Origin of the sequence: Streptomyces sp. NPDC006544 (assembly GCF_040611715.1) — a bacterium.
GTDB lineage: Bacteria > Actinomycetota > Actinomycetes > Streptomycetales > Streptomycetaceae > Streptomyces.
Genome location: NZ_JBEXOV010000056.1, coordinates 1 through 49,604, shown reverse-complemented (window position 1 = coordinate 49,604; position 49,604 = coordinate 1). Strand labels below are relative to the sequence as shown.

The window sequence follows — 49,604 nt, the reverse complement described above, 5'->3', positions numbered from 1 at the left end:
CGCGGCACCGACCCGCGCCGCTGCCGCCGAGGCTCCGCCCGCCTCCAGCGGCGGTACGGCCGACGGCCCGTCGACCGGGCCGGCCGACGGAGGCGCGAGCACGAAGGGCCGCCACCACGGCGCGGAGGGGGCGTCGGCCGCGCCCGGCTCGAAGGGCTGCCCGGGGACGGGGAGCGCGACGGCCGACCCGGTCTTCTCGGCGGCGGCCACGGTGCCCTCGCCCGGCTCGTCCCACGGGTGGGGAGCCAGGTTGAACGTGCCCCAGTGGATCGGCAGCATCGTGCCGTGCGGAATCCCGCCCTGGAGGTCGAGGTGGGCGCGCATGCCCTCCTCCGGGGTCATGTGGATGTCCGGCCAGTACTCGGAGTAGGCGCCGATCTGGATCATCGTGGCGTCGAACGGCCCGTGCTCGGCGCCGATCTCCTCGAACCCCGGGAAGTAGCCCGTGTCACCGCTGTGGAAGACCCGGTGCCCGTCGCCCGCGACGACCCAGGACGCCCACAGGGTGAACTGCTGGTTGCGCAGGCCGCGCCCGCAGAAGTGGCGGGCCGGGGTGGCCGTGAGGGAGAGACCGGCGATCTTGGTCGTCTCGTTCCAGTCGAGCTCGCGCAGCCGGTCCGCCGGGACGCCCCAGCGCTCCAGGTGCGCGCCGACGCCGAGCGGGACGGCGAAGACCGTGTCCGTGCCGGCGAGCGCCTTGATGGTCGGCAGGTCGAGGTGGTCGTAGTGGTCGTGGGAGATCACCACGACGTCCACGTCACCGAGCGAGGCCAGCGGTACCGGCACCGGGTGCAGCCGCTTGGGCCCGGCGAAGGGAAAGGGGGAGCACCGCTCGCCCCAGACCGGGTCGAACAGCACCCTGCGCCCGTCGATCTCCGCGAGCACGGAGGAGTGCCCCATCCAGGTCAGCCGAAGCCCGGTGGCCGGCGGCTTCGCCAGCTCGGCGAGCGTCGTCGGGTACACCGGGATGGGGGCGCCGGGGTTGCGCCGGAGCCGCTGCTCCTTGTGGAAGTAGATCTTGGCGAACTCCGCCATCGAGCCGGACGGCCTGGTACGGGCCCCGACCGGGTTCTGGAACACGCCGTCGGCGAAGTTCGGCGAGCGCCGGATCCGGTCCAGCCGGGCACCGGACGGGTCCGCGCCGAAGGCTTCGGGCCTCAGGGCGCGCAGCCGGGGACGCAGGGGACGGGAGCCGGTCAAAGCGCCTCCTGGGAGGATTCGGGCAGGACGTTCTGGTGGTTCACATCTTGGCAACGCACGGCACCCCCCAAGGATTCCATTGCCCGCGCCGGAACGCGCGCCCCGGCCCGCGGGGCGCCCGGCCGCCGCGCGCCCCGCGCGGGCCCCCTACAGCGGCAGCAGGTCCGGCCGCTTGGCCGCCACGTGGTCCCCGGAGGACTCCCCGCGCAGCCGCCGTCCGATCCACGGCACCAGGTGGTCGCGCGCCCACTGGATGTTGTCCCGGGTCGTGTCCACCGAGCCGCGCGGGCGCATCGGCGGCCACGGCTGCTCGGGGTCGGCCGGCGTGGCCATGCCGAGCACCTGGGCGGCGCGCAGGGCGACCCGCGTGTGGCCCTCGGGCGAGAGGTGCAGCCGGTCGGCGTCCCAGGCCCGCCGGTCCTGGACGGACTTCAGCGACCAGAGGTCGAGCACGGGGCAGTCGTAGCGGTCGGCGATGGAGTGGACGTGCGCGCTGAACGTCGCGATCTTGCCCCGGATGTGTTTGAGGACCGGCACGTCCCGCGTGTCGAAGCCGGTGGTGATCACGACCCGGCCGACCGATCCGGCGAGGTCGCGCACGGCCGCCTCGTACCGTTCGGCCACGTCGTCCGGGTCGCTGCCGGGCCGGATGATGTCGTTGCCGCCCGCGCAGAAGGTCACCAGGTCCGGCGCGAGCGCCTTGGCGCGGGGCACCTGCTCGGCCACGATCTGGTCGAGGAGGCGGCCGCGTACGGCCAGGTTCGCGTACCGGAAGTCGTGCTCGTCGCGCTGGTCGGCGAGGAGCACGGCCAGCCGGTCCGCCCAGCCGAGAAACGTTTCCCCGGGTCCCGGGTCCCCCACGCCCTCGGTGAAGCTGTCCCCGATCGCCGCGTACGAGCCGATGGTCTTGAGTGTCGAAGTCGTCGCTGCCACGGGACCACATCCTTCACCCCGGGGCGCGACCTACGCGACCGTAGCCACGGGTTGACAGACTGTGATCTTCACCACCGTCGCGCGAGGAATAGGGGCACGCGGGGCCGGGCCCCCCTCGGGCCCGGCCCCGCGCCCTGCCCGGCCCCGCGGCGGCCGCACCACCGCGGGGCCTCCGGTTCACCGGATTCAGATGCTGACGCCCTTCGAGCGAAGGTAGGCCAGCGGGTCGATGTCCGAGCCGTAGGAGGGACCCGTACGGATCTCGAAGTGGAGGTGCGGGCCGGTCACGTTGCCGGTCGCGCCGGAGAGGCCGATGGTCTGCCCGCCGGTGACGCTCTGGCCGGTCGAGACCGACAGCTGGGAGAGGTGGCCGTACTGGCTGTACTTGCCGTCGGCGTGCCGGATGACCACCTCGTTGCCGTACGCGCCGCCCCATCCGGCGGACACGACGGTGCCCGCGCCGACGGCCCTGACGGTGGTGCCGGAGCTCGCGATGAAGTCGACGCCCGTGTGGTAACCGCTGGACCACATGGCGCCGGGGGTCCGGTACGAGGTGGACACGCCGCCGCCGACCGGAGCGACGAAGCCGGTGGATGCGGGGGCGGCCTGCTGCGGGGCGGGGGCCTTGGGCGCGGGGGCGGCCGGAGCCTCGGCGGCGGCCTCCGGCGAGGAGCCGTCGGACGCGCCCTCGCCGGAGAGCGAGCCCTCGTCGGAGGAGCCCTCGTCGGAGAAGGCCTCGTCGGAGTCGTCCGAGGACTCGCCGGGAGCCGAGGCCTGGGAGGCGTCAGAGTCATCAGAGGCGGAGGAAGCGGACTTTTCGGCCGGCTTCGGCGTCTCGGCCGGCGCGGCCTCGGCGGCCGGGGCCGCACCCTTCGCGCCCAGCGTCAGCTTGAGGCCCGGGTGGATCAGCGAGGGATCGGAGCCCACCGCCTGGCGGTTGCCCTCGTAGAGCCGCTCCCAGCCGCCGCTGAGGTGCTGCCGCTGGGCGATCTTGGAGAGACAGTCCCCCGGCACGACCGTGTAGACGGCCGGAGCGGCCCGCACGGCCGACTGCGCCGCGGCCGGAGCGGCTTGGAAAGCGGCCGGGACGTGTGCGGCCTGCGGCGTACGGACCTGCGCGGCGGCGGGCGCCGCGCTCTGGGCGCCGGCCGCGTGGGCGCCGGTGGCCCCGAGCAGCGGGAGCGCGAGGGCCGCGCCACCGGTGCCGGCGACGGCGAGACCGCGGGATATCGAGCGGGACTTGGGACGGCGGTGCTTACCCGTTGCAGGCATGGCGCATTCCTCTCCGACGCCTGCGAGGTGAGCTGTCGGGTTCGGACGGGAGATGTCCGGCCATGCCGGGTGCCGATCAAGGACACCTGTACGACTTAACCCCGAGCTGTCCCTTTAAGAAGATCCCGAAGAGGATCCGGAACAGCGGCTTACCTGGTTCCCCCGCTCCTGCCCCGCGCGTGATGAGTCGAGTGCGGTTTCCGGTCGGCGGCAGGATTAGGCGGTCCGTCCGGATCGATCGCGAACGTAATCGAGTGCGGCCGGACAGAACAAGTCATGAATTCCCCAACAAAATCTTGAAGGTGACGGCCCGCCGGAATTCCGGTCACCCTCCGTCCATTCCCCTCCTTCAACAACCGTCCCGGATGGGCAATTCGGCATTCGTGATCAGGCACTCACCGTCACCGTATGATCTGGCTCACGGGGAGGTGTCCGATCTCGCCTGTCGCTATGGCAAGTTGTTCCCAAGTGGAGCAATTCGGACACTCTCGACGACGACACGGAGGAGCCCCTGTGACCCAGCAGATACCCCACCCCCCGCGAACGGAGCCGGCGCTGTCCGGAGTGCGCAACTTCCGCGACGTGGGCGGGCTGCCGACCACGGACGGTCGAAGGGTCAAGTCGGGACTACTGTTCCGAAGCGGACATCTCGCACATGCCACCGAAAGCGATGCGGAGTTCCTCGGCTCGCTCGGGCTGCACACCGTGTTCGACTTCCGCAACGACGCCGACCACGCGCTGGAGGGCGCGGACGTGGATCTTCCCGGCGTGCGGAACGTCAACATCCCGCTGTCGGACCCGGCCGACGGGCGGGAGTTCTGGACGATGGTCCGCGACGGGGAACTCGCCCAGCTGCACGAGGTCCTGGGTGACGGCAAGGCCGCCGCGCGGATGTCCCACTCGTACCGCGGGATCATCAGGACCCGTACCGCCGAGCACAGCCGGGTCGTCCACGCCCTCGCCGAGGACAGCGTCCCCGCCCTCATGCACTGCGCGGCCGGCAAGGACCGGGCCGGCCTGTCGGTCGCCGTCACCCTGCTCGCGCTGGGCGTGGAGCGGGACGCGATCGTCGCGGACTACCTGGAGTCGAACGCCGCGCACAACCGCTACCGGGTCCGCCGGAGCGGGAACGCCGCCGAAGCCCGTACCCCCGAGGTGATGGAGCTGCTCGCCCCGCTCTTCGACGCCCGCGCCGAGTACCTGACGGCGGCCTTCGAGACCATGGACGAGGAGTGGGGCGGGGTGGAGCGCTACCTCGGCGAGGGTCTCGGACTCGCGCCCGAGACCCTCGACCGGCTGCGCGGCCGGCTGCTGGACTGACCGACGCCCCGCCGGTGTGCGGCGGGCCGTCGCACCGCGCGCCGCGTCAGCGGTTCGCGACGGCCTGCCGCACCAGCGTCCTGCCGAAGTCCCACATCAGCGCGCCGCCGCCGTGCGCCTCGTCCATGACCTCGCGGAAGGCCCCGACGAACCGGTCCACGTCCGCCTCGTCCACGACCAGCGGCGGAATCAGCTTGATCACCTCCAGGTGGTCCCCCGACACCTGCGTGAGGATCCGGTGCTTCTGCAGCAGCGGCACCACGACCATCTGCGCGAACAGTCCCTTGCGGGCCGCCTGCAGCATGGTCCACCGGCTGCGCAGCCCCAGCGAGGACGGCCGGCCGAACTCGATGCCGATCATCAGCCCGCGTCCCCGTACCTCGTGGAGCAGTTCGTACCTGTCCACGAGCGCGGCGAGCCGGCCGCGCAGCAGATCGCCCATGGCGCGGGCGCGGGCCACCAGCTGTTCGTCCTCCATGACGGAGAGGACCGCGAGCCCGGCCGCCATCGCCTGGGCGTTGGAACCGAAGCTGGCGGAGTGCACGAGGACCCGGTCCATGGAGGAGTAGACCTTCCTGAAGATCCAGTCCTTTCCTAGGGTCGCGCCGACGGGCACGTAGCCGCCGCTGAGGGCCTTGGCCACGCACACCAGGTCCGGCTCCACACCGGCCTCGTGCTGGTAGGCGTAGAACTCCCCGGTGCGGCCGAGGCCGGTCTGCACCTCGTCCGCGATCAGCAGCGCCTTGTGCCGGTGGAGCAGCTCCTGAGCGGCGAGCAGGAAGCCGGGGGGCGCGGCGAGCACCCCCTTGCCCTGGACCGGTTCGACGACGAAGGCCGCCACGTCCCCCTTCCGCAGCTCCCGCTCCAGCGCGACGAGGTCGCCGAGCGCGATCTTCGTGTCGGGCAGCAGCGGCGCGAAGCCGTCCCGGAAGCCGCCCTCGCCGTTCACCGAGAGGGAGCCGGTGGTCAGGCCGTGGAAGGCGTGGTCGCAGTAGAGGATCCTGGGCCGCCCGGTGGCGTAGCGGGCGAACTTCAGGGCCGTCTCCACCGCCTCCGTGCCGCTGTTGCCGAAGAAGACCCGCTCCAGGTGCGGGCTGTAGGAGAGCAGCTTCTCCGCGAGCAGTCCGGGCAGCGGCTGGCAGTCGAAGCGCGTGAGGTCGGCGAGCTGCGCGTCCAGGACGTCGTGCAGGGCCCGCCTGACCACCGGGTGGTGCCGGCCGAGCCCCATCACCCCGAACCCGGCCAGCATGTCGAGGTAGTCGTTGCCCTCGGCGTCCCAGAAGTGGGCGCCCTCGGCCCGCTCGTAGACCTTGTCGAAGCCGATGGTGTGCAGCATCCGCGGCAGCTGGTGGTTGAGGTGACGGGCATGCAGCTCGTACCGTTCGGCGCCGCGCTCGGCCAGCAGGGCGCCGAGGTCGAACCCCCCGGCCCGTCCTCCCCGGCCGCCCTCCCCGGCGTGAGCCCCGCTCATGCCGACGCGCCCCGGTTCCCGCGCACGGTGTCGCGGGCCGCCCGCAGGGTCTCCTTGAGCGACCCCATGGTGGCGAGGACGGCGGTGGGCTCGTACCCGCAGTGCGCCATGCAGTTCGCGCAGCGCGGGTCCTTTCCGCGGCCGTACTTGCTCCAGTCGGTTTCCTCGACCAGTTCCCGGTACGAGGGCACGTATCCGTCGCTCATCAGATAGCAGGGGCGCTGCCAGCCGAAGAGCGAGTAATTCGGAATGGCCCACGCGGTGCAGGGGAAATCGGCCTTGCCTTCGAGGAAGTCCAGGAAGAGGGGCGAGTGGTTGAGCCGCCAGCGGCGCCGGTTGCCGCCCGCGAAGGCCTTCTTGAAGAGTTCCCGAGTCTGCTCGACGCCCAGGAAGTGCTCCTGGTCAGGGGCCTTCTCATAGGCATAGGCGGGCGAGATCATCATCTCGTCGACCCGCAGGTCGTCATTGAGGTAGTTCAGGACCTCGATGACGGTCTGGGGCGTGTCCGTGTTGAAGAACGTGGAGTTGGTGGTCACGCGGAAACCGCGCTTCTTCGCCTCCTTGATGGCCGCGACCGCCTCGTCGAAGACGCCTTCCTTCGCCACCGACTCGTCGTGGCGCTCGCGCAGTCCGTCGATGTGCACGGCGAAGGCGAAGTAGGGGGAAGGGGTGAACTTCTCGATCTTCTTGCGCAGCAGCAGCGCATTGGTGCAGAGGAAGACGTATTTCCGCTTCGCCACCAGCTGGCGCACGATCTCGTCGATCTGGGGGTGCATCAGGGGCTCGCCGCCGGCGATGGACACCATCGGCGCACCGGATTCCAGCACGGCGCCGACGGCCTGGGCCACGGGCATGCGCTGCTTGAGCACCCCGGCCGGGTGCTGGATCTTCCCGCAGCCCTCACACGCGAGGTTGCACGCGTAGAGCGGTTCCAGCTCGACGATCAGCGGGAACTTCTCACGCTTGCGGAGCTTCTGTTCGAGCAGATAGGTCCCGACCCTGATGGTCTGTCGCAGTGGCATTGCCATCTGGCTCACCTCCTGGGGAGCAGCAAAGAACGGTGCCAGTCATAAAACGCGGGCAGTACGGCGCGCAGTACGCGAAAGGCCGATATTCCCCCCCGGACAGTGCCGATACGGACGAGCTCATGCTCCGGAGCGTCCACGATCACCCGGACGGCCGCAACAGGACGGTTCTCGCCGTCCGCGCCGTCCGTCACGGTCCCCTCCCCGGTCGCGGTCCACAAGGTGGCCGCGGATTCCATGTCGACCCCGATGGCGCCGGTGGCACGCAGCTGCGCGCGCTCCTGGCCCCGGACGACGTGGTCGGAGCCGGTCAGCGCACCGAGGTGGACCGTCCGGCCGGGGACGGCCCGGGCCAGTGCCTCGGCGAGCAGAGCGGTACCGGCGCAGGCGACCGTGCCGCGCGGGTCCCGGGTCTCCTCGGCGACGATCAGGTCGCCGGGGCTCATGCCGGGCAGCAGCCCGGCGCAGAATCCGGTGGCGAGCACCGCGGCCCCGCGCAGTCCTGGTGCGTCCAGGGCCCGGGCGACGGCGCGGTCGGCCGCACGCGGGCCCATCCCGGTGCGCAGGACCTCGTACCGCTCGGGCGCGCCCGACCCGCGGCCGCTGCGCAGGGCCGCCCGCTCGATGCGCAGGGCGCAGGCGATCAACAGCGGCGCGGGGCGGCCGGGTCCGGGCCCGGCCGGGGAGCCGGGCCCGGTGCCTGGGCCGGGGCCGGGGTCCGGGCCCATCAGGCCTCCTCGGCGGCCGAGAACGCGGCCGGGTCCGCGTACCGGCCTTCGGGGCCGAACGGTTCTCCGTACAGGTAGCGGCCGAGGGCGGTGAGCGGGAACACCTGTCGGTAGAGGTGGTAGTTGATGGAGAAGTCCCAGGGGAAGCCGGTCCCCGTGAAGTACGGCTCGTCCCAGGTGCCGTCGCCGCACTGGGTCTCGACCAGGTAGGCGATCCCCCTCCGGACGGCGCCGCTCTCGCGTTCCCCCGCCGACAGCAGGGCCATCAGGGCCCACGCCGTCTGCGAGGCGGTGGAGGCGCCCTTCCCGGCCCAGGACCGGTCCTTGTAGGAACGCTGGTCCTCTCCCCACCCGCCGTCCTCGTTCTGTACGGATTCCAGCCAGCCCACGGCCCGCCGGATCGCGGGGTGCGAACGGGCGAAGCCGGCGGCCGTCAGGGCCGGGACCACCGAGCCGGTCCCGTAGATGTAGTTGGTGCCCCAGCGGCCGAACCATCCGCCGTTCGGGTCCTGTTCGGCGAGCAGCCAGGCGATCCCGCGCCGGGTGCGCGCGTCGCCCGCCCTGCCCTCGACGGCGAGCATCTCCACGACGTGGGCGGTGACGTCGGCCGAGGGCGGGTCGATGACCTCGCCGAAGTCGCAGAAGGGGAGCCGGTTGGGGAGGGGGCTGGTGTTGTCGGCGTCGAAGGCGCCCCAGGCGCCGTTCTTCGACTGCATCCCGAGGTTCCAGGACACCCCGCGGGCGATGGCCCCCTCGACGCGTGCCGGATCGGGGTGTTTGACGCGGCGCAGGGCGAGGACGACCTCGGCGGTGTCGTCGATGTCGGGGTAGTTGTCGTTGTGGAACTCGAACGCCCAGCCCCCCGGGGCCAGTCCGGGCCTGCGCACGGCCCAGTCGCCGGTGCGGACGATCTCCTCGCCGAGCATCCAGTCGGCCGCCTTGACCAGCGCCGGGTGGTCGGGGCGCAGCCCCGCGTCGGCCAGCGCGATGGCGGCCAGGCAGGTGTCCCACACCGGGGACTGGCAGGCCTCGATCATGCGGGCGCCGTCGGCGCGCCAGACGGCGAACCGGTCCAGGGACTCCAGTCCGGCCCGCATCACCGGGTGTTGGAGGTCGTAGCCGAGCAGGTGCAGGGCGATGACGGAGTACACGGCGGGTGGCTGGATCCCGCCCCAGCAGCCGTCGTTCTCCTGCCGCTCCACGATCCAGCGGCCGGCGCTCGCCATCGCCGCCTTGCGCAGCGCGCGCGGGGCGAACCGGCGGTAGACGTGCAGGGCCTTGTCCATCCGCTGGAAGACGCCGCCCCAACTGGTGACCGGGTCCAGCCGCTTGGCCGGGTACGGGTTGCGCGCGTCGGCATGGAGTTCGTCCAGCGCGAAGGGGGCGGGACGGACCGGGCGCAGGGCGGAGACCACGGTGAGCGGGACGATGGTCTGGCGGGCCCAGCAGCCGAAGTCGTAGATGTTCAGCGGCACCCAGGGCGGCAGGAAGACCAGCTCGGGCGGGAGTTCGGGCAGATGGTCCCAGCTCCACCAGCCGAACAGTGCCAGCCAGATGCGGGTGAAGACGCGGGCGGCGGCGATCCCCCCGTGGGCCCGGATCCACGCGGAGGCGCGGGCCATGTGCGGGGCGTCGGGCGCGTCCCCGGCCAGGCGCAGGGCCAGGTAGGCCTCGATGGTGGCGGACAGGTCGGGGGGGCCGCCGTGGAAGGTGGCCCAGGTGCCGTCGTCCTGCTGCTCCCCGCGGATGAACAGGCCCGCGGCCCGGGTGGTGGCCTCGTCCCGGATCCCGAGGAACTGCCTGAGCAGCAGGTCCTCCGCGTCCATGGTGACGTTGGTCTCCAGGTCGCCCTTCCACCAGCCGGCCTCGTCCTGCCGGGCGAGCAGGTCGCGCACGGCGCGTGCGGTGGCTTCGTGGACGCCGGGCGGCCCCTGGGCCGCGCCGTCGTCCGGGTCGGTGCCGCGCGCATCGGCTCCGCCGTCGGTCGTCGCTGTCATGGCTTCCCCTATGCGTGCAGTGTCCTCTGCTGTCCTGGGGTTCGCCGTCGGCCGGTACTACTGTCTGGCAGTACCGGCCGGCGACTCGCGATTCATATCTGCGAACGGGTGGCGGTCACCTCTTGCGCACGACGACGAAGTCGGCGAGGGCCACCAGCTGGTCACGCACCCGCTGGTCCATGTCCACGTCGTCGAGGGCCTTGATCGCCACGGCGTGCTGGCGGCGTGCTTCGTCGGCGGTCCACTGGCGGCCGCCGGCGGCCTCGATGAGGGCGGCGCGGGCCGCGAACTCCTCCTCGGAGAAGTTCTCGAAGTCGTTGCTCTTGGCGTCGGCCGCGAGCAGTTCGGCCAGTTCCTCGCAGGCCGGTCCGCCGGCCGCGAGGGCGGCGACGACGGGCAGCGACTTCTTGCGCTGGCGCAGGTCGCTCCAGGTCTGCTTGCCGGTGGACTCCGGGTCGCCCCAGATGCCGAGGAGGTCGTCGACGGCCTGGAAGGCGAGGCCGAGGTGGTAGCCGTACTCCTCCAGTTTGTCGGCCGTGCGGTCGTCCGCGCCGCCGAGGACGGCGCCGATGGAGACCGCACAGGCGAGCAGGGCGCCGGTCTTGTTGCCCTCCATCTCCAGGCATTCCTCGACGCTGACGCGCTCGCGGTGTTCGTAGGAGATGTCCTGCGCCTGGCCGTCGATGAGCTTGCGGCTGGCGGTGGTCAGCCGGCGGGCGGCCCGGCCGGCCTCGACGGTCCCGAGTTCCAGGAGCACCTCGTTGGCGAGGGCGAACAGCGCGTCGCCGACGAGGATCGCGAGGGCCGGGCCGTGGACCTTCCACACCGTGTCGCGGTGGCGGCGCTGCTCGTCGCCGTCCATCAGGTCGTCGTGGAGCAGCGAGAAGTTGTGCACGAGCTCGACCGCGACGGCCCCCGGGATGCCCACCTCGGGCGCGGCGCCCGCGGCTTCGGCGGAGAGCAGCGCGAGGGCGGGGCGGACGGCCTTGCCGCCGTCGCCGTCCGCGGGGTTGCCCAGTGCGTCGATCCAGCCGAAGTGGTAGGCGGCGACGGTGTCCATGGGCGCGGCGAGCCGGTCCACGGCGGCGCGGAGCACGGGCGTCGAGAGCGTGCGGCCGCGCTCGAGGAGGGCGAGCGTGTCCGCCTTCTCCCCGCCGGCCGGGCCCGTACTGGCGTCCGTGTTCTCGACGGCCGGATTCCCCGGATTCACTGGCTCTCCTCTGGTTCCTGTACGTACTGCGGTGCGTGCTGCGGTGCCGCGTGTCGCGGTGCTGCCTGCTGCTGTGTGGCCGGTGCTGTCGGCCACGGTGGTGCCGGTCGTGGTCATGCCGCCTCCTGCAAGGGGTGTTCGCGGTGGCGGCCCAGCAGGGTGAGTGCGGCATGAGCCGCGCTCAGTCCGCTGCGGACGGCGCTCTCCATGGTCGCGGGCCAACCGGTCGCGGTCCATGCACCGGCGAGGTAGAGCCCCGGCGTGTCGGTGCGCGCGCCGGGCCGCAGGCGCCCGACGCCGGGGGTGGGGGCGAAGGTCGCGGTGCGCTCCCGGGTGACGAAGAAGTCCCGTACCTTGGCGCCGCGCGCTGCGGGCAGCAGCCGTTCAAGTTCGGGGAGGTATTTCGAGCGCAGGACCGAGACGGGTTCGTCGATGTCCTCGTGGGCGACGGACTGGGACAGGGCCAGGTACTGGCCGCCGTCGGGGAGTCCGGACGAGTCGGTGCGGTCGAAGACCCACTGGACCGGGGAGCCGAGGGCCGCGAAGAACGGCGCCTTGAGCACCTTGCGGTCGTAGACGACGTGCACGTTGAGGATCGGCGCGGTGCCGATGTCCAGGAGCTTGTCGGGGTCGGCGAGGGCGCCGGCGGGCAGCAGGCCGTGTGCCTCGCGCTGGGGCACGGCGAGGACCACGACGGCGGCGTCGAGGGACTCGCCTTCCGTGTCGACCCGCCAGCCGCCTTCCGCGGTACGGGAGACGGCCGTGACCCGGGTGCGCAGTTCGGTCCGTACGCCGGCCGCGTCGAGGGCCTTGCGGGCGAGGGTGTCGTGCAGGTCGCCCAGGGGTACGCGGGCCCAGCCGATGTCGGCCGCGCCGTTCTCGGAGAGCAGGCCGGTCTTGAAGACCATGGCGGCCAGTCCCAGCGAGGACTGCTCGGCGGTGGCGTTGAGGGTGGCGACGCCGACGAGGTCCCACAGCGCCTCGATGGTGCGCGGGGACTGCCCGTAGCGGCCGAGCCAGGTCGCGAAGTCCAGGCCGTCGAGCGCCGGGTCGGCGGGGTCGAGCCGTCGCAGGGCGAGGGCGGCGCGTCCGACGCTCACCCGTTCGGCGAGCGAGAGGTGCGGGTAGCGGGCCAGTGAGCCGGCCAGGTGCAGGGGGACGGGCAGGACGCTGCGGCGCAGCCGGCCCAGGCGCGGTCCGCCGGGGTGGGCCACGTCGAGTACGGGTACGTCGAGGCGGTCCTGGAGGGGGGCCAGGGCGGCGCCGTCGATCCGGTCGAGGAACCACCGGTAGGCGGTGCAGCAGCGCAGGTAGACGTGCTGGCCGTTGTCCACGGTGAGGTCGCCGCGCTTGAAGGAGAAGGCGAGGCCGCCGAGCCGGGGGCGGCCTTCCAGCAGGGTCACCCGCAGCCCCGCGTCGGCGAGTTCCAGGGCGGTGGTGACGCCCGCGAGTCCGCCGCCGACGACCACGGCGTGGTTGGCGGTCATCCGTCCTCCTCCTCGGTCACCGCGACAGGTGTCACCGCGACAGACGCGGCGGTGGCGCGCGGGGTTGCTCCCGTGCGACGGGCGGCCGTGGCCGGCCCCGACGGCCGGCCGACCGCGGGCATCAGAGCCGCCGCCTGGTGCTCTGGCGTGAGATGGTCCGCGCGTCGAGTCCGGACAGCCCGCGGACGGCCACGTACGCCTTCTCGTGCGGCGGCAGCGAGACGCGGCCGCGGAGCACGGCCTCGGGCTCGCGCTCGATGCGGTCGAGCAGGCGCCGGTAGATGCCGGCCATGGCGGCGACGCAGGCGCCGCTGCGCCGGTCGAGCATGGGCAGCAGCCGGTAGCCCTCGACGAACAGGGCACGTGCGCGCCGGACTTCGTGGTGGACGAGCCCGGCGAAGTCGGACCCCGCGGGCATCCGCTCGCTCCGGAAGCCCTCCGAGCAGCCGAACTTGGCGAGGTCCTCGGCGGGCAGGTAGGTGCGCCCGTTGGCCGCGTCCTCGGACACGTCCCGGAGGATGTTGGTGAGTTGCAGCGCGAGGCCGAGGGTGTCGGCGTACTCGCCGGCCCGCGCCGCGTCGTGCGCGCCCGGCGCGGTGCCGAACACGCCGAGGGAGAGCCGGCCGATGGCTCCGGCCACGCAGCGGCAGTAGACCTTGAGGTCGTCCCAGGTCTCGTACTCCTGGCCGCGCACGTCCATCAGGACGCCGTCGATGAGTTCGTCGAGCCCTTCGAGCGGGATCGGGAAGCGGCGGGCGGCGTGGGCGAGGGCGACGGCGACGGGGTCGGTGTCGTCCTCGTCGACCTTGCCGGCGCGGATCCGGCCGAGCAGGGCGCGGGTCTCCTCCAGCCGGACCAGCTTGACCTCGGGGGGCAGCGTGCCGTCGCCGATGTCGTCGACCCGCCGGGAGAGGGCGTAGAGCGCGGACATGGCCTGCCGCTTCTCGACGGGCAGCAGTCGGATGCCGTAGGCGAAGTTGCGCGCCTGCGTGCCGGTCACGGCCTCGCAGTAGCTGTAGGCCGCCGAGACCGGTGCGGACATTGCGGACGGAGCGCCGGGTGCGGACGCGTGTGTGGGGCCCTCCACGATCGGGCTCACCCCTTTCTCGGCGCTGTGCGCAGTACGGCGGCCACCTCGCGGAGCAAGCCGCTCCTGGTGGGCTTGGGCGGGCCGGGAAGTACGTCGAAGCCGGCGGCGGTGACGGCGCGCAGGGCGGCGCGTCCGCCTCCGACGAAGCCTGCGAGCAGCAGCCGGAGCCTTCCGTGGACACTGCCGACGAGTGGCGTGCCCTCGTTCAGGAGATCCCGGGCGCGCTCGGTCTCGAAGGCGATCAGGGAGCGTACGGACGCTCCGGCGGACGGGGCGGCGAGGTCGGTCTCGCTCACGCGGAACCGGAGCATGTCCTCGCCCGGGAGGTAGATCCGGTCCCGTCCGAGGTCCTCCGCGACGTCCTGGAGGTGTTCGGCGATCTGCAGGGCGGTGCAGACGGCGTCGGAGCGGCGGATCCGCTCGGGGGTGCTGGTGCCGGTGAGCTCGAGGACGAGGCGGCCGACCGGGTTCGCGGAGAGCTCGCAGTAGCCGAGGAGGTCCCCGTACGTCGCGTAGCGCGCGATCCGCTGGTCCTGGCGGTTGGCCTCGATGAGCCCGAGGAAGGGCTCGGCGCTGAGCGCGTGGCCGCGCACGACGGGCTGCAGGGCCAGCATCAGGGGGTGGCGCGGGGGGCCGTCGGTGCCGCCGAAGACGCGGTGCAGGTCGGCCTCGAAGGCGTCGAGCATGGCGAGCCGGTCGTCCGCGGCGGCCGGGTCGAGGCCGAGCAGGACGGCGTCGCGGCCGCCCGGGGCGAGATCGCCGTCGCCGATGTCGTCGACCAGGCGGGCGTAGCCGTAGACCGCGCGCAGGCCCTCGCGCCAGGCGCGGGGCAGGAAGACGGGGGCGACGGGGAAGTTCTCGCCGCGGGCCTTGTCGAGGGTGGTGGCGCTCGCCTCGGCTCCGCGGATGTCCGCGTGGACGGGGGCGTCGGTGGCCGCGTGCGGCCGGGTCACCACCCGCCGCCCGTGGCGGGAACGGCCGTCGTGCCTGGGGGCCGGAGAATTCCCGTAGCCATTGCCGTCACATCTCCCGTTCTACACTGCCGACCCAATACATCCTATTTCGGACACGCCCCGGATTTCCCCCCGGGCCGGCCCAGGCCGTCCACCTGTGGGGAAACGTCCCCTCTTGCCCGCGATTGAGGACTGGCCCAGCTTACGCTGTACAACGCCGCGACGGCTCGAGGGGTATTCGGTTCCCCGCTGATGTCGCCCCCGCGAGGGGCGCGCCGGGCATGCGGCGGCCCCCGCCGCTCGACGCTGCGGGGGCCGCCGGTGAGGATCGGTCAGTTGGTGGCCTTCTCGTAAGCCTGGACGACTTCCTCGGTGGGGCCGTCCATCAGGAGTTCGCCACGCTCCAGCCACAGCACCCGGTCACAGGTGTCACGGATGGACTTGTTGTTGTGGCTCACCAGGAAGACGGTTCCGGCGCTCTTGCGCAGTTCCCGGATGCGCTCCTCGGAACGCACCTGGAACTTCCGGTCGCCGGTGGCCAGCGCCTCGTCGATCATCAGGACGTCGTGGTCCTTCGCCGCGGCGATGGAGAAACGCAGGCGCGCGGCCATGCCGGAGGAGTAGGTGCGCATCGGCAGCGAGATGAAGTCACCCTTCTCGTTGATGCCCGAGAAGTCGACGATGCTCTCGTACCGCTCCTTGATCTGCTCGCGGGTCATGCCCATGGCGAGACCTCCGAGGACCACGTTGCGTTCGCCCGTGAGGTCGTTCATCAGCGCCGCGTTCACGCCCAGCAGCGAGGGCTGGCCGTCGGTGTAGACCTTGCCCGCCTCGCAGGGCAGCAGCCCGGCGATGGCGCGCAGCAGCGTCGACTTGCCCGAACCGTTGGAGCCGATGACTCCGATGGCCTCGCCGCGGTACGCCGTGAAGGAGACCCCGCGCACGGCGTGGACGCGCCGGACACCCGGTGCGTCCCCCTTGCCCCGGCGGACTATCTTGCTCAGCGCCGCCGTGGCACTGCCCCTGCCCGAGCTGCCGGTGTTGACCCGGTAGACGATGTGCACGTCGTCGGCGATGACGGTGGGGACGTGCCCCCGGTTGTTCTCAGCCACGGCCGTAACGCTCCTCAGCCTTCCAGAAGTACACGAAGCCGCCGAGACCGATCAGCACGGCCCAGCCGACGGCGAAGGCCCAGACGTGCGGCGGCAGGTTCTCGCGCCCGTACGAGTCGATGAGCGCGAAGCGGATCAGATCCATGTAGATCGCGGCCGGGTTCCACTGCAGCACGTCCGCGATCCACGCGGGCTTGTCCTTGAGCATCTCGCTGATCGAGAACATGACGCCGGAGGCGTACATCCACGTACGCGTCACGAACGGCATGAGCTGCGCGAGGTCGGGCGTCTTGGAACCCATCCGGCCGAAGACCAGCGCGAGACCGGTGTTGAAGGCGAACTGGAGGATCAGCGCCGGGATCACCAGCAGCCAGGACGCACTGGGGTAGTTCCCGAAGGCGATCGTGACCACGAACACGACGATCATCGAGAACAGCAGCTGCTGGAGCTGCTGGAGCGAGAAGGAGATCGGCAGGGAGGCGCGCGGGAAGTGCAGCGCGCGGACCAGGCCGATGTTGCCCGGGATCGCCCTGACGCCCGCCATCAGCGAGCTCTGCGTGAACGTGAAGACGAAGACGCCGATCACCAGGAAGGGGATGTAGGCGTCCTTGTCGATGCCGCGGCCGGCATCCAGGATCAGGCCGAAGATCAGGTAGTAGACCAGCGCGTTGAGCAGGGGGGTCGCCACCTGCCAGATCTGGCCGAGCTTCGCCTGGCTGTACTGCGCCACCAGCTTCGCCCGGGAGAAGGCGATGATGAAGTGGCGCCGGTCCCAGAGCTGGCGCACGTATTCGGCCAGACCCGGCCGGGCGCCGCTGACGGACAGGCCGTACTTCCTGGCGAGCTCCGCGGGGCTCAGCCCCGCGTCGTCGGACGGCGACTTGCTCGTGGCGAGGGCGCCGTCCTGGGTTGTGTCACTCACAAGATGAAACTTTCCGTCTTCATGATGCGGCAGAAGGTGGCATCGGGCCTGAGGCACTTGGATCGTGATCGCGCCATGTTCTCAGACGCGAGCGGGTCAGATGACAGGCGGTCGGCCCAGCCGGGTCAGTCGCCAGACCGTACGCCACTTCATGGGGCGCCGTGGACCACAGGAGGTGGTCCACCCCTCCTTGAACCCTCCGAACCAGGCCCCCAGCGCCGGCGCGGACGGCCTGCGCAGGAGCGTCAGCAGGAGCCAGACGCCCACGTAGACCGGGACCAGCGGGGCGGGGAGGTTGCGGCGGGCCAGCCACACCCGGTTGCGGGCCACCATACGGTGGTAGACCGCGTGCCGGGACGGGGCCGTCGTGGGGTGCAGCAGCACCATGTCCGCGCGGTAGTCGATCTGCCAGCCGGCGTCGAGCGCCCGCCAGGCCAGATCGGTCTCCTCGTGGGCGTAGAAGAACTCCGCCGGCAAGTCTCCGACCTGTTCGAACACCTTCGTACGGACGGCGTTGGCGCCGCCCAGGAAGGTGGTCACGCGCGAGGAGCGCAGGGGGTCGGAGGCGCGCAGCCGGGGGACGTGCCGGCGCTGGGTCTCGCCGGTGTCCGGATCGGCGATCCGGAAGCTGACGATCCCGAGCTCCGGGTCCTCGGCGAAGGCCTGCCGGCACAGCTCGGCGGTGTCGGTGCGCTCCAGCAGCCCGTCGTCGTCGAGGAAGAGCAGGGCGTCCACCTCGCGTCCGCCGGGCCCGAAGGCCTCGATGCCGACGTTGCGCCCGCCCGGGATGCCCAGGTTCTCGGGCAGCTCGACGGCGCGCACGCCCTCGGGCAGCCCGGTGAGCCGCACTCCCTGGCCCACCAGGGCGACCTCGACCGGGTCGCCGTCCTGCCGGGCCACCGAGTCGAGGAGCGCCTTGAGCTCGTCGGGCCGGTTGCCCATGGTGATGATGACGGCGCCCAGCCGCATCGGCGTCGTCACTTGAGCCTGCTGGAGGCCAGGATCGACACCAGGTGCAGCACGGTCTGGAGCAGCGCGATGCCGGCCAGCACGGCGACCCCGACGCGGGACCAGTACAGGTCGCCCTGTATCTCGTCCACGATGGCCAGCACCAGGATGAGCATCGAGGCCTCGATGCCGAGGATCAGGCGGTGGAACTTGAGCGCGGCGGCGGCCCGGCGGGCGAACGCCATGCCCTTCGCGCGCGGCTCGGCGGCCGCGTCCTTGACCACGGGCTTGCCGGCCTGGTGGCGGGCGACGCCGACCAGGTCGGTCTCGGCCTTGATCAGGATGGCGCCGAGCGCGGCCAGGGTGCCCAGGAAGGCCCACAGCCAGTCGGCGCCCCCGGGGCCCCACAGGTCGGCGGCGCGCAGGCCGAAGCCGACCAGGACCGCCGCGTCGCAGAGGTAGGCGCCGACCCGGTCCAGGTACACGCCGGAGAGCGAGAACTGCTTCTTCCAGCGGGCGACCTCGCCGTCGACGCAGTCGAGCAGCAGGTACATCTGGACCGCCACGACGCCGAGGACGGCACCGAGGACGCCCGGCACCAGCAGGGCCGGAAGGGCGAGGACGCCGGCGAGGGTCATCAGGTAGGTCAGCTGGTTCGGCGTGACCTTGGTGGTGACCAGGTAGCGGGTGATGCGCAGGGAGATCTCGCGCATGTAGAGGCGCCCGCCCCAGTGCTCGCCGCTGACCCGGTCCTTCACGCCCGCCGGGTGCACGACGGGCCTCAGTTCAGCTACGGATGGTCTTGGCATAGTCGGCGTAAGCGTCCCTGATCTCGGCTGCGGACAAGTTGAGGTGCTCCAGGATCGTGAAACGTCCCGGACGGGTCTGGGGGGCGTACTCGACGGCCGCGACGAACTCGTCCACGCTGAACCCGATCTCCTCGGGCAGCACGGGCAGGCCGTGGCGGCGCAGCACCTGGACGAAGAGCTCGGACTGGTCCGTGGCCCCGCGCAGGTGCATGGCGAAGGCGGCGCCGATGCCGACCTGCTCGCCGTGGAGCGCGGAGCGTCCCGGGTAGAGCAGGTCGAAGGCGTGGCTGATCTCGTGGCAGGCGCCGGACGACGGGCGGGAGTCCCCGCTGATCGACATGGCGATGCCGGAGAGGACGAGCGCCTCGGAGAGCACGGTGAGGAACTCGTCGTCACCGCATCCGCCGGGGTGGCGCAGGACGGACTCGCCGGCGGTACGGGCCATGGCCGCGGCCAGGCCGTCCACGGCCTCCCCGGTGAGCCGGTGCGAGAGCTCCCAGTCGGCGATGGCGGAGATGTTGGAGATCACGTCGCCGACGCCGGCCCGGATGAACCGCACCGGGGCTTCCTTGATCACGTCGAGGTCGATCACCATGGCGATCGGGGTGGGGACACCGTAGGAGCCCCGCCCGTTGTCGTTGTCCAGGATGGACACCGGCGAGCAGATGCCGTCGTGGGACAGGTTGGTGGCGACGGCCACCATGGGCAGCCCGACCCGCGCCGCGGCGTACTTCGCCACGTCGATGATCTTGCCGCCGCCGAGGCCGACGACGGCGTCGTAGCGACGGCCCTTTATGTCGTCGGCCAGCTTGACCGCTGAGTCGATGGTGCCGTCCACGACCGGATACCAGTCCGCGTGCGGCAGGACGGGCTCCAGCTTGGTGCGCAGCACCTGGCCGGAGCCCCCGCTGATCGCGATGGCGAGCTTGCCGGACGCGGAGATGCGCTGGTCGGCCAGGAGGCCGGCCAGATCGTCCATCGCCCCTCGGCTGATGTCGACGACAACAGGCGAGGGGATCAGCCGCGTCAGTACAGGCATGCGATCGTCCGGCCCTTGGCGAGGTCGTCGTGGTTGTCGATCTCGACCCACTTGACGTCGCCGATGGGAGCCACGTCGATGGTGAAGCCGTCGTCGACGAGCTGCTGGTAGCCGTCCTCGTAGTAGAGGTCGGGGTCCCGCTCGAAGGTGGTCTTCAGTGCCTCGGCCAGCGCCTCGGCGGCCTCCGGCTCGATCAGGGTGACGCCGATGTACTCCCCGGTCGCGGTCGCCGGGTCCATCAGCTTGGTGATCCGCCGGACACCCGTCTCGCCGTCGACGACGACCTTCATCTCCTCGTCGGCCAGCTGCTTGACCGTGTCGAGGGCGAGGATGATCTTCTGCCCCTTGCCGCGGGCGGCGAGCAGGGTCTTCTCGACGGAGACCGGGTGGACGGTGTCGCCGTTGGCGAGGATCACGCCCTGCTTGAGGACGTCACGGGCGCACCACAGGGAGTAGGCGTTGTTCCACTCCTCGGCCTTGTCGTTGTCGATCAGCGTGATCTTGACGCCGTACTTGGCCTCCAGGGCCTCCCGGCGCTCGTACACGGCTTCCTTGCGGTAGCCGACGACGACGGCGACCTCGGTGAGGCCGACCTCGGCGAAGTTGCCGAGCGTCAGGTCGAGGACCGTGATGCTCTCCTCGTCGCCTTCGGGGCCGACGGGCACGAGGGCCTTGGGCAGGGTGTCGGTGTAGGGACGCAGGCGGCGTCCGGCACCGGCAGCGAGGACGAGGCCGATCATGCTGGTTCTCCTTCGTCATGTACGGCGGGTGCCCCGGAGGAAACCCAGAAGCGGATGCTCTCCACGAGCACCACCAGTGCCACGAACGCGGCCAGGGCCGTGAGCGCGACGGGGAAGTCGTCGGCGCGCGACGCCAGGGCGGCGGCCAGGACCGCGGTCAGCAGCACCCGGCCCTCGTGCCCGCCGGTCGTCCGCACCAGCCAGTGCGGGGGCGCGCCGGTGCCACCGCGGATGCGGTACACCGTGTCGTAGTGATGGTAGGCGACCGCCGCGACCAGTCCGAATGCCGCCGGAAGGGCTCCGGGCACGTCCGCCTTGGCGGCGAGGACCAGCACGGTGGTGTATTCCGCGGCACGGAAGACGGGCGGGACGAGCCAGTCGAGGGCGCCCTTGAGGGGGCGGGCGACGGCCACGCCGGCGAGGACCGCGTAGAAGACGGCGGCGACGACGACCTGGCGGGCGCCGAACTCGGACGCGCAGGCCGTCCACAGCAGGGCCACCGAGCCGATCACGGCCGCGGCGATCCCGGCGCCGGGCGCCGTGCGGCCCGGGGCGCGGCCCACGAGCTCGGCGACGGGGCCGGAGTCGGCGAGGTCGGCGAGGGCCCGGGCGGCGCGGTCGGTACGGGTCGCCTTGCGGGTGAGCGAGCGCAGGACCCGGCCGGCGGTGGTGTAGAGCGCGCCGAAGGCGCAGCCGACGAGCAGGGCGTAGAAGACGATCCGGGGGCTGGTCAGGGCGGTCAGCACCGCGATCATGGCCCAGCGCTCGCCGATCGGCAGGATGATCATCCGCCGGACCCAGACCGTCCAGCCGACGCTGTCGAGCCGGCCGGACAGGGCCGCGGTCGGACTCGTGTTGGCGGTGGCGTCGTGGTTGGCCTCGTTGAAGGCGAAGTCCACGACGTGCCGGCACGTCATGAGGATCATGGCCCCGAGGGCCAGGGCCCAGACGTCGTCGCCGTTCCTGGCCGCGCCGAGCGCGAGGCCCGCGTAGAAGGAGTACTCCTTGGCGCGGTCGAAGGTCGCGTCGAGCCAGGCGCCCATCGTCGAGTACTGGAGCGCGTAGCGGGCGACCTGCCCGTCCACGCAGTCCAGCACGAAGGAGACGAGGAGCAGCGCACCGGCCGCGACGTAGCCCCCGCGTTCGCCGGTGGCGGCGCAGGCGGCCGCTATCAGCGCGGTGACCAGGGACGCTGTGGTGATCTGGTTCGGGGTCAGGCCGCGGCGCGCGCACCAGCGGGCGATGTAGCGCGAGTACGGGCTGATGAAGAAGGTGGTGAAGAACCCGTCGCGGGACTTCACGGCGGTGCGCAGCCGCACGGCCTCGCCGTCCACGGCGGCGACGGCGGCGGTCGCGGCCGCGCGCTCGGCGGCGGTCGCGGGCACGGCGGCCACGAGGGTGCCGAGGTCCGGGCGCTGGACGGCCGTGCCCGCGGCCTCGACGGCGGCGGCGAGCCGGTCCGGTTCGGGGCCGGCGGGCTCGGCGGGGAGCTCGGCTGCCCGGCCGGGAGCCCGGTCGAGCGCCTGGCCGGAGACCCGGTCGAGGACCTGCTCGGCGGCCCGGTCGAGGGCCGCGCGGGCGCCCGGCTGGACGGCGAAGGCGCCGGTGACGGCGCAGGCCTCGAACCGCGGGTCGGTCAGCGCGAGCCGGAGCGCGTGCGTGTGCCCCACGAAGGCGCTGTCCACGACGGCCACCCGCTGGTCGGCGGGTACAAGGGCCAGTGCGGCGGCGGTCTCCCGCGGGGTGGCGGCGGGGCGGACGTCGAAGCCGAGGGAGCTCAGCTCGTCGGCGAGCGCTGATCCGGGCACCGGCGGGCCGGTAAGGATGACGGTCGGCAGACGAACTCACTCCTTGCGGTAACACGGAACGCGCGCCAGGGGGGCGGCGGCACGTCGGCAGAGGCTATCGGATGAACGGAAGCTGGGGTTCACCACCCGTTTGCGCCCCGGTGGGCCAAGGAAATCCAGGGCCGGGGGTCCTGTCGCGATCATCATCGACGAGAACTCCGGGGGACTCAAACCGCCCCGGTGCTAGGGTGCTCGCAGACACGTACGAGCACCGTCGATACGTCTCATATCGCTTGATATCGAGCCGAACGCGGAAGAGGTGGGTTGATGACCGTCGCAGAGGTCGCGGCCATGGGCAGCGACGAACTCCGGTACGTCCCCACTTCCTTCCGGGCATCCGGCCCGGCCTGATCCCACCGGCCCCGCCCTGCGGTCCACGGCCGGCAGACGGGCCACGGTCCGGCCGAAGCCCCTGTTCAAGGGTTCACGTTGACCGACATCACCGGTAACACCGAGACCACCGGCAGCACCGACACCACCGGCGGCACCGACGACACGTCCTTCTTCGACGCCTTCATGGAGCTGCACCGGGGACTGCCCCGGCAGTCGCCCGGCTCCGATGCGACCACCCGCCACCTCCTCTCCCTGTGCGGACCGCTGCCCGAGCGGCCGCGCGTCCTCGACCTGGGCTGCGGACCGGGTGCCAGTGCCCTGCTGCTCGCCGCCGAGGCGGGCGGTCCGGGCGCCGTCCCCGAGGTCACCGCCGTCGACCTGTACGACGGCTTCCTCGACGAGCTCCGCGCCAGCGCAGCGGCACGCGGGCTGGCCGGCCGCGTCCACGCCGTCAAGGCGGACATGGGCGAGCTCCCCTGTGCGGATGGTTCCTTCGACCTCGTCTGGGCCGAGGGTTCCGCCTACAACATCGGCTTCGCCGACGCACTCACCCGGTGGAAGCCGCTCCTCGCGCCCGGCGGCAGCCTCGTCCTGAGCGAGTGCGAGTGGACCGTCCCGGATCCCTCCGCCGGGGTCCGCGCCTTCTGGGACCCGCACTACGCGCTGCGCTCCACCGCCCGCAACCTCGCCGCCGTCCAGGCGGCCGGGTACCGGGTGCTCGCCGTGTACCGCCAGCCCGACTCCGACTGGGCGGGCTACTACGGCCCGCTCGCCGAGCGCGCGGCCGGGGCCCCGGAGCCGGCCGGACCGCAGGCCGCGGCCGCGCTGGCCTTCGTACGCGAGGAGATCGGCGTACGGGAGCGCCACGGGCACGAGTACGGGTACACGGCCTACGTCCTGCGCCCGGTGACGGCCGGAGACACGGGCTCCTGGGCCACCCGGCCGGAAACCGGGGCGGACGCGGCCGCCGTGCACGCGCTGCACTCGGCGGCCTTCGGGACACCCGTCGAGGCGGACCTGGTGGACGCGCTCCGGGAGGACGGGTCCTGGTTGCCCGGCCTCGCCTACGTGGCCGAGGGCCCGGACGGGTCGGTCGCGGCGCACGCCCTGCTGACCCGGTGCCGGGTCGAGGGGGTTCCCGCACTCGCGCTCGCACCGGTGGCCACCGAACCCGCGCTCCAGCGCTCGGGCGCCGGCAGCGCGGTCGTCCGAGCGCTGCTCGCGGCGGCGGCGGAGCGCGGCGAGGCGCTGGTGCTCGTCCTCGGGGATCCCTCGTACTACGGGCGCTTCGGCTTCGCACCGGCTTCGCACTTCGGCATCCGGGCGCCGTTCGACGTGCCGGACGAAACGATGATGGCGCTGGTGCTGGACGACTCGGCGCCGCTCGCACGCGGCACGATCGCGTACCCGGCCCCCTTCGGCGTCTGACGCCCGGCCCCCGGCGGACGATCTGCCCCCCGTCGCTTATCACGCGACGGGGGGCAGACATGCTCGGATCGCCGAAGTGGGGACAAACCACTTCTGTACGGCAGACTGAAGGCCGAAGTCCGAAGCGAAGGATGGGTATGCCGACCACACCAGCCACCGCCGCGAACGGCGCGACCACCGGCACCGGCGCTCAAGAACCGATCATGCTCGAACTGGTCGACGAGTCAGGCAACACCATCGGCACGGCGGAGAAGCTCTCCGCCCACCAGGCGCCCGGCCAGCTGCACCGCGCGTTCTCCGTGTTCCTCTTCGACGAGACGGGCCGACTGCTGCTCCAGCGGCGCGCCCTCGGGAAGTACCACTCCCCCGGAGTCTGGTCGAACACGTGCTGCGGTCACCCCTACCCCGGGGAGTCGCCGTTCGCGGCCGCCGCCCGGCGGACCCACGAGGAGCTGGGGCTCTCGCCCTCGCTGCTCGCCGAGGCGGGGACGGTGCGCTACAACCACCCGGACCCGGCGTCGGGGCTGGTCGAGCAGGAGTACAACCACCTGTTCGTGGGACTCGCACAGTCGACGCCGCGGCCGGATCCGGAGGAGGTCGGGGACACCGCCTTCGTGACCGCCGAGGAGCTGGCGAAGCGGCACGCGGAGGATCCGTTCTCGGCGTGGTTCATGACGGTGCTGGACGCGGCCCGGCCCGCGATCCGCGAGCTGACGGGCGATGCGGCGGGCTGGTAGCCCCCGCACCGCGGGACCCGTGCCGTGCCCCGGGCCCCGTCCCCGTCGATCCGTACCGCGTACGCGCGGGGAGCGGGAGCGGGCGTACGGGTTCAGACCGCCGGGACCGGCGGGACCGGGGCGCCGGCGGCGGGTGCGACGAGCGGCAGGGCCGCCCAGATCACCTTGCCGCCCGTCGAGGTGTGCTCGACGTCGCAGACCCCGCCGGCTTCCCGCGTGACCTCCCGGACGAGGAGCAGGCCCCGGCCCCCGGTCTGGCCGAAATCGGCCTCCAGGGCCTTGGGCCGGTACGGGTGGTTGTCCTCGACCGCCACCCGCACCCACTCCCGGCCGATGGCGACCTCCACCGCGACCTCCGGGGAGAGCAGGGCCGCGTGCCGGACCGAGTTCGTCACCAGTTCGGAGACGATCAGCAGCAGGGAGTGGACCAGGTCCTGATCGGCCGGCACCCCCTGGCGGCCGAGCAGGTCACGGACCGCACGACGCGCCTGCGGAACGGATTCTTCTACTGCGGGAGCCGTGAATCTCCACACTCCCTCGTAGGCGAGGGGAGCTGCCGCGACCTCCGGCTCGCCCCCCATGACTGGCGGGACGCTCCCGCTGACATCCATCTCCCGGCCCCCGTCTTCGCGCTCGATCGTCTCCACGCGTCCAGAGTGGGGACCGGACCGGCGCGGCCCGGACCGCTGACCAGAAGTCAGCGCTAATCGGACACTTTTTGACCGTTGGCGCATGACGGAGTCAGATGTTGGTCTGTTCCTGATCTTCCGGGCGGTGCTTCTCGGCCGCCTGGCGCATCCTGCCCCTGTCGCCCGTCGCCGCGCCCGCCGCCACCGGCTCCCCGTCGTCCCTGACCAGACCCAGGATGCGGCGCGCGCCCAGGCCCACCGCGATCAGGCTCAGACCGTCGAACAGCAGGGCGAGGGAGAAGAAGGTTCCGATCACGTACAGACTGTTGCCGGGCCAGTTGGAGAGGATCAGCAGGCCCAGCAGGATGCCGAAGGCGCCCTGCACCAGGGTCAGTCCGAAGTGCGTGCCGCGCACCACGAGGCCGCCCACCAGCCGGAACACCCCGCCGGTGAGGAACAGCAGCGCGGCGAACATGGTGAGTGCCTCGGCGCTCGCCTCCGGGCGGCGCAGGATGACGAAACCGGCCGCGATGTTGATCGCGGCGACGATGACGGCGAGCCAGAAGTAGTTGCTCCTGCGGGACTGGAAGGCTTGCAGCAGGCCCACCACACCGCCGGCCAGCAGGAGCCAGCCGAAGAGGAACATCGTGGTCAGGGTGGCGAAGGCGGTGTAGACGAGGCCCAGCAGCCCGGCCAGCACCAGCAGCACTCCGAGCAGGGCCATCACCCCGAAGCCGCGGCTGACCTTCTTCTTCTCGCCCTGCTCCCGGGGACCGGTGCGGTCCGCAGGCTCGGTACGGTCTGCGCCCATGAACGCGCCACCTTTCAGCGCCCCCCGACGGACTCCGTTACCACTCCGGATCCCTTGATCATAGGTTTGCCGGTCCGGGATAGCATCCGGCGCATGGACGCAGCCCCGGGCGCAGCCCTCCTCACCTCGGTCGCCGACGGCGTCGCCACCGTCGTGATCTCCCATCCGGCCAAGCGCAACGCCATGACGGCGGCGATGTGGCGGGGGCTGCCGGAGCTGCTGACGGAACTCGCGGCCGACCCCGCCGTACGGGTGCTGGTCCTGACCGGGGCCGGTGACACCTTCTGCGCGGGGGCGGACATCTCCACCCTGGCCGGGGACGACGACCCGCAGGCCCTGGCCGTCGCGGCGGAGGAGGCCCTGGCCGCCTTCCCCAAGCCCACGCTCGCGGCGATCCGCGGCTTCTGCGTGGGCGGCGGCAGCCAGCTGGCGGCCGCCTGCGACCTGCGCTTCGCGGAGGAAGGCGCCTCCTTCGGTGTGACGCCGGCGAAGCTGGGCATCGTGTACCCGGCCTCCTCCACGCGGCGGCTCGCGGCACTGGTGGGTCCGTCGGCCGCCAAGTACCTCCTCTTCTCCGCCGAGTTGATCGACGCCGACCGAGCGCTGCGCACGGGCCTCCTGGACGAGCTGCTGGCGCCCGGCGAACTGGCCGAGCGGGTGGCGGAGTTCACCCGGATCCTGGTCACCCGCTCGCAGCTCACCCAGGCCTCGGCGAAGGAGTTCGCGGACGGTCGCACGGACCGGGACGCGTACTGGGCGGTTCAGGCCGCCGGGAGCGGCGACATCGCGGAGGGTGTCACCGCGTTCCTGGAGCGGCGCCCGCCCTCCTTCACCTGGACTCCGCCCGCGGGATGAACTCGCGCAGCCGCGCCACGATTTCGGCCGGCGCCTTGTCCGGAGAACCCGCGTCGTAGGGCGGCTGCGGATCGTACTCGGTCATCAGCTGCACGGTCTGCGCGTACTCGTCGCCGGCGATGCGGCCGAGCAGTGCGAGCCCCATGTCGATCCCCGAGGACACCCCGGCGGCGGTCACGTACTTCCCGTCGAAGACGACCCGCTCCCCGGTCGGCTCCACTCCGAACGGGGGCAGCCGGTCCATGTACAGCCAGTGGCTGGTGGCCCGGCGGCCCTCGAGCAGACCTGCGGCGGCGAGCAGCGTGGAGCCGGTGCAGACCGAGGTGGTCCAGGTGGTGGTGGCGTCGACGGTCCGCAGCCAGTCGAGGACGACGGGATTCTTCATCTCCGCGTCGGAGGCCGGCCCGCCGGGCACGATGACGACGTCCGGCCGCGTCACCTCGTCGAGCCCCTTGTCCGCGACGAGCGCGAGCGAGCCGTTGTCGGTCCGCACGGGCCCCGGCCGTTCGGAGACGAAGACGATCTCGGCTCCCTGGAGCCGGCCGAGGGTGTCGAAGGGCCCGATGGCGTCGAGGGCGGTGAATCCGTCGTAGAGCAGTACGGCGATCTGCATGGCTCCTCCGGAGCGTTGTCGGGATGGACCGGGCCGTGGACCCGGCCCCGGACCCCGGGTGGTGACCCCGGGGTGCGGCGTGAGATCGAGGGAGAAGGGGACAGGGGTTCCCCGGGGCGGCGGACGGCAAGCCGGGGAGGGGGCACACGGAGCACACGGAGCACACCGAACGAGCGGTCGGCGCACTACTGGCGGGGCGCGCCGAACCGCCGTCGGTACTCGGCCGGCGACTGGCCCAGTGTTCTCACGAAGGCCCGGCGCAGGGCCTCCGGGTTTCCGTAGCCACACGTCCGCGCGATCTGGGCGACGCCCTCGCCGCCCTCTTCCAGCAGCCGCCGCGCGTGCTCCACGCGGACCCGTTCCACGTAGCGCCCCGGCGTCACCCCGGTCTCCGCCTGGAAGGCGCGCGCGAAGTGCCTCGGCGACAGAGCGGCCCGCGCCGCCAGCGCCTCCACACCGAGGTCCTCCCCCGGATGCTCCGTGATCCAGTGCTGCACGTCCCGCAGCGGCTCCCGCCGCGCCGTCTGCGCCGTCAGCTGCGCACTGAACTGGGCCTGGTTGCCGGGCCGGCGCAGGAAGACCACCAGATGCCGGGCGATCGACAGGGCGAGCTCCCGCCCGTGGTCCTCCTCCACCAGCGCCAGCGCGAGGTCGATCCCCGCGGTGACCCCGGCCGAGGTGGCCACCGGCCCGTCCCTGACGTAGATCGGATCCGGTTCGACGGTGACGGCCGGATAGTCCCGGGCCATCTGCTCGCACACGTACCAGTGGGTCGTGGCGCGCCGCCCGTCCAGCAGACCGGCCTCCGCGAGCAGCAGTCCCCCGGTGCACACGGACACCAGCCGCTGCGCGCCGCCCCCGTACGCGCGCAGCCAGCCGGTGAGTCCGGGGTCGAAGTCCCCCGAGTAGCGGCCGCCGGGCACCAGCAGCGTGGTGCCGGCGCCCGGCCGCTCGCTCTCGAGGTCCCCGTCCGGGGTCAGGGAGAGCCCGCTGCTCGTACGGATCGGCGTACCGCCGGGCGAGACGGTTCGGATCGCGTACCGGGCCGGACCCGGGTGACGGTCGGCGCCGCAGAAGACCTCCAGCGGCCCCGTGACGTCGAGGCTCTGGACTCCGTCGTAGAGGAGGACGAGCACGTTTCGCAGTGGCATGAACTCATCGTGTGACAGTCCGCCGCACGGCCGCAATGACGGGCACCCCACCTATCCGGCCACGGCCGCCGACCCCCGGCGCGGCCGTGGCCGGGCCGCGGTGCGATCATGTCGGGGCCCCGGCTCCCGGGGCCCCGCCACCCGCCTCTTCCCCGCCCCGGAGCCTGCCCTGAACGGCCTCGCCGCCGCGTGCCTGGCCGCCGCCCTGCTGCTCGGGGTGCTGGCCTTCGCCGTCGTGCGCCCGCGCGGTCTGCCGGAGGCGGCCGCGGCCGTGCCCGCGGCCGGTCTGCTCGTCGCGCTCGGCGTCGTACCGGCGGCCGACGCGTGGGCGCGGCTGCGCGAGCTGCTCCCGGTGGTCGGGTTCCTCGCCGTGATCCTGGCGCTCGCCCGGCTCTGCGCGGACGAAGGCCTGTTCCGGGCGGCCGGGGCCGCGGTGGCCCGGCGCGCCGCGGGGCGCGGGCCCGTGGCGCTGCTCGGCGGGGTGTTCTGCGTGGCCTCGCTCGTCACCGCCGCGCTGAGCCTCGACGCGACGGTGGTGCTGCTGACCCCGGTGGTGCTGGCGACGGCCGCCCGGCTGGGTGCCGGGCCGCGGCCGCACGTCTACGCCACCGCGCACCTGGCGAACTCGGCCTCGCTCCTGCTGCCCGTCTCCAACCTCACCAACCTCCTCGCCTTCGCCGCGAGCGGTCTGTCCTTCACCCGGTTCGCGACGCTGATGGCGCTGCCGTGGGTGGCGGCGATCGCGGTGGAGTACGCGGTGTTCCGCCGCTACTTCCGGGCCGAGCTGGCCGCCGCGCCCGAGCACGTGCCCGAGGCCGCGGAGGCGGCGCCGCTGCCCCGGTTCGCGGCGGGCGTGCTCGCGCTGACCCTGGCCGGCTTCGCGTTCGCCTCCTTCGCGGGAGCGAGCCCCGCCTGGGCCGCGCTCGCGGGCACGGTCGTCCTGGCCGTGCGGGCGCTGCGGCGCCGGGAGACCACGCCGGTGCGGATCCTCACCTCGGCGGCGCCGGCCTTCTGCCTGTTCGTCCTGGCCCTGGGGGTGGTGGTCGGGGCGGTCGTGGACCACGGACTCGGGGACGGGCTGGAGTGGGTGACGCCGGCCGGGGACTCGCTTTTGGCGCTGCTCGCGGCGGCTGCCGTCGCCGCCGTACTGGCCAACCTGATCAACAACCTGCCCGCCGTGCTCGCGCTGCTCCCGGTGGCGGCCGTGGGCGGCGCGGGGCCGGTACTGGCCGTGCTGATCGGGGTGAACATCGGTCCGAACCTGACCTACGCGGGGTCCCTGGCCACGCTGCTCTGGCGGCGGATCCTGCACGCGGACGGATACGCGGGCGTCACGCTCGGGGGCTTCACCCGGCTCGGCCTGCTGACCACGGTCCCGGCCCTCGGCGCCGCGGTGACGGCTCTGTGGGCGGCCCTTCGCCTCGTCGGTGCCTGACCGCGCGGGCCGGGCCCGGTCCGCGCAGGCCCCGGGACCCGCGGGGGCGGGGCGCGGATAGGATCGGGACATCATGACTGCAACCCTCGTCGCCAAGAACCTCACCGCCGCGCACGGTGAGCGCACGCTCTTCGCCGATCTCGGCCTCGTCGTCGCACCCGGCGACGTCATCGGTCTCGTCGGCGTCAACGGCGCCGGCAAGTCCACCCTGCTGCGGATGCTCGCCGGGCTGGACGCCCCCGAGACCGGCGAGGTGCGCCTCTCCCCGCCCGGCGCCGCCGTCGGGCACCTCCCCCAGGAGCCCGAGCGGCGCCCCGGCGAGTCGGTCCGCGAGTTCCTGGCCCGGCGTACCGGCGTGGCAGCGGCGCAGGCCGAGCTCGACGCGGCGACGCAGGGCCTCGTGGACGGCACGCCGGGCGCGGACGACGCGTACGCGGACGCCCTCGACCGTTGGCTGAACCTCGGCGGCGCCGACCTCGACGAGCGGGCCCAGGAGGTCGCCGACGACCTCGGGCTGTCCGTCGGCCTCGACCTGCCGATGACCGCGCTGTCCGGTGGACAGGCCGCCCGCGCCGGACTCGCCTCGCTCCTGCTGTCCCGCTACGACGTCTTCCTGCTCGACGAGCCGACCAACGACCTCGACCTCGACGGCCTGGAGCGCCTCGAGCAGTTCGTGAAGGGGCTGCGCGCGGGCACGGTGGTCATCAGCCACGACCGTGAGTTCCTGACCCGCACCGTCACCAAGGTGCTCGAACTCGACTTGGCCCAGCAGCAGATCAACCTCTACGGCGGCGGCTACGACGCCTATCTGGAGGAGCGCGAGCGGGCCCGCGACCATGCCCGCGAGGAGTACGACGAGTACTCCGACAAGCGGTCCGCGCTGGAGGGCCGGGCCGCGATGCAGCGCGGCTGGATGGACAAGGGCGTCAAGAACGCCCGCCGCAAGGCCACCGACAACGACAAGATCGGCAAGAAGTTCCGCAGCGAGGCGAGCGAGAAGCAGGCCTCCAAGGCCCGCCAGACGCAGCGCGCGATCGAGCGCCTCGAAGTGGTCGACGAGCCGCGCAAGGAGTGGGAGCTGCGCATGGAGATCGCGGCCGCGCCGCGCTCCGGCTCGGTGGTCGCCACCCTGCGCGAAGCGGCCGTCCAGCGGGGAGACTTCGCTTTCGGCCCGGCCAGTCTGCAGATCGACTGGGCGGACCGGGTCGCGATCACCGGCGCCAACGGGGCCGGGAAGTCGACGCTGTTGGCGGTGCTCCTCGGCCGCCTGGCCCCGGACTCCGGCGCCGCCACCCTCGGCTCGGGCGTCCTGGTCGGGGAAGTCGACCAGGCCCGTGGGCTGTTCCTCGGCGACGAGCCGCTCCTGGAGGCCTTCTGCGCGGCGGTTCCCGACACGGAACCGGCCGAAGTGCGCACCCTGCTCGCGAAGTTCGGTCTGAAGGCGGCCCACGTGACCCGCCCCGCAGCCACGCTCTCCCCGGGCGAGCGCACCCGCGCGGCCCTGGCGCTGCTGCAGGGCCGCGGCGTGAACCTGCTGGTCCTGGACGAGCCGACGAACCACCTGGACCTGCCGGCGATCGAGCAGCTGGAATCCGCCCTGGAGGCCTACGAGGGCACCCTGCTGCTCGTCACGCACGACCGCCGGATGCTCGACGCGGTCCAGGTGACCCGCCGCCTGGAAGTCGCGGACGGCAAGGTCACCGAGCTCTGAGTCCGGGCGGCGGCGGCCGCCGGAGGGGCCTCGTCTAGGCTCCCGGTCATGGACGAACGGGGGGCCGTGGTGCCCTGGTACGAGCTCGAAGGCGTGCCGGAGGGGCGGGAACGGGTCCCGGGTCTGCTGCGCGGACTGGTGACGCCGGGGCGGCGGGGCAGCTCCTGGGCGAAGCTGGAGGCCCTGATCGGGTGGCGGAGCGACGAGCCGCTCTTCGCGCCGGTGACGTCCCGTCTGTTCGAGCTGCTTCCGCGACTCGACGAGCGCCGGCGGATCCTGGTCCTCGCGTACCTGGCCCGGCGCGCCGCGCGCGTCTGTGACCGTTCCGTCGGCGTGCACCGCCCCGCCTTCCTCGCCTTCACGGCCGGCGGGCACCACGTGGTCCCGCTGGTCTCGGACCGGTCGGCGGGGGTGCGGGCCCGGGCGGCCTGGGCGGTGCGCGAGCTCCGCCGGGACGATCCCGCGACCCTGGACGTGCTCCGGCGGCAGGCGGCCGAGGAGCGCGACCCCACCGCGCTGGTGTCCCAACTGCTCGCGGTGGGAGCCCTGTCGGGGTCCGGCGCCCCGGAGGCGGGGATCGCGCGGTGGCCGCGTCCCTGGCTGGACCACAAGCACGTCCAGGTCCGGCTGGCGGCCGCACGGGCCGTGCTCCTGACGGCTGCTCCCGGTGACGCGCGCGGGACGGGCCGCCGCGTGGCCGGGGCCTTCGCCGAGATCGGGGGCGGCGCCCTTTCGGAGGTGCCCTGGTGGCCCCTCGGCTACGATCCGATCGAGCGCTTCGCGGAGCTGCTCGCGGCTCAGCCGCAGGAGGCCCAGGCCCTGGTGGACGGCCTCGCCCGGCACCGGGACCCGCGCCTGCGGCGGAAGGCGGTGGGTGCGGCCGGCAGGCAGCTGCGCCACTGGCGGAACCCGTCGGGCCGCCTGTGGGAGACGGTCGCGGCGGGGCTGGAGGACGATCCCGAGGTCGCCGACGAGGCGGCGTCGGTCTTCGCCCGGGGCGGGAACGCCGCGGCCCCGTACGCGGACCGGCTCGTCGGCTTCGTCGAGGGGTTCGGGCTCACCCCCCGGTCCGCGTCCACCGACCGAGCCGTACAGGCATTGGCCGGCATGGGCGACGACCGGGCGAAGGGCTGGTACCGCGAACGTTTCGGGAGCTACTACCTGAAGGTCGAGTCGCTGCCCGAGCGCTGGGCGCCCGATCTGCTCCCGCCGCTCCGGGAACGGCTCGCCGGGGACCCCGGGGCCCGCGCCGTCCCCGAGGCCCTGGAGATCCTCACCCGGTGGGGCCCGGCCGCGGCGCAGGCCGTACCCGAGCTGACCGGACTGCTGACGACCGCGCACGCCCGGCCGGCGGCCGAGGCCCTGGGACGGATCGGACCCGCCGCCTCGACGGCCGCCGGGGTGCTCGCCGCTCTGGCCCGGGGCGACGCGACCCCCTGGCCCCTCGGCTTGTCCGCCGGACGCCCACCGAAGCCGTGGCAGGGCGTGCAGACCGCGGCCTGGGCACACTGGCGCGTCTCCGGGGACCCGGAACTGGCACTGCGGGTCTGCGGATCCGCGGCCCGGGCCGGGCTCAGCCGCCCGGTGCTGCGCTATCTCGCCGACCTCGGCCCGCTCGCCGCGCCGTACGCCGACGACGTCCGGCACCTGCTCGACGCTCCGGGCGAGTGGACCAGGGTCGGCGCGGCCGAGGCGTGGTGGCGGATGACCGGCGAGGCGGCCCCCGCCCTGGCGGCCCTGCTGCCGGAACTGCGCCCGCTGGACGAGCACCTCGTCCCCCCGCTGGTCCTGCGGACGGTGCGGGCCCTGGGAGCGATCGGCCGGCCGGCGGCGGCGGCCCTGCCCGTGCTCCGCGCGGTGATCGCCTCGGAGCGCCGCTACGGCGCGGACATCCTCCGGGACGAGGAGCTGTGCCGGACCGCGCGGGAGGCGCTGGAGCGCGTCGAAGGCCTCTGACGCCGGAGCCCCGCCCGTCCCCGTCCGCCCCGACGCGGCACTAGTTCGCGTCCGCCGGGGGGCGGCGCGTGCGGGCCATCTTGCGGGCCACGAAGGTGCGCGGGAGATGGCGTGCGGCGAGCGCGTACGCCTGGTAGCGCCGCCCGGTGATGCTCACCGGGCGGCGCCGGGCCAGGTCCTTCAGGGCCCGGGCCACGACGTCGGCCGGCTCGAGCCACACCGCGTCGCGCAGCGCGCTGACGTCCATCCCGGCGCGCTCCTGGAACTCGGTGCGGGTGAAACCGGGTACCACCGCCAGCACGCGCACCCCGTACGGCGCCATGTCGACGCGCAGCGACTCGCTGAAGGCGGTGATCCAGGCCTTCGCGGCCCCGTACGTCCCGGTCGGCAGGAGGCCCGCGACGGAGGAGACGTTGAGCACGGCGCCCCGGCGGCGCTCGCGCAGGCCCGGGAGGACGGCGTGGGTGAGCCGGAGCGGGACCTTGACCAGCAGGTCGAGCATGCGCTCCTCGTCCTCGACGGGGCTGTACGGGAACGGCGCGGGGAGGCCGAAGCCGGCGTTGTTCACCAGGATGTCGATGGGCCTGGCCCGGTCGGCGAGCCGCTCGACGACGATCCCGAGGCTGTCGGGATCGAGCAGGTCGGCGGGCAACACCTCGCAGACGGCGCCGAATTCCCGGCCGAGCTCTCCGGCGACGGTTTCGAGGCGGGCCTTGTCGCGGGCGACGAGGACGAGGTCGCAGCCCTTGGCGGCGAAGCCCCGGGCGAAGGCGGCGCCGAGCCCGGCGCTGGCTCCTGTGATCAGTACGGTGGTCAAGAACTTTCACTTCCTGGCGGTCGAGCACGCGGTGCGGTGGATCCTGCTCACGGGGTGAAGGCGGTGACGGCCGGCGAGGCGTAGGCCCGGGCGACGTCCACGAGGAAGCGGGCCTCGCTCTCCAGGCGGTCGTCCTCGTCCGAGGACGTGATGGAGCGCGGCAGTCCCAATGCGCTCACCTCGCCGCCCTGTTGCGAGACACCGGCCAGCTTCGCCGTTCGCGCCTCCTTCAGTACGCAGGCCAGCGCGGCCGCGGAGCGCCGCGGTTCGGGGACCCCGCTGCCCGCGACGTGGGTGCGCGCGAGCTCGGGCAGGCCCGGGTGCACGTACTCCCCCAGGATCAAGATGGCGTCGCGGGTCTCGATGACCTTGCGGTAGACGAGCAGGTTGCGCGGGACCGGCGGCCACAGCAGTTCCAGCACCCGACCGGCGCGGGGCTTGTTGAGGGCCACGTGCGGGACGGCGTGGACCAGGTCGCGCCAGAGCGGCCAGAGCCGCCAGGCCGTGGCGATGTCGGCGGCGGTGCCCCGGAAGGTGAAGAGCGTCGGGACCAGGATCGCGGCGGCGCGCAGGAACCCGTGGGCGTTCATCAGCAGCGGGTTGGCGGGCATCGCCCAGGTGGCGCCGAAGAGCGCCTTGAGCAGGTACACGAACCAGAACACCCCGGCGAGCGCGGTGCCGAGGCCGAACAGTTGCAGTCCGGCGGCCAGTCCCCGGCTCTCGCTGCGGCGGCCGTAGCGCCAGCAGACGGACACGCAGATGGTGTTGGCGAGCAGGTGCGCGGAGATCAGCACCAGCCAGTACGCGAGGGAGGGCACCGGGTCGCCGGCCGGCGGGATCGTGTGCGTGCCGTGCTCCGGCGCGGCCGCGTCGAGCACGACGAGGACGGCCAGCCAGAGCCCCGTGCCGAGGCCGGAAGCCAGCTGGAGGCGGCGGCCGCGGGTGGCGGCGGCCACGAAGTAGAGCACCGCGCCGGCGGAGAGGACGCCGATGAGGTTGCGCAGCAGGCCGATGGTGTGCGCGTAGCCGGGGTCGCGGCCCATGGCGTAGGCGACGACGTCGGGAAGGTTCAGGGTCATCGCGGCGGCGGCCGTCGCGACGGCGAGCCACAGGCCGCGCTGGTGCGGGGAGCGCAGGGCTCCGGGGGCCCGGAGCAGGACGGCGATCCAGAGGCAGACGACGCTGGGGACGGCTAGGGCGTCGCCGAAGGCGGTGAGGTCAGAAGCCATGGCGGCCGTGCCCCCGTCCCCGCCACTCGTAGCCCATCGCGGATTCCAGCCGGGCGAGGGTGTCCGGAGCTCCGGCGCCGTGGGCGGGGTGCGGGCCGGTGGTCGCCGTACGGATGCGGATCATGCTGGCGAGCATCTCCGCCTCCTGCTCCTGCCGGGTGGTGTAGTTGGTGCGCCCGAGGACGGTGGGGACCTGTCCGTCGCTCCCGCCGGGCTCCTCCGCGTCCACCGAGTGGTGCCCGAAGAGGATGTGGCCGATCTCGTGGAGCACGATGTGCTCCTGGTGCAGCGGGGTGGTCTGGGCCTCGTAGAAGACGAAGTCGATGCTGGCGGTACCGACCCACAGGCCGCACACCCCGGACTCGGCGGCCTCCTTCGGCAGCGGGTGGAGCCGGATGGGGCGGCCCCGCTGCTCGGCTATCCGGTCGCACAGTCCGTCGAGCGAGAACGGATGCGCCAGCTCAAGACGGCCGAGAATCGCCTCGCACCGTTTACGCAGACTGGGTTGCGGGTGGCGCATGTGTTCCCTCTTCGGAGCCTTTCTCGGGCAGCGTCGATAGGTGTGCGGGGACAGGGGCATGACGTCCTTTGCCTTCAAAGCGACCTCGGGAGTGCGGTCCTGAGGGGAAACACGAACGCCCGCTCGCCGAAGGACGAACGGGCGTTCCACCATGCCTACAGATCTTGCAAGGGAGTTGGCAAGGTATGTCCCCATGTGAGGTGCCTATTCGGCCAACCCGTCACGCCCTGCCACGAAGTGCTAGCGCTTGCGGCCTCCCTGACCGTCGGGACCGCTGAGACCGGCACGGCGCAGGGCGTCGGCCATCGCGCTGTTGGCGGGGGCCGGCGCGCCCCCGCGCTGGCCGCCCTGGCGCTGACCTCCCTGACCTCCCTGACCCGCCTGACCGCCCTGGCGCTGGCCCCTGCCCCCGTCACGGGAGCCCTCCCGCGAGCCGCCCTGGCCGCCCTGGCCGCCCGCCGCGCCGCGCTGCTGCGGCGGCCGGCCGCCGCCGCGCCGCTCACCGCGCCCACCGCGCTCGGCGCCCCGCTCCTCGCGCTGCCCGGGCGTCCCGGCGCCCCCGCGCTCCGCCTCGTCCTCCAGCCGCAGCGTCAACGAGATCCGCTTGCGCGGGATGTCCACGTCCATGACCTTCACGCGGACGATGTCGCCCGGCTTGACCACGTCCCGCGGGTCCTTCACGAAGTTCTTCGACAGCGCCGAGACGTGGGCCAGCCCGTCCTGGTGGACGCCGATGTCGATGAAGGCGCCGAAGGCGGCCACGTTCGTGACCACGCCCTCCAGGATCATCCCGGGGGCCAGGTCGCCGATCTTCTCGACCCCCTCCTTGAAGGTGGCCGTCTTGAACGCGGGACGCGGGTCGCGCCCCGGCTTCTCCAGTTCGCGCAGGATGTCGCCGATCGTCGGCAGACCGAAGGCCTCGGTGACGAACTGCTCCGGCCGCAGCGAGCGCAGCACGCCGGTGTTGCCGATCAGGGCCGCCACCTCGCTGCCCGCCGTCTTGCCCATGGCACGGACCACCGGGTACGCCTCGGGGTGCACGCTGGAGCTGTCCAGCGGGTCGTCCCCGCCGCGGATGCGCAGGAAGCCCGCGCACTGCTCGTACGCCTTCGGACCGAGCCTGGCCACTCCCTTGAGACCCTTGCGGTTGCGGAAGGGGCCGTTGGCGTCGCGGTGCGCGACGATGTTCTCCGCGAGGCCGCCGCTGATCCCCGACACCCGGGAGAGCAGCGGCGCGGAGGCGGTGTTGACGTCCACGCCGACGCCGTTCACACAGTCCTCGACGACCGCGTCGAGCGAACGCGAGAGCTTCACCTCGGACAGGTCGTGCTGGTACTGGCCGACGCCGATCGACTTCGGGTCGATCTTGACGAGTTCGGCGAGCGGGTCCTGGAGGCGCCGGGCGATGGAGACCGCGCCGCGCAAGGACACGTCCATGTCCGGGAGTTCCTGCGAGGCGAAGGCGGACGCCGAGTACACGGAGGCGCCGGCTTCCGAGACCATCACCTTGGTCAGGTTCAGTTCGGGGTGGCGGGTGATGAGGTCCCCGGCGAGCTTGTCGGTCTCGCGGGAGGCGGTGCCGTTGCCGATGGCGACGAGCTCGACCGCGTGCTCCTTGGCGAGGCGTGCCAGCTTGGTGAGCGCCTCGTCCCACTTGTTGGCCGGTACGTGAGGGTAGATCACCTCGGTGGCGACGACCTTGCCGGTGGCGTCCACGACGGCGACCTTCACACCGGTACGGAATCCGGGGTCCAGGCCGAGCGTCGCGCGGGTCCCGGCGGGGGCGGCGAGCAGCAGGTCGCGCAGGTTGGACGCGAAGACCCGTACGGCCTCGTCCTCGGCGGCGGCGCGCAGCCGCATCCGCAGGTCGATGCCGAGGTGCACCTGGATCTTCGTGCGCCAGGCCCAGCGGACGGTGTCCGCCAGCCACTTGTCGCCGGGCCGGCCGCGGTCGTTGACGCCGAAGCGGCGCGCCACCATGCCCTCGTACGTGGAAGGGCCGGGCGTGGCCGCGTCCTCGGGGGCCTCCGGCTCCAGGGTCAGGTCGAGGACGTCCTCCTTCTCGCCGCGGAGCATGGCGAGGACGCGGTGCGAGGGCAGCGCGGTGAAGGGCTCGGTGAAGTCGAAGTAGTCGGCGAACTTGGCGCCCTCCTCCTCCTTGCCCTCGCGGACCTTCGCGGCGAGCCGGCCGCGGCCCCACATGCGTTCGCGCAGTTCGCCGATGAGGTCGGCGTCCTCGCCGAACTTCTCGGTGAGGATGGCGCGGGCGCCCTCCAGCGCCGCGGCCGGGTCGGCCACGCCCTTGCCGGCGTCCACGAATCCGGCCGCGCGGGAGGCCGGGTCCACCGAGGGGTCGGCGAGCAGGCCGTCGGCGAGCGGTTCCAGGCCCGCCTCGCGGGCGATCTGCGCCTTGGTGCGGCGCTTGGGCTTGAAGGGGAGGTAGATGTCCTCCAGCCGGGCCTTGGTGTCGGCCGCGACGATCCGGGCCTCCAGCTCGGCGTCGAGCTTGCCCTGCTCCCGGACGGAGTCGAGGATCGCCGAGCGCCGGTCCTCCAGCTCGCGCAGATAGCGCAGCCGCTCCTCCAGGGTGCGCAGCTGGGCGTCGTCGAGCATCTCGGTCGCTTCCTTGCGGTAGCGCGCGATGAACGGCACGGTGGAGCCGCCGTCGAGCAGCTCGACGGCGGACTGGACCTGCCGCTCCCGTACGCCGAGTTCCTCGGCGATCCTGCCTTCGATGGACATCGTCACTGCGGTCCCGCCTGCCTTCGTACGTATACGTGACGCCGCGTGGTGCGAACTGCGTGCTGCGTCGGAAGGCTGCCAATTGTGGCAGGTGGCGGCGGCGGACGCCGGGAGCCTGTCCGTCCGGGGTCTCAGGCCTTGCCCATCAGGTCCCCGGGGAAGGCTCCGGCCGTGACCGCCTGCAGGGTGAGGCCGCCGCCGATCTCGGCGATCCGGGCGAGTCCGGCCTCGCCGAGGTGCTCGTACGGAGCGGCGTCCAGGCGGTCGGTCTCCTCCTCCAGCGCCTCGCGCAGCGCCGTGCCCTCGGCGGTGAGGTCGCCCGCGGCGTTCAGGAGGCCGCGGTCGCGCAGCCGTCCGGTGGCGGCGTCGAGGTCGGACTGGTCCCAGCCGCGGATGGCCTTGAGGTATTTCGGGGTCATGCCGTGACCGGTGGCCGTGTGGCTGATCAGGGCCTCGACCGGGTCCAGGCCCACGACGAGCAGGGCGGCGAGGTGGCCGTCCCCGCGGTGCTCGCGCAGGAGGGTGGTGGCGTGCCACAGCTTGAGGTGCGGCTCTTCGGGTACGGGGAGGTCCGCGTGGGCGGAGTAGAGGGTGCGGGCGTGCCGGGTGCAGGCCTCGGTGGCGCGCATCGCCAGCTCGGCGGCCTCGGCGACCTCGGGGGATCCGATGGTCCCGGCGCCGAGGAGCCGGCGCAGTGTGGCGTCGACCGCCCGCATCCGGGCGTCGAGGACCTGCTGCGGGCCGGCGGTGTCCCAGACGGCGGGCAGGTGCTCGGCGACCAGGTCGTGGCGGTAGTTGTAGAAGGTGGAGGTGACCGCGCCGGCGCCGACGGCGCCCATGGCGGCGGACCGGGAGGCGAGGTTGACGGCGCGGGGATCGGTGATCCCGAGGGCGGCGAATTCCTTGCCGAGGTCGGGCGAGAAGTAGACGGTGGCGTGCAGCGGGTTGATCGCTCCGTGCCAGCAGTGGCGGGCGGCGTGCGCCGGAAGAGTCATGCCGAGCAGGCTAACGACTGTTTGGTATGCCGGGAAGGGCGGCCCCGGTGGTGGGGAGACCCCTTCCGGCGGGACCCGGCTCGGCACGGGCGTTTTTCAGACGGATGGCGATCATGTGACATCAGGGGCCATGGACATGACGCGGGGTCCCGCGCGTGAATACGGTCGAACGGAAGCCACTCCCCTACCACTTGGAGTCCAAGGTGCACCGCAAAGTCATCGCCCCGAGCGTGCTCGCCGCTTCCCTCCTGCTGGTGATCCCGGCGTCTGCGGCGAGTTCCGTTCCCGGCGCCCCGGGTATCGGCGACCCTTACTACCCGGCGAGCGGCAACGGAGGCTACGACGTCTCCCACTACGACCTGCGCCTGCAGTACCAGCCGACGACCGACCTGCTGGAGGGCACCGCCACCCTCCTCACCACCGCGAAGCAGGACCTGTCCCGCTTCAACCTCGACTTCGGCCTGGCCGTCAGCGAGATCCGGGTCAACGGCGTCAAGGCGAAGTTCGCCCGGTCCGGCGCCCAGGAGCTGGAGGTCACCCCGGCCACCCCGCTCCAGCGCGGGCGCGAGTCGAGCGTGGTCGTGAAGTACGCCGGCAAGCCCTCGGAGTTCAAGGTCGACGGCTGGTCGGCCTGGCAGCGCACCCCGGACGGCGGCATCGCCGCCCAGGAACCCGACTCGGCGGCCTGGTGGTTCCCGAGCAACGACCACCCGCTCGACAAGGCCACCTTCGACGTGTCGGTGAACGTGCCCGACGGCACCCAGGCCATCAGCAACGGCGTGCTCCAGTCGCAGAGTTCGCGGCTGGGCTGGACCCGGTACAACTGGCGCTCGAACAAGCCGCAGGCCACCTACCTCGCCACCCTCGCCGTCGGCAAGTTCGACATCACCACCGACAGGACGGCGAGCGGACTGCCGATCCTCAACGCGTACAGCAAGGACCTCGGCGACAACGCGGGTGCGGCGCGCGCGAGCGTGGAGCGGACCGGGGAGGTCGCCGAGTGGCTGGAGGGGGTCTTCGGCCCGTACCCCTTCAACGCGCTGGGCGGCTACGTCCCGAACGTGCCCAGCGGGTTCGCGCTGGAGACCCAGACCCGGCCGTTCTACAGCCCCCGCCAGTTCGCGAACGGCGCGAACGTCTCGGTGGTCGTGCACGAGCTGGCCCACCAGTGGTACGGCGACAGCGTGTCCGTCGACGGCTGGAAGGACATCTGGGTCAACGAGGGCTTCGCCCGCTACAGCCAGTGGCTGTGGTCGGAGAAGGAGGGCGAGGGCACGGCCCAGGAGCTCGCGGACTGGACCTACCGGTCACGGCCGGCCGAGGACCCGTTCTGGCAGGTCAAGCCGGGCGACCCGGGCGCGGAGAACCAGTTCCACGGGGCGGTCTACGACCGTGGGGCGATCGCCCTCCAGGCGCTGCGCAACGAGATCGGTGACGAGAAGTTCTTCCAGATCCTCAAGGGCTGGCCGACCGAGCGCGCCTACGGCAACGCCAAGGTCGGGGACTTCGTCCGCTATGCCGAGAAGATCTCGGCCAAGCCCCTCGCCCAGCTCTTCGAGACCTGGCTCTACACCCCGGGCAAGCCGGACTTCGCCCCGCCGGCGGCCGGGGCACCGGGCGCCCGCTCCCTGCGCTCCGCGGGTGGGCCGGCCGCCGAGCCGAAGTCCTGGAAGAAGATCGCGGCGACGAACTCCGTCCACGACGACCACTGACGGACACGGCCGCGGACCGGCCGGCCCCGGCCGCCCGCGGCGCTCCGCGCGCCGGCGCCCCTCAGCGGGCGCCGGCGCGTCGGCGCGCCCGCGCCGCGCGGGCGATCGGGAGGTAGCGCAACCGCTCCGGCAGGAGCGGTACCAGGACGCGTACGGCCGCGCTCAGCAGGCGCAGCCGGCGCTCCTGGGCCGGGGTCCACCCCAGGCCGATGGCGGCACGGGCCTCGGGCGGCATGTAACCGACGGTGACGAAGGCCCGGAAGTGCAGGAACGCGGGCCGGAGGACCGGCCAGGCGAGCCGCAGCAGGAGCCGCAGCGGAAGCGTGCCGCCCTCGGGCCGGGGCAGCGGGGTGTCGGTGGCGACGAGCTCCCGGGCGACCTTGGTGGGCTCGATCTCCTCGGCCAGCATCCTGCGGTAATAGGGCCAGTACTCCTCGATGGTCTGCGGCATGTCCCGGTCGTGGAGGCCGAGGATGCGGCCGACCTGGAGCCACTCGCGGTAGAGCTGCCGCTCCTGGGCGGGGGTGAAGCGGCGCAGCAGGTAGCGCCCGGCGTAGAGGTAGACGGGGAAGCCGGTCGCGTGCACCCACGCGTAGCAGGCGGGGTCGAGCGAGTGGTAGCGCCGCCCCCGGGTGTCGGTGCCCTGGATGTCCTTGTGCAGCCTGCGCACCCGGCGGCCCTCGGCGACGGCGTCCGCCCCGCCGTACACCCACAGCTGCACGGAGCGCAGGGAGCGCTCGCCGCGGCCCCAGGGGTCGGTGCGGAAGACGGAGTACTGGTCGACCCCGGCCCCGACCGCGGGGTGCGCGACCTGCAGGGTGAAGGCCGCGGGCAGCATGAGCAGTCCCCGGACGTCCCCGGCGATGGTCCAGAGCACTCCGCCCGGCGGCGGAGGCTCGGGGTCGGTCCGGCCTTCGGCCGTCGGCCTCGCGGTCGTGGTCATGCGTACGCCCCCAGATGTCGGTCTCCGTCCCTCCAGTATCGACGCGAACCGGCCATCCCCGCAGTCCCGCCGGCCACTCCCCGCGGTCCCGCCGGGCGGTCACCGGCCGGTGCGCGGCGGCGCCCGGGCCTGCCGGAGTCCGATGTCCTCACGCCGGACAGAAAGTCGTGTCACGGGTGTTACCCCGAAGTAACCCCGGCTGCTTGGATGGCGGAGCCGATCTTCCCCCACGGAACGAGGGACCCCCCATGCCGTTCAGCCAGCCCCGCAAGGCCCGGTCCGCCGCGGCCGTCGTCGCCGCGATCGCCGTCGGAGCGCTCGCCGCCACCACGACCCCGGCCGCGACCGCCGCCGAGGGGTCCGCCGCGCCGCGGCTCAGCGTCCTGACGTACAACACGTTCCTGATGAGCAAGAACCTGTACCCGAACTGGGGCCAGGACCACCGTGCCGCGGAGATCCCCAAGGCCTCCTTCTTCCAGGGACACGACGTGGTCGTGGTCCAGGAGGCCTTCGACAACGGCGCCTCGGACGCGCTGAAGGCCAACGCCTCCGCGCAGTACCCGTACCAGACCCCGGTCGTGGGACGCGGCAAGAGCGGCTGGGACGCGACGGGCGGCGCGTACTCCTCCACGACGCCGGAGGACGGCGGCGTCGCGATCCTCAGCAAGTGGCCTGTCCTGCGCAAGGAGCAGGTCGTCTACAAGGACGCCTGCGGCGCCGACTGGTGGTCCAACAAGGGCTTCGCGTACGTCGTCCTCAACGTCAACGGCGCCAAGGTGCACGTGGTGGGCACCCACGCCCAGTCCACCGACCCGGGCTGCGGAGCGGGCGAGGCGGCGCAGATGCGCGCCCGCCAGTTCCGCACCATCGACGCGTTCCTCGACGGCAAGAACATCCCGGCGAACGAACAGGTGATCGTGGCCGGCGACATGAACGTCGACTCGCGCAGCGCGGAGTACGCCTCCATGCTGGCCGACGCCGACCTGGCGGGCTCCGACACCCGCACGGGGCACCCGTACTCCTTCGACACCGCGCTGAACTCGATCGCGAACTACCGCTACCCGACGGACCCGCGCGAGGACCTGGACTACGTGCTCTACCGCAAGGGCAACGCCCGCCCGGCGAACTGGGAGAACAACGTGGTGAAGGAGCAGTCGGCGCCCTGGACGGTCTCCAGCTGGGGCACGTCCTACACGTACACCAACCTCTCCGACCACTTCCCGCTGATCGGGCGCTGATCCACCTGCCGGGGCCCGTAGTTGAACGCTACCTTCTGTTCAACACGGGGCGGGCGGGCCAGTGGTACGGCGTCTCCTGACCGCACAGCACAACGCCCCCTCTCGCCTACGGGCGGGAGGGGGCGATTTCGTCATTTCCCCGTCACCGAACGGGAGTAGCGTTCTGGATGTCTAGGTCAGAACGGAGTCCAGTATGCCCGCGCAGCAAGACACCGCACCCGCCAACCAGACGTTTGCCCAGCGCGCCCGCACCGCGAGAGACCGGACAGGGCTCACCCGCCCCGTCGCCGCCGGCCTCGTCGGTCGCTCGGCCGAGTGGGTCAAGGGAATCGAAACGGGCGCCATCGGGATGCCCCGTCTCCCCATGCTCATCCGCCTCGCCACGGTCTACGAATGCGACGTCGCCGACCTCACCGGTGACGACCGCATCAGCGCGGCCACGTACACGAAGGCCGCGCACGCCGATCTCCCCGCCATCAAGCGGGCCTTGACCACCTACCGGCTCGTCCCGGGCGACTCCCGGCCCGAGTCGGCCGAGGTGCTGCACGCCCGCGTGCGGCAGGCCTGGAAGCTGTGGCACGGCACCGGCGACCACCGCTCCCGGATCGCGACGCTCCTGCCCGACCTGCTCGTCGACACCCAGCACGCCGTCCGCGCCCTGGACGGGCCCAGCCGTCGCCAAGCCCTCATTGCCCAGGCCCAGACCTACCATCTTGCACAGCTGTTCCTGGCGTTCCAGCCCACGCCGGAGCTGGTCATGATGACCGGTGACCGGTCGATGGCCGCAGCGCAGGAGGCCGACAGCCCCCGAGCCATCGCCGGAGCGGCCTGGTACATGAACCACGTGTACCGCGACGCCAACGAGGCCGCGGAGGCCCGCGTCGAGCTGGCTGAGCAGGCTTCCGCGCTGCTACGGCAGGACAACGAGGAGGACTTGGCGCGCTGGGGCCTGCTCCAGCTCGCGGTGGCGCTGTCCTTCGCGAAGGTGGGCAGGGCTGGTGACGCCTGGCGGTACTGGGACCGCGCGGCGGACGCTGCCCGACGGCTCGGCGAGGGCTACGCGCATCCGTGGCTGATCTTCGGGGACGGGGTGGTCTCCGCGTACGCCCTGACCATGCACAACGACTTGGTGCAGCCCGGCAAGGCCCTGGATGTCGCGAACGCCCTCGACTTGGACACGGTCCCGTCGGCTACCCGCCGCGCCTACCACTTCGTGGAGATGGCCCGCGCGCACGGCCTGCGGGACGAAGGCGTCGCCCAGGTCGCCCTGCTCCAGAAGGCGTTCAAGACGTCACCGGAGACGGTCCGCTTCAACATGCACACCCGCATGGTGCTGCCCGAGCTCGCCAGGACCGGGCCCCGCGCGGTCCGGAGCGACGCACGAGAACTCGCCCTCGCACTGGGCGTACCGATGTGACCACGGAGAGGTAGGAACCTTACCCCTCGGCGAGGGGGTAGGAATTCCACCCCTCGCCCCTGCTGACCGGCCCTACCGTCGTCCCACCACCCGCTGATGACGGTAGGGAGCACCCCCGAATGAACCCCGGCGAGACACAGACGATCGAGAAGCTCACGGCGCGGGCCCTGACGTCCTACGACCAGCGGCCGGACGCCGAGGGGGTCGCCCGTCTGACCGACCACCTCATCACCGCCGGGCAGGAGCTACACACCGCCCTGAGCCGGATCCCGGTCGGGCAGCTCACCGAACGCGCCCGCACCTCCCTGGCCGAGTGGGCGTACTTCGTCGCAGCGGGCCCGTTGGGCCACGGCGACCACGCGAACTGGAACCACGCCCGCGGCCTCGCCCGCGTCATCCGGACGATGGCGGCGACGCTCGACGAGCAGCGCCCGGCCGGCGCCCGGTGAACGAGCCCGCCCGTCAGCTCCTCTACGTGCTGATCGTGCTCGGCACCCTCGCCGTCATCGTGATGGGCACCGTCTACACGTGAGACTGAACCGGCGCAGGTAAACCACCTCGGCTCATCGATGACGTCGTCGCCGTGCAGGCCGACGAGACGTGATCCACTCACCCTCGTCCGGTGAGCGCCCGACCGCCCACCGGACCGGGCCGTCCGGGCTACGTCGCCTCCTCCACGGCCGCGCCCTCGCGCGGCTGCTCGTACAGCCCCTCGATCAGGGCCCCGTACTTCTCCCGGATCACCCGGCGGCGCAGCTTCAGCGAGGGCGTCAGCTCCCCCGAGTCCGGGCCCCATTCCTCGGTCAGGAGCCGGTAGCGCTTGATCTGCTCGGTCCGGTTCAGCCGCGCATTGGCCGCCCCGACGGCGCGGTCGACCTCCTCGCGCACGGCCGGGTGCGCGGCCAGCTCGCCGGGAGTGGCGGCCTCGATCCCGTGCGCCGCTGCCCAGGCCGGGGCCAGTTCCGGGTCCAGGACCAGGAGGGCGACGAGGTAGGAGCGGCCGTCGCCGTGCACCAGAGCCTGCCCGATCAGCGGGTGTTCCTTGAGGGTGTTCTCCACCAGGGCCGGCGAGACGTTCTTGCCGTTCGAGGTGATGATCAGCTCCTTCTTCCGGTCGGTCAGCCAGAGGAACCCGTCCTCGTCGAGCCGGCCCACGTCCCCCGTCGGGAACCAGCCCTCGCCGTCGCAGGCGCTCTCCACCGACCCGTCCCGGAGCAGGTAGCCGCCGAAGACCGTCTCCCCGCGCGTGAAGATCTCCCCGTCGGCGGCGAGCCTGAGCTCCAGTCCGTCGATCGGGCGGCCCACGGATCCCAGCCGGAAACCGTCCGGGCTGTTGACCGTGCACACGCCCGAGGTCTCGGTCAGCCCCCAGGCGTCCATGATCGTGATCCCCCAGCCCGCCCAGAAGCGGACCACGTCGATCGGCATCGGCGCGGTGGCGCTCGCCGTCCAGACCAGCCGGTCCAGCCCCGCCAGGGAGAGCAGGGGGTCCAGCACCCGGTCCTTCGCGACGGCGTACGAGGCTTCGAGCGCGGCCGGAAGCTCCTCCCCGCGCTCCCGGTGGGCCGCGCGGGACCGCGCCAGGTCGTTCGCGGCCCCGATGGCGCGGCGCTGCTCCTCGGGCAGCCGCTCGAGCACCGCCCGTACGGAGGCGGCCAGCTTCTCCCACACCCGGGGGACGCCGAAGAACTGCACCGGGTGCAGCTCGCGCACCGCGGCCGACACGGTGGCCGGATCGGCGCACAGCCGGACGTGGGCGGCCCGCAGCAGCGGCAGGTAGATGCCGAGGACGCGCTCGGCGATGTGCGCGAAGGGCAGGTAGCAGACGTGTTCGGCGTGCTCGGGCAGATCCACGTGCCGGTCGAGCCGGACGGCCTGGAGCATGACGTTGCGGTGGGTGAGGCGGACGCCCTTGGGGTCACCGGTGGTGCCCGAGGTGTAGACGACGGTGAGCGGGTCCTCGGGGCGGATCTCCCGCGAGGCCTTCTCGAAGACCTCGGGGCGGTGCAGGCGGGCCCCGCTCGCGTGCAGGGAGCCGAAGGTGCGGTGCGGGCCCGCTTCCGCGGCCTCGGCGACGACGAGCCGTTCCAGGGGGACCTGCGGGTCGGACAGCAGCGGCTCCCACCGGACGAGCTCGCGGGCTCCCTCGACCACGGCGACCCTGGCCCGGCTGTGGCGGGCTATGTGGGCTATCTGCCCGGGCGCGGAGGTCCCGTACACGGTGACGGGCACGGCGCCGAGGTGGACGAGCGCGAGGTCCGTGAGCCAGTGCTCGGGGCGGTTGCCCATCATCAGCAGGACGTGCTCTCCGCGCTCCACGCCCAGGGCGGCGTAGCCGGAGGCGAGGACGGCCACTTTGCGGCGGACGTCCGACCAGCTGAGGGTGGACCAGCCGGAGCCCTCGCGCCACGAGAGGGCGGGAAGGTCTCCGTACTCGGCGGCGTTGCGGGCCAGCAGATCGGGGAGGGTGAGCTCGTCGAGGGGTGCGGGCAGTCGCAGTTTCGTGGTCATGGGCAGCTCCTGGCCGTTTCACATCGTTGGTGCGACAGCAATACTGTTGAACCGCGGTACACGAACTGTGCCGAGCGAAGACGTGCTGATCAGAGAGCGAGGCGGAGCGCACATGACCACCCAGGCACCCCAGCCGGCGCTCACCGTCGACGAACTGGCGGCCAGGGCGGGCGTGACCGTCCGCACCGTACGGTTCTACAGCACCCGCGGGCTTTTGCCCCCTCCCGTGATCGGACCCCGTCGGGTCGGCCACTACGGGCCCGAACACCTCTCCCGGCTGGCGCTCATCGAGGAGTTGCAGCACCAGGGCATGACCCTGTCCGCCATCGAGCGCTACCTCGACGCGCTGCCGGACGACCTGAGCGCCCATGATCTGGCCATCCACCGTGCCCTGGTGGCCACTTGGGCCCCGGACTCCGCGCAGGAGACCTCGCTCGCGGAGCTGGAGAAACGGGCCGGCCGGACCCTGACGGAGACCGACCTGCGCCGGCTGACGGCGATGAACGTGCTGGCTCCGGCCACGGACGGCTACCGGGTGGACGTGGGACTGCTGCGCCTCGGGGTCGCACTGCTCGACGTGCCGATCGCCCACGAGACGATCCTGGCCGCCCGCAAGGTGCTGCTGGAGCACGCGCGCACGGCCGCACACCAGTTGACCGCGCTCTTCCGCGACGAGGTGTGGGGGCCGTTCACGGAGGGCGAGAGCGATCCGGAGCGGGTCGAGGCCATGAAGGCGCTGTCCGCGCACATGCAGCCGATGGTGGTACAGGCGCTGGTGACGGCCTTCCAGCGCTCGCTGAAGGAGGAACTGCGCGCCGCCTTCGTCCCTGAGGAGGAGTAGGTTCCTCGCATGGCGACGATCCACAGGACGACGATGACCCCCGGCAAGCTGGAGCTCGTCACTGCCTGGCTGCCGACGCGGCCGTGGTACGTGGCCACGGGGCACGCGCCCGCCCTGGCCCGGTCGGGTGGCTTCCGGCTCGACGATCCGGAGGGCGAGGTGGGCATGGAGTTCATGGTGCTCACCGACACCTCGGGCGGACGGGAGACCTCCTACCACGTCCCCCTCACCTACCGCGGCGCCCCGCTCGAAGCCCCCGGGGACGCGGGAGCGGGCCTGGTGGGGACCGCCGAGCACGGCGTGCTCGGCACGCGGTGGATCTACGACGGCGCCCACGACCCGGTGCTCGTCAGCCAGTTGCTCGCACTGCTGCAGGGCCGCGCCGTCGCACAGCACCAGACCGCGAGCGACACCCCGGACCCGTCCGTCACCGCCTGGTGCGGTGGCCCGTTCCCGTCGGCGCTCCCGTACGAGCCGCTGGAGGTCTTCCACACGGCGCGGGGCACGGACGTCCTCGTGGCGGGCGCCCGGGCGGCGCTCGCCGTGACGCGCGTGCTGCGGGCCCACGACGAGGACCCGCGCGAGGACACGGCAGGGCGTACGGGCCCGTCCACCTCGGCGTCCGCCGGGGCCCTCGGCGGGCTCACCGCCGGCTGGACCACGCCGGAAGGCGCCGCGCACCGGGGCCCGTTCGCGACGCTGCGCGCCGCCGAGCGCCCCGCGCCCACCACGGCCTGACCCTCCCGCGCGGTCCCGCGGCCCGCCCGGCCCCGGACCGCGCCGCGGACCGGACAGGCGGCGGAGGACGCCGCGCGCTCGGCCGTCTCCCCCACCGACCCCCGCGGGGGGAACCGCGCCCCGAACGGCGAGCCCCCCG

42 protein-coding genes and 1 riboswitch are annotated in these 49,604 nt (G+C 72.7%); of the genes, 13 read left to right on the top strand and 29 right to left on the bottom strand.

Annotated elements, in window-relative coordinates:
* From ABZY44_RS24295 to ABZY44_RS24285, 3 genes are all read right to left on the bottom strand, one after another.
* Window positions 1-1,200 (bottom strand): MBL fold metallo-hydrolase (locus ABZY44_RS24295; protein ID WP_356657184.1); only part of this gene is annotated, 1,200 nt, incomplete at its 3' end.
* A 147-nt stretch (window positions 1,201-1,347) separates the two neighbouring features.
* Window positions 1,348-2,133, bottom strand: coding sequence for an SGNH/GDSL hydrolase family protein (locus tag ABZY44_RS24290; RefSeq protein ID WP_356657182.1), 786 nt, complete (start codon window positions 2,131-2,133; stop codon window positions 1,348-1,350).
* Between the two features lie 186 nt (window positions 2,134-2,319).
* A complete protein-coding gene (locus tag ABZY44_RS24285) occupies window positions 2,320-3,405 on the bottom strand; it encodes a LysM peptidoglycan-binding domain-containing M23 family metallopeptidase (RefSeq protein ID WP_356657180.1) in 1,086 nt (361 codons plus the stop codon).
* 4 nt (window positions 3,406-3,409) lie between these two features.
* Window positions 3,410-3,605, bottom strand: a riboswitch (cyclic di-AMP (ydaO/yuaA leader).
* Between the two features lie 313 nt (window positions 3,606-3,918).
* Here ABZY44_RS24285 and ABZY44_RS24280 point away from each other — a divergent pair.
* Entirely contained in the window at window positions 3,919-4,725 is an 807-nt protein-coding gene (locus tag ABZY44_RS24280) for a tyrosine-protein phosphatase (RefSeq protein WP_356657178.1), read from the top strand.
* A gap of 46 nt (window positions 4,726-4,771) precedes the next feature.
* Here ABZY44_RS24280 and ABZY44_RS24275 read toward each other — a convergent pair whose 3' ends face one another.
* The 15 genes from ABZY44_RS24275 to ABZY44_RS24205 all read right to left on the bottom strand — a co-directional run bounded on the left by ABZY44_RS24275 (window position 4,772) and on the right by ABZY44_RS24205 (window position 22,094).
* On the bottom strand, window positions 4,772-6,196 hold the full coding sequence (locus ABZY44_RS24275; protein WP_356657176.1) for an aspartate aminotransferase family protein: 1,425 nt from the start codon (window positions 6,194-6,196) through the stop codon (window positions 4,772-4,774).
* Complete coding sequence (hpnH, locus tag ABZY44_RS24270; RefSeq protein ID WP_356657174.1) at window positions 6,193-7,224, bottom strand: adenosyl-hopene transferase HpnH; 1,032 nt, start codon at window positions 7,222-7,224, stop codon at window positions 6,193-6,195. The genes ABZY44_RS24275 and hpnH overlap by 4 nt, the downstream gene beginning before the upstream one ends.
* Before the next feature lie 5 nt (window positions 7,225-7,229).
* Window positions 7,230-7,949, bottom strand: coding sequence for a 1-hydroxy-2-methyl-2-butenyl 4-diphosphate reductase (locus ABZY44_RS24265; RefSeq protein WP_356657172.1), 720 nt, complete (start codon window positions 7,947-7,949; stop codon window positions 7,230-7,232).
* The gene (gene shc, locus ABZY44_RS24260) at window positions 7,949-9,946 is read right to left on the bottom strand and encodes a squalene--hopene cyclase (protein ID WP_356657170.1); all 1,998 of its coding nucleotides are present in this window, start codon (window positions 9,944-9,946) and stop codon (window positions 7,949-7,951) included. Before shc ends, ABZY44_RS24265 begins: the two co-directional genes overlap by 1 nt.
* A 115-nt stretch (window positions 9,947-10,061) precedes the next feature.
* Complete coding sequence (locus ABZY44_RS24255; protein ID WP_356657168.1) at window positions 10,062-11,156, bottom strand: polyprenyl synthetase family protein; 1,095 nt, start codon at window positions 11,154-11,156, stop codon at window positions 10,062-10,064.
* A 113-nt stretch (window positions 11,157-11,269) separates the two neighbouring features.
* Window positions 11,270-12,643, bottom strand: coding sequence for a hydroxysqualene dehydroxylase HpnE (hpnE, locus tag ABZY44_RS24250; protein ID WP_356657166.1), 1,374 nt, complete (start codon window positions 12,641-12,643; stop codon window positions 11,270-11,272).
* A gap of 121 nt (window positions 12,644-12,764) precedes the next feature.
* The gene (gene hpnD / locus ABZY44_RS24245) at window positions 12,765-13,685 is read right to left on the bottom strand and encodes a presqualene diphosphate synthase HpnD (RefSeq protein ID WP_356657164.1); all 921 of its coding nucleotides are present in this window, start codon (window positions 13,683-13,685) and stop codon (window positions 12,765-12,767) included.
* Between the two features lie 53 nt (window positions 13,686-13,738).
* Window positions 13,739-14,641 carry a squalene synthase HpnC gene (gene hpnC / locus ABZY44_RS24240; protein ID WP_356657196.1) on the bottom strand — a complete coding sequence of 301 codons (903 nt, stop codon included), beginning with the start codon at window positions 14,639-14,641 and terminating at the stop codon, window positions 13,739-13,741.
* A 377-nt stretch (window positions 14,642-15,018) separates the two neighbouring features.
* Window positions 15,019-15,798, bottom strand: a complete 780-nt coding sequence (locus tag ABZY44_RS24235; RefSeq protein WP_356657162.1) for an ABC transporter ATP-binding protein — start codon at window positions 15,796-15,798, stop codon at window positions 15,019-15,021.
* Window positions 15,791-16,720 (bottom strand): ABC transporter permease, encoded by a 930-nt coding sequence (locus ABZY44_RS24230; protein WP_356657160.1) that lies wholly within the window; start codon window positions 16,718-16,720, stop codon window positions 15,791-15,793. Before ABZY44_RS24230 ends, ABZY44_RS24235 begins: the two co-directional genes overlap by 8 nt.
* Window positions 16,721-16,816: 96 nt before the next feature.
* Window positions 16,817-17,701: a glycosyltransferase gene (locus ABZY44_RS24225; RefSeq protein WP_356657158.1), complete on the bottom strand. Its 885-nt coding sequence runs from the start codon at window positions 17,699-17,701 to the stop codon at window positions 16,817-16,819.
* On the bottom strand, window positions 17,698-18,477 hold the full coding sequence (locus tag ABZY44_RS24220) for a CDP-alcohol phosphatidyltransferase family protein (protein ID WP_356657156.1): 780 nt from the start codon (window positions 18,475-18,477) through the stop codon (window positions 17,698-17,700). The genes ABZY44_RS24225 and ABZY44_RS24220 overlap by 4 nt, the downstream gene beginning before the upstream one ends.
* On the bottom strand, window positions 18,455-19,516 hold the full coding sequence (locus tag ABZY44_RS24215; protein ID WP_356657154.1) for an iron-containing alcohol dehydrogenase family protein: 1,062 nt from the start codon (window positions 19,514-19,516) through the stop codon (window positions 18,455-18,457). The genes ABZY44_RS24220 and ABZY44_RS24215 overlap by 23 nt, the downstream gene beginning before the upstream one ends.
* The gene (locus ABZY44_RS24210) at window positions 19,504-20,256 is read right to left on the bottom strand and encodes a phosphocholine cytidylyltransferase family protein (protein WP_356657152.1); all 753 of its coding nucleotides are present in this window, start codon (window positions 20,254-20,256) and stop codon (window positions 19,504-19,506) included. The genes ABZY44_RS24215 and ABZY44_RS24210 overlap by 13 nt, the downstream gene beginning before the upstream one ends.
* Window positions 20,253-22,094 (bottom strand): DUF5941 domain-containing protein, encoded by a 1,842-nt coding sequence (locus ABZY44_RS24205; protein ID WP_356657194.1) that lies wholly within the window; start codon window positions 22,092-22,094, stop codon window positions 20,253-20,255. Before ABZY44_RS24205 ends, ABZY44_RS24210 begins: the two co-directional genes overlap by 4 nt.
* A 525-nt stretch (window positions 22,095-22,619) precedes the next feature.
* On the opposite strand from ABZY44_RS24205, the gene ABZY44_RS24200 reads away from it, so the two are divergent.
* Together ABZY44_RS24200 and idi are read left to right on the top strand one after the other, a co-directional pair.
* A complete protein-coding gene (locus tag ABZY44_RS24200; RefSeq protein WP_356657192.1) occupies window positions 22,620-23,864 on the top strand; it encodes a bifunctional class I SAM-dependent methyltransferase/N-acetyltransferase in 1,245 nt (414 codons plus the stop codon).
* Between the two features lie 137 nt (window positions 23,865-24,001).
* Window positions 24,002-24,601, top strand: coding sequence for an isopentenyl-diphosphate Delta-isomerase (gene idi / locus ABZY44_RS24195; RefSeq protein ID WP_356657150.1), 600 nt, complete (start codon window positions 24,002-24,004; stop codon window positions 24,599-24,601).
* 92 nt (window positions 24,602-24,693) lie between these two features.
* Here the strand turns inward: idi and ABZY44_RS24190 are convergent, their stop codons facing one another.
* Window positions 24,694-25,212: an ATP-binding protein gene (locus ABZY44_RS24190; RefSeq protein ID WP_356657190.1), complete on the bottom strand. Its 519-nt coding sequence runs from the start codon at window positions 25,210-25,212 to the stop codon at window positions 24,694-24,696.
* 130 nt (window positions 25,213-25,342) lie between these two features.
* Window positions 25,343-25,954, bottom strand: a complete 612-nt coding sequence (locus ABZY44_RS24185; RefSeq protein ID WP_356657188.1) for a DUF308 domain-containing protein — start codon at window positions 25,952-25,954, stop codon at window positions 25,343-25,345.
* Window positions 25,955-26,134: 180 nt separating this feature from the next.
* Here ABZY44_RS24185 and ABZY44_RS24180 point away from each other — a divergent pair, with 180 nt between their 5' ends.
* The gene (locus ABZY44_RS24180; RefSeq protein ID WP_356657148.1) at window positions 26,135-26,896 is read left to right on the top strand and encodes an enoyl-CoA hydratase/isomerase family protein; all 762 of its coding nucleotides are present in this window, start codon (window positions 26,135-26,137) and stop codon (window positions 26,894-26,896) included.
* On the opposite strand, the gene ABZY44_RS24175 is transcribed toward ABZY44_RS24180, so the two are convergent.
* Entirely contained in the window at window positions 26,871-27,509 is a 639-nt protein-coding gene (locus ABZY44_RS24175; protein WP_356657146.1) for a DJ-1/PfpI family protein, read from the bottom strand. The two genes, ABZY44_RS24180 and ABZY44_RS24175, sit on opposite strands and share 26 nt — an antisense overlap.
* A 185-nt stretch (window positions 27,510-27,694) precedes the next feature.
* Window positions 27,695-28,660, bottom strand: a complete 966-nt coding sequence (locus tag ABZY44_RS24170) for a GlxA family transcriptional regulator (RefSeq protein ID WP_356657144.1) — start codon at window positions 28,658-28,660, stop codon at window positions 27,695-27,697.
* A 193-nt stretch (window positions 28,661-28,853) separates the two neighbouring features.
* On the opposite strand from ABZY44_RS24170, the gene ABZY44_RS24165 reads away from it, so the two are divergent.
* The 3 genes from ABZY44_RS24165 (at window position 28,854) to ABZY44_RS24155 (ending at window position 33,762) form a co-directional block, all read left to right on the top strand.
* On the top strand, window positions 28,854-30,095 hold the full coding sequence (locus ABZY44_RS24165) for an SLC13 family permease (RefSeq protein WP_356657186.1): 1,242 nt from the start codon (window positions 28,854-28,856) through the stop codon (window positions 30,093-30,095).
* Window positions 30,096-30,168: 73 nt separating this feature from the next.
* Window positions 30,169-31,806 carry an ABC-F family ATP-binding cassette domain-containing protein gene (locus ABZY44_RS24160; protein WP_356657142.1) on the top strand — a complete coding sequence of 546 codons (1,638 nt, stop codon included), beginning with the start codon at window positions 30,169-30,171 and terminating at the stop codon, window positions 31,804-31,806.
* 48 nt (window positions 31,807-31,854) lie between these two features.
* Entirely contained in the window at window positions 31,855-33,762 is a 1,908-nt protein-coding gene (locus tag ABZY44_RS24155) for a hypothetical protein (protein ID WP_356657140.1), read from the top strand.
* A gap of 40 nt (window positions 33,763-33,802) precedes the next feature.
* On the opposite strand, the gene ABZY44_RS24150 is transcribed toward ABZY44_RS24155, so the two are convergent.
* The 5 genes from ABZY44_RS24150 to ABZY44_RS24130 form a co-directional block, all read right to left on the bottom strand.
* Complete coding sequence (locus ABZY44_RS24150; protein ID WP_356657138.1) at window positions 33,803-34,579, bottom strand: SDR family oxidoreductase; 777 nt, start codon at window positions 34,577-34,579, stop codon at window positions 33,803-33,805.
* Window positions 34,580-34,626: 47 nt separating this feature from the next.
* Window positions 34,627-35,808, bottom strand: a complete 1,182-nt coding sequence (locus tag ABZY44_RS24145; protein ID WP_356657136.1) for an MAB_1171c family putative transporter — start codon at window positions 35,806-35,808, stop codon at window positions 34,627-34,629.
* Entirely contained in the window at window positions 35,798-36,328 is a 531-nt protein-coding gene (locus ABZY44_RS24140) for a hypothetical protein (protein WP_356657134.1), read from the bottom strand. The genes ABZY44_RS24145 and ABZY44_RS24140 overlap by 11 nt, the downstream gene beginning before the upstream one ends.
* 240 nt (window positions 36,329-36,568) lie before the next feature.
* Complete coding sequence (locus ABZY44_RS24135; protein ID WP_356657132.1) at window positions 36,569-39,076, bottom strand: Tex family protein; 2,508 nt, start codon at window positions 39,074-39,076, stop codon at window positions 36,569-36,571.
* A 125-nt stretch (window positions 39,077-39,201) separates the two neighbouring features.
* The gene (locus ABZY44_RS24130; protein ID WP_356657130.1) at window positions 39,202-40,065 is read right to left on the bottom strand and encodes a hypothetical protein; all 864 of its coding nucleotides are present in this window, start codon (window positions 40,063-40,065) and stop codon (window positions 39,202-39,204) included.
* Window positions 40,066-40,268: 203 nt separating this feature from the next.
* Here ABZY44_RS24130 and ABZY44_RS24125 point away from each other — a divergent pair, with 203 nt between their 5' ends.
* Window positions 40,269-41,777: a M1 family metallopeptidase gene (locus tag ABZY44_RS24125; protein ID WP_356657128.1), complete on the top strand. Its 1,509-nt coding sequence runs from the start codon at window positions 40,269-40,271 to the stop codon at window positions 41,775-41,777.
* Window positions 41,778-41,838: 61 nt separating this feature from the next.
* Here the strand turns inward: ABZY44_RS24125 and ABZY44_RS24120 are convergent, their stop codons facing one another.
* Window positions 41,839-42,720, bottom strand: a complete 882-nt coding sequence (locus tag ABZY44_RS24120; RefSeq protein WP_356657126.1) for an oxygenase MpaB family protein — start codon at window positions 42,718-42,720, stop codon at window positions 41,839-41,841.
* 248 nt (window positions 42,721-42,968) lie between these two features.
* Between ABZY44_RS24120 and sph the strand changes: the two genes are divergently transcribed.
* The 3 genes from sph (at window position 42,969) to ABZY44_RS24105 (ending at window position 45,824) form a co-directional block, all read left to right on the top strand.
* Window positions 42,969-43,958 (top strand): sphingomyelin phosphodiesterase, encoded by a 990-nt coding sequence (gene sph, locus ABZY44_RS24115; RefSeq protein ID WP_356657124.1) that lies wholly within the window; start codon window positions 42,969-42,971, stop codon window positions 43,956-43,958.
* Between the two features lie 193 nt (window positions 43,959-44,151).
* Entirely contained in the window at window positions 44,152-45,375 is a 1,224-nt protein-coding gene (locus tag ABZY44_RS24110; RefSeq protein ID WP_356657122.1) for a helix-turn-helix transcriptional regulator, read from the top strand.
* 119 nt (window positions 45,376-45,494) lie between these two features.
* Complete coding sequence (locus tag ABZY44_RS24105) at window positions 45,495-45,824, top strand: DUF6415 family natural product biosynthesis protein (RefSeq protein ID WP_356657120.1); 330 nt, start codon at window positions 45,495-45,497, stop codon at window positions 45,822-45,824.
* Window positions 45,825-46,035: 211 nt separating this feature from the next.
* Here ABZY44_RS24105 and ABZY44_RS24100 read toward each other — a convergent pair whose 3' ends face one another.
* On the bottom strand, window positions 46,036-47,886 hold the full coding sequence (locus tag ABZY44_RS24100; protein ID WP_356657118.1) for an AMP-dependent synthetase/ligase: 1,851 nt from the start codon (window positions 47,884-47,886) through the stop codon (window positions 46,036-46,038).
* A gap of 112 nt (window positions 47,887-47,998) precedes the next feature.
* Here ABZY44_RS24100 and ABZY44_RS24095 point away from each other — a divergent pair, with 112 nt between their 5' ends.
* Together ABZY44_RS24095 and ABZY44_RS24090 are read left to right on the top strand one after the other, a co-directional pair.
* The gene (locus ABZY44_RS24095; protein WP_356657116.1) at window positions 47,999-48,727 is read left to right on the top strand and encodes a MerR family transcriptional regulator; all 729 of its coding nucleotides are present in this window, start codon (window positions 47,999-48,001) and stop codon (window positions 48,725-48,727) included.
* Between the two features lie 9 nt (window positions 48,728-48,736).
* Entirely contained in the window at window positions 48,737-49,465 is a 729-nt protein-coding gene (locus tag ABZY44_RS24090; RefSeq protein WP_356657114.1) for a 1,4-alpha-glucan branching protein, read from the top strand.
* Window positions 49,466-49,604: the final 139 nt, after the last annotated feature.

Excerpts from the sequence above, each read along its gene's own strand:
- ABZY44_RS24285 (WP_356657180.1), bottom strand. The coding sequence starts at position 3,405 with ATGCCTGCAACGGGTAAGCACCGCCGTCCCAAGTCCCGCTCGATATCC.
- ABZY44_RS24275 (WP_356657176.1), bottom strand. The coding sequence starts at position 6,196 with ATGAGCGGGGCTCACGCCGGGGAGGGCGGCCGGGGAGGACGGGCCGGG.
- hpnH (WP_356657174.1), bottom strand. The coding sequence starts at position 7,224 with ATGGCAATGCCACTGCGACAGACCATCAGGGTCGGGACCTATCTGCTC.
- ABZY44_RS24265 (WP_356657172.1), bottom strand. The coding sequence starts at position 7,949 with ATGGGCCCGGACCCCGGCCCCGGCCCAGGCACCGGGCCCGGCTCCCCG.
- shc (WP_356657170.1), bottom strand. The coding sequence starts at position 9,946 with ATGACAGCGACGACCGACGGCGGAGCCGATGCGCGCGGCACCGACCCG.
- hpnE (WP_356657166.1), bottom strand. The coding sequence starts at position 12,643 with ATGACCGCCAACCACGCCGTGGTCGTCGGCGGCGGACTCGCGGGCGTC.
- hpnD (WP_356657164.1), bottom strand. The coding sequence starts at position 13,685 with ATGTCCGCACCGGTCTCGGCGGCCTACAGCTACTGCGAGGCCGTGACC.
- ABZY44_RS24220 (WP_356657156.1), bottom strand. The coding sequence starts at position 18,477 with ATGCCAAGACCATCCGTAGCTGAACTGAGGCCCGTCGTGCACCCGGCG.
- ABZY44_RS24215 (WP_356657154.1), bottom strand. The coding sequence starts at position 19,516 with ATGCCTGTACTGACGCGGCTGATCCCCTCGCCTGTTGTCGTCGACATC.
- ABZY44_RS24210 (WP_356657152.1), bottom strand. The coding sequence starts at position 20,256 with ATGATCGGCCTCGTCCTCGCTGCCGGTGCCGGACGCCGCCTGCGTCCC.
- ABZY44_RS24200 (WP_356657192.1), top strand. The coding sequence starts at position 22,620 with ATGGAGCTGCACCGGGGACTGCCCCGGCAGTCGCCCGGCTCCGATGCG.
- idi (WP_356657150.1), top strand. The coding sequence starts at position 24,002 with ATGCCGACCACACCAGCCACCGCCGCGAACGGCGCGACCACCGGCACC.
- ABZY44_RS24190 (WP_356657190.1), bottom strand. The coding sequence starts at position 25,212 with ATGGATGTCAGCGGGAGCGTCCCGCCAGTCATGGGGGGCGAGCCGGAG.
- ABZY44_RS24185 (WP_356657188.1), bottom strand. The coding sequence starts at position 25,954 with ATGGCCCTGCTCGGAGTGCTGCTGGTGCTGGCCGGGCTGCTGGGCCTC.
- ABZY44_RS24180 (WP_356657148.1), top strand. The coding sequence starts at position 26,135 with ATGGACGCAGCCCCGGGCGCAGCCCTCCTCACCTCGGTCGCCGACGGC.
- ABZY44_RS24175 (WP_356657146.1), bottom strand. The coding sequence starts at position 27,509 with ATGCAGATCGCCGTACTGCTCTACGACGGATTCACCGCCCTCGACGCC.
- ABZY44_RS24170 (WP_356657144.1), bottom strand. The coding sequence starts at position 28,660 with ATGCCACTGCGAAACGTGCTCGTCCTCCTCTACGACGGAGTCCAGAGC.
- ABZY44_RS24160 (WP_356657142.1), top strand. The coding sequence starts at position 30,169 with ATGACTGCAACCCTCGTCGCCAAGAACCTCACCGCCGCGCACGGTGAG.
- ABZY44_RS24155 (WP_356657140.1), top strand. The coding sequence starts at position 31,855 with ATGGACGAACGGGGGGCCGTGGTGCCCTGGTACGAGCTCGAAGGCGTG.
- ABZY44_RS24145 (WP_356657136.1), bottom strand. The coding sequence starts at position 35,808 with ATGGCTTCTGACCTCACCGCCTTCGGCGACGCCCTAGCCGTCCCCAGC.
- ABZY44_RS24140 (WP_356657134.1), bottom strand. The coding sequence starts at position 36,328 with ATGCGCCACCCGCAACCCAGTCTGCGTAAACGGTGCGAGGCGATTCTC.
- ABZY44_RS24130 (WP_356657130.1), bottom strand. The coding sequence starts at position 40,065 with ATGACTCTTCCGGCGCACGCCGCCCGCCACTGCTGGCACGGAGCGATC.
- ABZY44_RS24120 (WP_356657126.1), bottom strand. The coding sequence starts at position 42,720 with ATGACCACGACCGCGAGGCCGACGGCCGAAGGCCGGACCGACCCCGAG.
- sph (WP_356657124.1), top strand. The coding sequence starts at position 42,969 with ATGCCGTTCAGCCAGCCCCGCAAGGCCCGGTCCGCCGCGGCCGTCGTC.
- ABZY44_RS24110 (WP_356657122.1), top strand. The coding sequence starts at position 44,152 with ATGCCCGCGCAGCAAGACACCGCACCCGCCAACCAGACGTTTGCCCAG.
- ABZY44_RS24105 (WP_356657120.1), top strand. The coding sequence starts at position 45,495 with ATGAACCCCGGCGAGACACAGACGATCGAGAAGCTCACGGCGCGGGCC.
- ABZY44_RS24100 (WP_356657118.1), bottom strand. The coding sequence starts at position 47,886 with ATGACCACGAAACTGCGACTGCCCGCACCCCTCGACGAGCTCACCCTC.
- ABZY44_RS24095 (WP_356657116.1), top strand. The coding sequence starts at position 47,999 with ATGACCACCCAGGCACCCCAGCCGGCGCTCACCGTCGACGAACTGGCG.
- ABZY44_RS24090 (WP_356657114.1), top strand. The coding sequence starts at position 48,737 with ATGGCGACGATCCACAGGACGACGATGACCCCCGGCAAGCTGGAGCTC.